We start from the raw sequence: 57,249 nt of genomic DNA, 5'->3' as shown, positions 1-57,249 counted from the left end.
GCGAAACGGATCGGCAAAGCCCAAGGCCCGCATGTGCGCGCGCGGCCCCACGGGTGGGGGCGGGACGTAGGGCGTGGCCATGGTGGGCAGGTCTGAATCTTGCGCGGCCTCAAGAGCCTTGGCGTCGGCGTTCATGGCGAATATCCATCTGAAACAACAAAGGTTTTCAGATTACCCCCACCCCTGCGATTTGACCAGTCAGGAAACCCCCAAGTTCGCGTGTCTTGAGGCACACAAGTGCCCACATGGTCAGCTGCGAGATCAGGCCATGGGCAAATGGGCCTGCATGGATTGATGCAAGTCAAGTATCAAGTCCTGCGCGGACTCCAGACCGGTGGAAAAACGCACCAGGGTGCCTGGCTTCAAATGGCCTGGCCAAGCCTGACGCATCGAGGCAATGTCATAGGGCACCACCAAGCTCACCGGTCCACCCCAGCTGTAACCGATCTTGAAGAGTTTCAAGCCATCGCAAAAAGCATCCACCTGGGTTTGGCTGAAACGCGCGTCGATCATGACGCTGAACAAGCCCGCTGCCTGGCCCGTGCCCGGCACGCGATCGCACAGCGCTTGCCAATGGGCGTGGCCCGGGGCGCCTTCAAAGGCCGGGTGCATCAGTTGCGCGCATGGCGGCTGGGCTTGCCACCAGGCGGCCAGGGCGCGGGCGGTCTGGTCGTGAGCGGCATAACGCAGCGCAATGCTGGGCAAGGAGCGCAGCACGGTTTCTGCGTCGTTGGCCGCCACCCCCAGACCCAAGCGCATGTGGCAGAGTTTGATTTTCAGGTGCAAGGCCGCGTCGCGCGTGATGACGCTGCCCATCAGCACATCGCCGCCGCCGCTGGGGTATTTGGTGAGCGCATGGGCGCTGATGTCGACCGCCAAACGGACTTGCCCTCCCTCACCGTCGCCCAACAAATCAAAGGCATTGAAAGCCAGGCCTGCACCCCAGGTGTTGTCGAGCGCGCACAGGACACCGCGTGCGCGGCAACGGCGCACCATGTCGGGCAAATCGGGAAACTCCATGCTCACCGATCCGGGCGCTTCCAGCCACACCAGTCGGGTGCGCGGCGTGATCTGGCGGGACAGATCCTCGGGGTCCATCGGGTCGTAAAAACGGTGCGTGATGCCGAAGTGGCGCAACTCGCCATCGGCCAAGGCTTTGTTGGGGCCATAAGCGTTGTCCGGAATCAAGACTTCGTCGCCTGTGCTCAACACCGCCAACGCCACCAAGGCCAGCGCCGCCAAGCCACTGGGCACCAGGACGCATTGCAGGCCGCCCTCGAGCGTACACAAACGCTCTTCCAGCATGTAGGTGGTGGGCGTGCCATGCAGGCCATAGGTGTAGGCCGATTTGTCTTTCCACTCGCGCTGGCGCATGTCGGCCACAGTGGGGAAGTACACCGTCGAAGCCTTGAACACGCCCGGTTGCGGTGCCTGAAAGTCAGCAGGCGGTGTGTAAGGGTGGTGGATCAGCCCTGTGGCGATGTGGGGTGTCGCTGCGCTTGGTTTTTCGTCTTGCATTTTCACATCCTCATGCAAACAGCCTCCACAAAGGAGGCTGTTGGTCACGCCATCCAAGGCGCCGGTGTCTGACGGCTTGGGTTCAGACGCTCCACTTTTCCAGCAATTTTTCAGGACGCATGTTGTCATACGGCTCGAACGGTTGATGGATCCATGGGTTGGTGGGCAAATCGTCCACAGAGTAGTCGGGCTTGAAGGTCGAAACGCCCTTGGTCCAGATCACAGCGGTGCGCAACTCCGTGACAGGCTGGTAGTTGTTCTTGAGCTGATCGACCACAGCACGCAAGGTGTGGCCGGTGTCAGCCAAATCGTCCACCAACAAGACCTTGCCCGCGATCTCGCCCTTGGGCGTGGTGATGTAACGGGCAATGTCAAGGTGACCTTGCACCGTGCCGGCTTCAGCGCGGTAAGAGCTGGTCGACATGATGGCCAGGGGTTTATCGAAGATGCGCGACAAGATATCGCCTGGGCGCATGCCGCCACGGGCCAGGCACAGGATGTTGTCGAACTCCCAACCGGACTGGTGGATTTTGATGGCGAGTTTTTCGATGAGGTTGTGGTACTCGTCGTAGCTCACATAAAGGTGCTTGCCGTCTTCGGTCAACATGGGTTCACTCCAAAAAAATCAAGGGTTGAGGTCGATGTGTTGTTGGGGTCTGAAGACTCAGGCCGCAAAAGGGTTGTGCAGCAAGATCGTGTGGTCACGGTCTGGGCTGGTGGAAACCACGTGCACGGGCACGCCCGTGACTTGCGCGATGCGGTCCAGGTAGTAACGGGCCGTTGCAGGCAGCTTGTCCATCTCGGTCACGCCCACGGTGGTTTCTGTCCAGCCGGGAATGACTTCATAAATGGGCTTGCAGCGCGCGATCTCGTCTGCGCCCATGGGCAAAATGTCAATGGTTTCACCGTCCAGCTCGTAGCCGGTGCACAGCCACAATTCTTTGAGGCCATCGAGCACATCGAGCTTGGTGATGCACAAGCCCGACAGACCATTGACCTGCGCACTGCGCTTGAGCAAGGCGGCATCGAACCAGCCGCAGCGGCGCGAACGGCCGGTGGTCACACCCTTTTCAGCACCCACCGTCGACATGTGGTAACCGGGTGTGCCGGGGGTTTCCCAATCGAGCTCGGTGGGGAATGGGCCGCCGCCCACGCGGGTGCAGTAGGCCTTGGTGATGCCCAAGATGTAATGCAACATGCCCGGGCCCACGCCTGCCCCAGCCGCGGCATTGCCCGCCACGCAATTGCTGGAGGTGACAAACGGGTAAGTGCCATGGTCCACGTCGAGCAAAGTGCCTTGTGCGCCTTCAAACAGCAAGTTGGCACCGGCCTTGTGCGCGTCGTTCAACTCGCGTGAGACATCGGCCACCATGGGCAGCAGGTCCTTGGCGTAAGCCATGGCTTCGTTGTAGGTGGCATCGAAGTCAACCGGCGCCGCGCCGAGGATGTTGACCAAAATTTCGTTGTGCAATGCCAGGTTTTCGCGCAGCTTGGTGGCGAAACGCTCGGGGTATTTGAGGTCCTGCACGCGCAGCGCACGGCGCGCCACTTTGTCCTCGTAGGCGGGACCAATGCCGCGACCGGTGGTGCCAATTTTGGCCGTGCCGGCTTTTTCCTTGGCCGCCTCACGGCCCACATCCAGCGCAACGTGGTAGGGCAAGATCAGAGGGCAAGCCTCACTCACGCGCAAACGCGAGCGCACTTCAACCCCAGCTTTTTCGAGGCCGGCAATTTCTTCCAGCAACTTGGGGACGGACAAGACCACACCGTTTCCGATGTAGCACTTCACGCCAGCACGCATGATGCCGCTGGGGATGAGGTGCAAGGCGGTTTTCACGCCGTTGATCACCAAGGTGTGGCCAGCGTTGTGTCCGCCCTGGAAACGCACCACGCCTTGAGCGCTTTCGGTCAACCAGTCCACCAGTTTGCCTTTGCCCTCGTCGCCCCATTGGGTGCCGACCACGACCACATTACGGCCTTGCAACTTGTTCATGCTTGAAATGTTCTTTCTCAAAGAGCCTGTACCACCCATTGCCCTGCCGCTTCGATCAATTCGCGGTCGCAATGGAATTCGTCGATTTCACTTTCGTGTCCAGGCAGGACACACACCACCGTTTCGCCGCGGCTTCGCAATGCAGTGATCGCCTCGCGCAAACCGACAGCGCTGCCCCATGGCGCACGGATGGCTGCACGCAAGGACAGGGGTTTGACCGCTGCGACCAATTCTTTCAGGTCAAGGCTGAAACCCACAGCGGGCCGATCGCGGTCGATGCGGTGACCAAACACCGCGCCCACACCGTCGTAGCGTCCACCTCGGGCCAAAGCATCGGATGCGCCTTGGGCGTAAATGGCAAAGCGCATGCCGCTGTAATAGGCGTAGCCACGCGAGTCACCCAGATCAAAACTGATGGCCGCGCCAGGAATTTGTTCAGCCAAAGCACGCAGCTGGCTCAGCGCTTCGGTGATGGCGGCTGTCGCGGGCAAACATTGAGCGGCCTGGTCCAGCACTCGGACATCGCCGTACAAATGGACCAAGGCCAGCAAACCGTCGCGGTTCACTGGGGCAAAGTCAAGCGTCAAACGGGCAATGGCACTGGCGTCTTTGATGGCCAGCGCGGCGTGGATGTCGTGGCGTAAGGCATCGGAGATGGGCTCGGCCTGGAGCAAGCTGTTGACGATGCGGGCATCGGCCAGGTCCACCTGCAAATCGCCCACCCGGGCAGCACGCAGGCAGTCGAGCGCCAATTGCAGAATTTCCAGATCGGCCTCAGGGCCGGCGTGCCCATAAATTTCAGCCCCCAATTGCAGGGGTTCGCGGGTGGCGTGGGGGCGTGCCGCACGCGTGTGCAGCACCGGGCCGCAGTAGCACAAGCGGGTCAGGCCTGCACGACCGAGCAAGTGGGCATCAATGCGGGCCACTTGGGGCGTGGTGTCGGCCCGCAAACCCAAGGTGCGGCCCGAGAGTTGGTCAACCAGTTTGAAGGTCTGCAAATCCAGGGCTTCACCCGTGCCGGTGAGCAGGGATTCCAAATGCTCCAGCAGCGGCGGCATGACCAACTCGTAGCCATAGCCACGGGCAGTGTCGAGCAGTTCGCGGCGGAGTTCTTCGATGTGGCGTGCCTCGGAAGGCAGGACATCGGCAATGTGATCCGGGAGGACCCAAGCAGACATGGGGATGAGGGAGACTGTTAAAAACGAGATTTTACCGGGTTGCAGACCCGTTTCTGGCACGGGTTCACGAAACCAGCCAGAACAAAAGCAAGCCGGCGATGACCATGGCCATGCCGAAAAACCGAATTTGGCCATCTTCGAGCCTGAGCAGCTGCTCAAAAAGACTGCGCCAGCGAAGGGGCGACACCATGGGCATCAAACCCTCCACGATGAGCATCAGGCCCAATGCCATCAGGAGGGTGTCCAGCAAAGCTTACTTTCGAGCGGGGGTGGAGCTTGCTGCGCCGCGCATGCCTTTGAAAAACTCCGAGCTGCCTGGGTCAAGCACCATCACGTCACCCTTGCTGTTGAAACTGGATTTGTAAGCTTCAAGGCTGCGGTAAAACTGGGCAAATTGTGGGTCACGGCCAAATGACTCGGCGTACAAACGGGCCGCTTGGGCATCGCCCTGCCCTTTGATTTTTTGGGCTTCCCGGTACGCGTTGGCGATGGTCACTTCACGCTGGCGGTCAGCGTCAGCGCGAATTTTTTCACCCTCGGCGCCGCCCGTCGAGCGCAGTTCATTGGCCACGCGCTTGCGTTCCGCTTCCATTCGTCGGTAAACCGATTCGGTGATGGTGTCCACATAGTCAGCACGGGTGATGCGCACATCGACGACGTCAACGCCCCAAGGCTTGGCCCCTTTGACGACCAAGAGCACAGCGGCCTTCACATCGTCCATCAATTCTTCACGCTTGAGGGACAACAACTCCTTGACGGTGCGCTTGTTGATTTCCTCTTGGAAAGCGTTGCGCACCACTCGGTTGAGTTGGTTGGTCCCCGATTTCTCGTCCAAGCCCACGTTGCGGATGTAGGCCTGTGGGTCGGCAATGCGCCAACGCACGTACCAGTCAATCACGACACGCTGCTTTTCAGCCGTGAGCATGGGCTCGTTGTCGGGGCTGTCCAGCGTGAGCAGGCGCTTGTCGATGTAGTTGACGTTTTGCAGCGGTGGGGGCAGCTTGAAGTGCAAGCCCGGCTCGGTGATCACTTCCTTGATTTGCCCCAAAGCGTAGACCACGCCGAACTGGCGTTGGTCCACCACAAACACCGTCGAGCTGAAGACCACAAAGGCCACCAGCAGGGTTGAGATCCACAATCCAATGCGATTCATTTTTTATGTCCTTATCGGGGATCGCGGTCACGCGAACGCTGCAGGTCGCGTGAACGTGTGTCCACAGCACCGTTGTTGACACCGACACCCGTGGTCGGCGCAGTGGGCACATCCGCAGCGGGGGGCGCTGTTGCAGTCACTTGTTGCATGATTTTGTCGAGCGGCAAATACAAGAGGTTGGAGCCCTGCTTGCTGTCCACCAGCACTTTGGTCACGTTGCTGTAGATTTGCTGCATGGTGTCGGTGTACATGCGGTCCCGCATGACTTGAGGCGACTTCTGGTATTCGGGCAAGATGGTTTTGAAGCGCTGGGCATCGCCTTCAGCCTGCGCCACGATGCGTTCGCGGTACGCATCGGCTTCTTCCTTCAGGCGAGACGCAGCACCGACCGCGCGAGGCACCACATCGTTGGCATAGGCTTGCGCTTCGTTCTTGGCACGCTCCCGTTCCTGACCGGCCTTCAACACATCGTCAAAAGCGGCTTGCACTTGCTCAGGGGGGCGCACGCCGCCTTGCTGCAAGTTGATGCCCACCACCTCAATGCCCACTTTGTAGCGGTCCAAAATGGTTTGCATTTTTTCACGCACACGCGGGGCGATCTGGTCACGCTCTTCGGCCAAGGCAGAGTCCATCTTCATCTTGCCGACCACCTCACGCACAGCGGTCTCTGCAGATTGAACCACCGCCTCGGTGGGGTTGCGGCTTTCGAACAGGTAGGCGCGCGCGTCGTTCAAACGGTACTGCACCGCAAATTTGATCTCTACGATGTTTTCATCTTCGGTCAACATGGCCGACTCTCGCAGGCCCGTCGCCTTGATGATGGTGTCGCGGCCAATGTCCACCGAGCGAATTTGGGTCACAAACACCAGCTCTTGGCGCTGAATGGGATAAGGCATGCGCCAATTGAAACCGGCACCCACGGTGGAGTGGTATTTGCCGAACTGGGTGATGACGGCTTGTTGACCTTCTTGCACGATGAAAAAACCTGTGCCCAACCAAACCAAGAGCGCAGCCGCCAAGATCACACCCAAACCCAGATTCTTGAAGAAAACAGGGATGCCTGGGCCACCGGAGCCACCGGAACCCCCAGGGCCTTGCGGTTTTTGCGGTCCGCCAGAGCCGCCAAACAATTGGCCCAGCTTGCGGTTGAAATCGCGCCACAGTTCATCCAAATCAGGGGGGCCACTTTGTGGCTGCGAGCCACGGCCGGGCGGCTGCTGCCATGCATCCGGTTTGGGGCCGGGTGGAGGCGGCACATCGCCAGCAGGCTTGTTGCCCGAGTCGGCGTTGGATTTGTCGTCATCCCGTCCCCAGCGGGGGTCGTTCAGATTGAACATGCCTCGGATCTTGGCGGGGAGCAAAGACCAACGCAGGGCTGGCAGGTGAAAATTCATGGTGAAGTGTCTTTGTCGAAATGACGAACCCGCATTGTGCCGAATTCGGTTGGACTTCAGTGCAGATCACCCGGATATTCCCGGGAGAAGTCACGGGGATCTGCGTCTTCAGAAACGGGGGTGGGTAGAGCCGTTTGAACGATCTCGGACAGCACGGATCTCAAGAGATCCAAACCTTTGCCGGATTGCGCGCTCAAAAATACACGGGGCACAGCTTGGCCATCCATCTCATAGAGGTCTTGCAGCTGCAAGGGGTAGCGCTCTGCGTCCAGCGCATCGAGCTTGTTGAAGACCAAAAGCTGCGGAACGGTTTCGGCGCCAATTTCGGTCAACACCTTTTGCACCTCGGCCATTTGCTCGGGCCAGTCAAGGTTGGCCGCGTCCACCACATGCAACAACAAGTTGGCATCGGTCGCCTCTTGCAAGGTGGCCTGAAACGCCTCCACCAAGCCGTGCGGCAAATCTCGGATGAAACCCACCGTGTCCGACAAAGACACCGAACGACCGGCCTCGCCCAGGTACAACTGCCGTGTCGTGGTATCGAGCGTGGCAAACAGTTGGTCGGCTGCGTAGGCACGCGCCTTGACCAGGGCATTGAAAAGGGTCGATTTGCCAGCGTTGGTGTAACCCACCAGAGAGATGTTGAAGGTATCTCGCCGATCACGCTGGCGGCGCTGTGTGTTGCGCTGACGCTTGACCTTGACCAAGCGCTCTTTGATGCGTTTGATCGAGTCGTTGATCATGCGGCGATCCAGTTCGATCTGGGTTTCTCCCGGGCCGCCGCGCAGACCGATACCACCACTTTGCCGTTCCAAGTGTGACCAGCGGCGCACCAAGCGGGTGCTGAGGTACTGAAGACGCGCCAACTCCACCTGCAATTTGCCCTCGTGACTGCGGGCGCGTTGACCAAAGATTTCCAAGATCAACAAGGTTCGGTCGTTGACGGGCAAGCCGATGTGCCGCTCCAAGTTGCGCTGCTGGGCAGGACTCAAGGCTTGGTCAAACAAGACTTCAATGGCACCATGCATCAAAGCCAAGGCTTTGATTTCATCGGCTTTGCCACTGCCCACAAACAGGGCCGGATCGGGCGCTTTGCGTTTGCAGGTCAGACGGGCAACGGGTTTCAAGCCACCCGACTCGGCCAGCAAACCCAGCTCTTGCAAATCCGCATCAAAATGCGCTCGCCCAAAGTCAACGCCGACCAGCAAGGTCGGCGCGGGGGCGTTGGATGAAGTTTCAGACAAATTCAGCACCTGCAGACTTGGCCAGAGCGCCAAGTCCTGAAATAAACCCCATCAAGCGGTGATTTCACCCGTTTCGGGTGTGCTGAACGTCACAGAACGGCCGGGCACGATGGTTGAAATGGCGTGTTTGTAAACCATTTGCGTGACCGTGTTGCGCAATAAGACGACATACTGATCAAAAGACTCGATTTGACCTTGCAACTTGATGCCGTTCACGAGGTAAATCGACACCGGCACATGCTCTTTGCGCAGTGCGTTCAGGAAGGGGTCTTGCAAAAGTTGACCTTTGTTGCTCACGATATGCTCCGTGTTCAGAAGTTTCAGAGGGTTTGACCTTACCACAGGCCCCGTCGGCGACGGCTGGCCCAGCGACATGGCCTCAAAGATCAGCTGGCATCTTTGTCGGCAAAGGGGTTGGTGGAGGTTTTCATTTCAATCCGCAGTGGCGTGCCCGCCAGATTGAAGGCTTTGCGAAAACGCCCTTCCAAAAAACGCTTGTAGGTATCGGTGACGTGTTCCAGCGAGTTGCCATGCACCACGATCACTGGCGGGTTCATGCCGCCTTGGTGGGCATAACGCAACTTGGGGCGGAACATGCCGCCGCGCTGTGGACTCTGAAACTGAACCGCCTCGAGCAACAAGCGCGTCAAAATCGGGGTGCTCATCTTGCACATGGCCGCCTTGTGGGCCTGAACAATCGATGCCCAAACAGGGCCCAAGCCTTGTCGCTTCTTGGCCGAGATGAAATGCATGTTGGCAAAACTCAAAAACGGCAAACGCGTTTCAATCGAGCGTTGCACCAACTGGCGTTGGTACTCGTCCACCGCATCCCATTTGTTCACGGCCAAGACCATGGCGCGGCCGCTTTCGAGGGCATAACCTGCAATGTGTGCGTCTTGGTCGGTCACACCTTGCTCGGCGTCCAAGAGCAACAGCACCACGTTGGCAGATTCGATGGCCTGCAAAGTTTTGACCACCGAGAACTTTTCGATGGCTTCGAACACTTTGCCTTTGCGCCGCAAACCTGCGGTGTCAATCAATTCGAATTTCTGACCTTGCTTTTCAAACGGGACCGAAATCGCGTCACGCGTCGTGCCCGGCATGTCAAAGGCGACCAAACGCTCTTCCCCCAGCCAGGTGTTGATCAAGGTGGACTTGCCCACGTTGGGGCGACCGGCCACCGCCAGCTTGATGACAGAAGGGTCGTCATCGGTTTCTTCGGGCTCATCGGAGAGGTTGAGCGATTCAAACGCCAGCTCCACCAAGCCGCGTGTGCCTTGGCCGTGTGCTGCTGAGATGGCGATCACCTCGCCCAAACCCAGTTCGTAGAACTCGGTCAGTTGAATGCCTTCCAGCATCCCTTCGGCCTTGTTGGCCACCAACAAAGTGGGTTTGCCAATTTTGCGAAGGTATTTGGCAATGTCGTGGTCTTGTGCCGACAAGCCGCCCCGCGCGTCGACCACAAACACCACCATGTCGGCTTCGGCCACCGCTTGCTGCGTTTGCTTGGCCATCTCTTTGTAGATGCCGGTGCTGGCATCGGGTTCAAATCCGCCGGTGTCAATGACGATGAATTCTTGCCGGCCTTGTTTGGCATTGCCGTAATGGCGGTCGCGGGTCAATCCCGCAAAATCGGCCACGATGGCATCCCGGCTCTTGGTGAGGCGGTTGAACAGCGTGGATTTGCCCACATTGGGGCGGCCAACGAGGGCCAGTACAGGTTTCACTTAAAGATTTTCCGATCCATCATTCAGGGCGAAATGCAAAAATGCCCCCGGTGCGTGTCACCACCACCAAATTTTGGCCAACAACAACGGGCTTTCCCGTGATGGGGCTGCCGTCTGTGCTCACGCGTTGCATGACTTGACCATCCTGTCGCGACAAAAAGTGAAGCAAGCCGCCGTCATCGCCCAACACCAGGGCGCGAGCCCACAGCGTGGGGGCACTCAAACCCCGAAAGCGCAAGGCCTCCTGGGTCCAGGCAGGCTGGCCGCCTTGCCGCTGCCAGGCCAGCACTTTGCTGTCGGACTCGACGCCAAACACCATGGCCTCATCGCCATCCAAGCCTTCGTGGCCTTGGGCGGGACGTGTCCACAAAGCATTGCCACGGGTCGCATCCACACAGCTCACAGACGCCTGAAATGCCCGCACGCACACCACATTGCCTTGCCGGCTCACCCCTGAGACGAGGTCCACCAAACGCTCCACCTCGTTGGTGCCGCGCGAGGCGCCGACCAGGGTTTCCCAGCGCACCTGGCCCGTATTGGGGTTCAAAGAAGCCAAACGGCCACCCCAGCCTGCCAGCAGGGTGTCACCCAGAGGGATCAACAAACCCGCTTGCTGCAACACCAAGGGATCGCCCGAGCGTTGCTGGGTCCAGAGTTTTTGACCCGTTGTGCCGTCCAGTGCGGTCACAGAGCGGTCCGCCGTCAACACAAACACACGACCTCCCGCGACCAAAGGTGCGGTGTAAGACATGGCGGGCAAGCGGTAACGCCAGATGACTTGGCCCGCTTCGATCGCCACCACCTCATTGGTGCGCGTGATGACCGCGAAACGCTGACCATCCCCACCCACACCGGCTTGAATGGGCGTGTCCAGCTGCAAACGCCAAACATCTTGGCCAGTTGCACCATCGATCAAGGCCACTTGGCCCGGGGTGGACGCCACAGCCAGCCGCCCAGCGTGCACCGAAGCAAACAAAGGCGTGCTGACCTGACCGATGTTCGCCGTCCAAGCTTTTTGCACGGCCACTTGGCCGTTCACTGAGGGCAAAGCGGCGGGCTTGGGTTTGTCAGGTGAGCTCGAGCAAGCACCCAGGGCCAAAGACAAGGCGGCCAAGCAAGTCCAGCGCATCCAAGCGCGTGAAAGTACAGTCATCACTTTGGTGTCTCCGAAACAGCGGCGGCATCAGGATCGATGCCCAAGGCATTGAGTTTGGCTTGCACCAAACGTCGGTAATCGGGCGTGTCCACCAGTTTGTTCCAGGCCTGCTGATAAGCCGTCACAGCATCGGCGCTTTGCCCTTTGGCTTGCAGCACATCCCCGCGCAGGTCAGCGGCCAATCCCGCCATTTCAGGCGTGAAGTCCGAGCCCAATTGCTTCAAAGCTTCGTCATAGGCCTTGGCCTCGAGCTGCAAGGCCACCAAGCGCAAACGGGCGATGTCACGGTAAGCGGGGTCTTTGGCGCCGCTCACCACCCAAATGAGGGCCTCACGCGCGGCTTCAGATTTGCCCTGGGCTTGCAAGGTTTTGGCCGCCAACAAGGCCGACTGCTGGGCGAATTGGGTGCGCCCAAATTTTTCTTTCATGTCAGCCAGGCTGCGCTCCACCCGCGCCAGGTCGCCGGAACCCACAGCCCGTTCAACCTCGTCATACAGCGCAGCCGCTTTTGCGGCTTGGCTGCGTTCCCAATACTGGTAACCATTCCACGCGGCATAACTGCCCAAAACCACGATCAGCAGCCAGGAAATCAGGTTGCCCCAGGTGTTCCAGAAGTGCTTGATCTGGTCGAGTTGTTCTTGTTCGTCAAGGTCGAGTGCTTTGGCCATGGTGTATTTAATGCTGATTGCGCTTCAAAGCGGAGATTGTAGGCTGTGGGCCCATTCGGACACCGTGCTCAAAGACTCGGTGCGTTGCGCGCCCGCCCCGTCGCGCAGGGATTTGACGGCCACCTGTCCCAAGGCCAGTTCTTCGGCCCCGAACACGAGGGCAAAACGTGCACCCGAGCCATCGGCCTTTTTGAATTGGGACTTCATGCTGCCCATGCCATCGCCAGAGCCGGCGTGCATTTGCGCCGAGACGCCACAGGCGCGCAAAGTTTGCAGCACCTGCATGGCCAAGGGCAAGGCCGTGGTCTCGGGAATGATGGCGTACACATCGGGCGCCAAATCGGGCAAGGATTCGCCCTGCTCTTTGATGAGCTCGAGCACGCGCTCGACGCCCAATGCCCAACCGACGGCAGGCGCGGGCTTGCCGCCGACCTGCTCAATCAGGTAGTCATACCGGCCACCGCCGCAGATGGTGCCTTGCGAGCCCAGGCTGGTGGTGATGAATTCGAACACCGTGAGGTTGTAGTAATCCATGCCGCGCACCAAGCGCGGGTTGATGCTGTAGGCCACGCCGTTGGCTTCCAAAATCGCCTTGACCGCGTTGAAGTGGGCCAAAGAGGCCTCCCCCAAAAAGTCGAGCAACCGGGGCGCGGAGTCGACCACACTTTGCATGGCCGGGTTTTTGGTGTCCAGAATGCGCAGCGGGTTGCTGTGCAAGCGGCGCTTGGCCTCTTCGTCGAGCACATCGCTGTGTTGCTCCAGGTGGGCAATCAGCGCGCTTCGGTGGGCTTGGCGCTCGGCCGGTTGTCCCAGGCTGTTGAGTTCCAGACGAACGTCTTTCAGGCCCAAGACCTTCCACAAGTCGCTGGCCAGCAAAATCAATTCGGCGTCGACCTCGGGGCCACCAAAGCCCAGCACCTCGGCGCCGATCTGGTGAAACTGGCGGTAGCGGCCGCGCTGCGGGCGCTCATGGCGGAACATGGGGCCCATGTAATACAGGCGCTTGCCGCCTTCGTACAGCAGGTTGTGCTCCACCACGGAACGCACCAGACCGGCCGTGCCTTCGGGGCGCAGGGTCAGCTGCTCACCGTTCAAGCGGTCTTCAAAAGAGTACATCTCTTTTTCGACGATGTCGGTCACCTCGCCCAAGCCGCGCACAAACAAAGCGGTGGGCTCGACGATGGGCAGGCGAACATTGCGGTAGGCGTAGCGGGCCATCAAAGCGCGCACCTGGCCCTCCAGCCATTCCCAACGCGCCGAATCAGGCGGCAAGATGTCGTTCATGCCCTTGACGCCCACCAGCTTCTGGGCTTTGGCCGTTTTTTCAGGTTTGGCGGTGTTTTCTTTCAGCGACTCGCTCATTTTTTCTCAGCAGATCCGGAACCGAAGCGGTTCTCAATGTAGTTTTCAACCAGCACCTGGAATTCTTGCGCAATGCCTTCGCCGCGCAAAGTCAGGCGTTTTTCACCATCGATGAAGACAGGGGCCGCAGGGGCTTCGCCCGTTCCGGGCAAGCTGATGCCGATGTCGGCATGTTTGCTCTCGCCGGGACCGTTCACGATGCAGCCCATCACTGCCACCTTGAGGTTTTCCACACCAGGGTAGCGAACGCGCCACACCGGCATTTGGGCGCGCAAAAAGTCGTCGATCTGTTTGGCCAGCTCCTGAAAGGTGCTGCTGGTGGTGCGGCCGCAGCCTGGGCAAGCGGTCACGCTGGGCACAAAAATGCGCAAACCCAGTGACTGCAAAATCTCGGACGCGATCACCACCTCTTGGGTGCGGGCTTCACCCGGCTGGGGCGTGAGCGAGACGCGGATGGTGTCGCCAATGCCTTCTTGCAACAACACAGACAAGGCGGCTGCAGAAGCCACGGTGCCTTTGGTGCCCATGCCCGCTTCGGTCAGGCCCAAGTGCAAGGCGTAGTCGGTGCGGCGACCCAATTCGCGGTAAACCGAAATCAAATCCTGCACGCCCGAGACTTTGCACGACAAAGCGATTTGGTCACCATTCAGGCCCATGGCTTCGGCACGCTGGGCCGACGAGATGGCCGACGAGATCAAGGCCTCGTACATGACCTGACGCGCTTCCCAGGGCTGGGCGCGTTGGCTGTTGGCGTCCATCAGATCGGCCAACAACTCCTGGTCCAAGCTGCCCCAGTTCACACCAATGCGGATGGCTTTGTTCCAGCGCATGGCCGCTTCGATCATCTGACCGAACTGCACATCGCGTTTGTCGCCCTTGCCCACATTGCCGGGATTGATGCGGTACTTGGACAGCGCTTCGGCGCACGCCGGGTAGTCGGTCAGCAAGCGGTGGCCGTTGTAATGGAAGTCGCCGATCAGGGGCACGTCGATGCCCATTTTGTCGAGCTGGTCACGGATATGCGGCACAGCTTGGGCAGCTTCGGGCGTGTTGACCGTGATGCGCACCATCTCAGAGCCGGCAATGGCCAGTTCTTTGACCTGAATGGCGGTGCCGATCACGTCCACCGTGTCCGTGTTGGTCATGGACTGAACACGCACCGGGGCGCCGCCGCCGACGGTGACCACACGCGAACCCCAGACCACTTTGGACTGGCGACTTTGGCGCAAGGTGGGCACAGCGATGGCAATGGCACTGGGCAAAATCGGGGGGGTGTTTGCGCTCATGGTTTCACCTCAAATCGGGCCGTGTTGACTTGTGTGTGCGGCTTCAGGTCAAAGGGCTGACCCTGGACGCTCAATTGGACAGCATCTGATCGCCCGACCACCACAGAAACCGGGAAGGCCACAGGCAAACGCTTGAGATCACCTGCGTTCAATACGCCGTTCCAGATCAGCTGTTTCTGCGCATCCCGAACTTCGACCCAACTCGTGTTTTGGGCAGAAAACACCAACTCGGATGGCAAGGCGACGGCAGGCGGCAAGTTGGCCGGCGTCAGGGCCGCAACAGGGGGCGGCTCCTGCGCAGGGGCACCCACCGCCGCAGAAGCTGGGCTGACAGGCTCCAGCACCATGCCGGCGGCCACTGCGGGGGCTGCTGCAGCGGGCTCGGGTGCAGAGACCGCAGGACGCAAGGCGTCCAACCAGGCCCAGTGCGCAGGATGGGGCAACCAGATCAAAGCTGCAATCAAGACCAACATGCCCGTGGCCATCCACCAAGTTTGACGGGATGCGCCCAGGCGTGATCGGCGCATGCTGCCCAAATCTGCGGGCGCCATCAAAGCCTGACGCACAGCGCCAGTGGACTCCAGATAATTCGAGGACATGGGCATCAAGGCCAAAATGGGGGCCGAGTCCACTCGCAAGTGACGGCACACACTGGCCGCCAAGCCGCGGGCGAAAACAGGGCTTTGATCGGCCATGTATTGATCGGCCTCTAAAGACTCCAACTGACGCACAGGCACCTTCAGATTCACCGACAAAACCGCCAAATGGACGCCCGCAGCTTGCCGTGCCGCCTTCAACAGTCCGCCCGCCGTTGTGGCAGCTGGCGCTTTGTCAGCTTGTGTGTGCTCAGTCATCACCAGACTCCTGGACCATAAAAGAGGAAGACGCCGGCGCGTGACCGACAGGCACCCAGCGAATGGTGCGTTGCTGGGCCATGCGGCTTTGCACCTGCGTGCGGTCTTTCACGTCACCGGCCAATTGGCCACAGGCCGCGTCGATGTCATCACCCCGGGTTTTGCGCACCGTGGTCACCAAACCCGCGTCTTGCAGTTGTTTGGCAAACGCCTGCACCCGGGCCTGGGGCGATCGGAGCAAACCCGATGCGGGAAATGGGTTGAAAGGGATGAGGTTGAACTTGCAACGCAAACCCTGGCGGGCATGCTTTTGGACCAGGTCAATCAATTGGCTGGCATGCTCAGGCTGGTCGTTCACGCCGTCGAGCATGCAGTATTCAAAGGTGATGAAGTCCCGTGGCGCGTGGGCCAAATAGCCAATGCATGCCTGCATGAGTTCGTCGAGCGGGTATTTGCGGTTGAGCGGCACCAGGTTGTCGCGCAGCGCATCGTTGGGGGCGTGCAAGGAGACCGCCAAAGCCACCGGACAATCGCCCGAGAGACGCGCCATCATGGGCACCACGCCCGAGGTGGAAACCGTCACACGTCGGCGCGAGAGGCCATAACCATGGTCATCGAGCATGGCGCGCAAAGCGGGCACCAGCACCGAATAGTTTTGCAGCGGCTCACCCATGCCCATCATCACGACGTTGGAGATGACGCGGTCTGGCGTGTTCAGGTGTTTGCGCAAAAAATGCTCGGCAAACCACAGCTGCGCGAGGATCTCACCGGTGGTGAGGTTGCGGCTGAACCCTTGGTGTCCGGTGGAGCAAAAACGACAGCCCACGGCGCAACCGGCTTGAGAGGAGATGCACAAAGTGCCACGGTCGTCTTCCGGGATGAAGACCGATTCGATGGCATTGCCATCGCCGACATCGAACAGCCATTTGATGGTGCCGTCGGTCGAGATGTGTTGACTGATGACAGGCAGCGCCGAAATGAGCGCATGAACCTGGAGCTTTTGGCGCAGAGACTTGGCCAAGTCGCTCATTTGATCGAAATCCGCAGCGCCCCGCTGGTGAATCCAGCGGAACAACTGGGTGGCCCTGAAGCGCTTTTCGCCCAGGCCCTCGCAAAAAACGGCCAAACCATCCAGATCAAATTCGAGAAGGTTGGCCGTCATGGGGGGCTGGGACGGGCTAGGGCCGCAACGCAATCAGCGTGCGTAAACGTTCAAGCCAGCAAAGAAGAAAGCGATTTCCACAGCAGCGGTTTCAGGGGCGTCAGAGCCGTGCACGGCGTTGGCGTCGATGCTGTCAGCGAAGTCGGCGCGGATCGTGCCAGCGTCGGCTTTCTTGGGATCGGTGGCACCCATCAGGTCGCGGTTTTTGGCGATGGCGTTCTCGCCTTCAAGGGCTTGAATCATCACAGGGCCGGAAATCATGAAGTCAACCAGGTCCTTGAAGAAAGGACGTGCCTTGTGCACACCATAAAACTGCTCGGCTTCGCCGCGCGAGAGGTGAACCATTTTGGCGGCCACAACCTTCAGGCCTGCTGCTTCAAAACGAGCGTAAATTTGACCGATGACGTTTTTGGCGACAGCGTCTGGCTTGATGATGGAGAGAGTGCGTTCGATGGCCATGGTTTTTCCTATTACAAAGTATTTTTAATCCAATTTTGCCCTGCGGCAAAGTTCACTATTCTAACCGCTGCGAAGCGGGTTTACCCCCCTGAGAGCGATGAACCCACAGGGGAAAGGGCCAGAACGCTGCCTCGCTGGCCAAGCCGCCGTCAACGGCTGCGCCCGCCTCGGCCCGTGCCGCCCGGAGCCTTTTTGAGGCGGTTAAAGCTTTCGGCGCCAATGTATTTGGCCTCGCTCTTGGGCGCGTCCGACTTGGCATGCAGGCCCGACCCACCCGGGGCTTGGTTGGGCTTGGCCGCAGGTTTGGCTCGCGGCAATGCGGTGCCCGCCCTGCCCTGCCCCCCCGTGCGGGGGCGGCGGTCGTTGCGGTCGGTTCTGGAAACGGGACGGGGCACAGGGGCTCTGGTGCGGTCCAAAGTGCCTGCGGCGCGCATCAAGGCGCGGATGTCTGACTCATCGAGCTCCAGCCAAGCCCCTCGGCGCAAGCCATGCGGCAAGACCATGGCGCCATAGCGAATGCGGATGAGGCGGCTGACCGCGTGGCCCACCGATTCCATCATGCGACGGACTTCTCGGTTTCGGCCTTCGGAAATGGTCACGCGGTACCAGCAGTTCGAGCCCTCACCGCCGCCGTCTTCGATGGAGCCGAATTGGGCAGGTCCGTCGTCCAGGTTGACGCCATCGAGCAGCTTTTGCTTTTCGTCCTTGCTCAAAGCCCCCAGCACGCGCACCGCGTACTCGCGCTCCAGACCAAAACGCGGGTGCATCAACTGGTTGGCCAACTCGCCCGAGCTGGTGAACAACAGCAAACCTTCTGTGTTCAAGTCCAAACGGCCCACCGACTGCCATTTGCCGTTTTGCAGGCGCGGCAATTTGCGAAAAACAGAGGGGCGGTTTTGCGGGTCGTCGTGGCTGACGATCTCACCCGCAGGCTTGTGGTAAGCGATCACCCGTGCTGGCGGAGGATCGATGCGGATGTGGATCGGTTTGCCGTTGACCTTGATTTGGTCGCCATATTGGACGCGCTGTCCCACGTGCGCCGCCTCGTTGTTGACCATGATGCGGCCCTCAGCGATCAGCTTTTCCATCTCGAGGCGCGAACCCATGCCCGCTTGGGCCAGCACTTTGTGCAGCTTGGGCGAGTCGGTTTGGGGCGCGAGAACACGTTTGCCCAAATCGGCGCTCAGATCTTCGCTCGCCTCTTCGTTGTCAAACTGGCCAGACACGACATCGGCCAAAGCAATCGCTTTGTAAATGGATTCGCCGGGCTCAACCGGCAGGGAGGAACGGGCTTGAGGCGCAGGACGCGGGCTCGTTGGGGGTTTGGACGAGCGGCTGTCGTCTTGAGAAGGCTTGTTCATGATGAGGCGGACTCTTCGCCTTGCAGCGGGCTGTCGAGAGGGTTAAGAGGGTCTTCAGAGTCCGCCACGATGGGCATTTCAAAAGGCAAAGCGTTGATGGCGTCTTCGAGCGACAAGGAGGGCTGAACGGGCATGGCGTCCACCAAGCCCGACAAAGCCGTGCTTTGGCCATCGACTTGGGACAACATGGGCAACTGGTCCAGGGCGGCCAATCCCAAATCGTCCAGGAATTGACGCGTCGTGGCATACAAGCCCGGACGGCCCACCGTTTCACGGTGGCCGATGACCTCGACCCAACCCCGGTCCTCCAATTGCTTGAGGATTTGAGAGTTGATGGTCACACCGCGAATGTCTTCCATGTCACCCCGTGTCACCGGCTGGCGGTAGGCAATGATGGCCAGGGTTTCCAACACCGCGCGGGTGTATTTGGGGGGCTTTTCGGGGTGCAGTCGGTCGAGGTAAGTGCGCAGTTCAGGGCGGCTTTGGAACCGCCAGCCACTGGCCACACGGATCAACTCCAGGCCTTTTTGGGCCCACTCGAGTTGCAGGTCTTGCAGCATTTGCCGCAAAGTGTCGGCCCCGAGCGCATCGTCAAACAGCACGCGCATGTCGCGCATTGACAAAGGCTGGCCCGCTGTGAGCAAGGCCGTTTCCAGGACACGTTGGGCTTGCGCCGTGTTCATGTGTCAGTCTTTCGGAAGAAGACGCCTCACGGCGTCGGAATGATGCCTCACGGCGTCGAATGGCCAGAAGCTCGGTGCGCTCTAGCGTGGTGGATTGTAGCTGAGGCCCCAATCGGCAAGGGCCTGAACCATGTCCAGGGGCAATTCGGAACGAAGGTCGATGGCTTGCCCGGTGATCGGGTGGACAAAGGCCAAGTGCCAAGCGTGCAAGGCCTGGCGCGCCATTCCGGCCGCCTTGGCACCGCCGTACACGGCATCGGCCAACAAGGGATGGCCCAGGTGCGCCATGTGCACCCGAATCTGGTGCGTGCGCCCCGTGTGCAAGGTGCACTGGACCCAGCAGCCCATTGCGTTTTGGCCCAGCACCTCGATGGTCGTCGCCGCCGCTTTGCCCGACTGGTAAGTCAAATCGACCACGGCCATGCGCAAACGGTTGGCCGGGTCACGGCCAATGGCCGCCTCCACCGTGGTGGGCGAAGGCGCCGTCCAAGGTTTGTGGGCAATGGCCAGGTATTGGCGCTTGACCTCGCGGGCCGCAATCAATTGAACCAGCGCATCCATGGCTTGACGGGTACGGGCCACCACCATCAGGCCGCTGGTGTCCTTGTCCAGCCGGTGAACAATGCCTGCCCGTGGCACATCCTTGGCCAAAGGGTCCAGGGCCAACAAACCGTTGAGCAAGGTACCGCGCCAGTTGCCAGGGGCAGGATGCACCACCAAACCCGCAGGCTTGTTGATCACCCGCAGGTGCGCATCTTCGTACACCACATCGATGGGCAAGTCTTCCGGGACAAAAGCCTGGGACTGGGGCGTGGCCCGCAATGTGACCTGCACCTGATGCCCCAAGCGGACTTTGGTGGACACCTTGGTCACCACACGCCCGTCGATCAGGGCATCCCCCTGCTCGATCAGCTGCTGCAAATAACTGCGCGAGAACTCGGGCACCATTTGCGCCATCGCTTTGTCCAGCCGCTGGCCATGCAGATCCATGGGCACTTGGCGAGTGCGCACTTCCTCGTCCGACACCTCGAGCGCACGCTCACCCTCGTCCATCAGGGCAGCAAGGTCATTCATTTCAGGGTCGGTCGATATAATCAAAGCGTTTAACAGTTCAAGGGTGTCACAGATGCGAAGCTTCAGATTATCGACGGTTCCCGCTGGCCTGGTTTTGGCAATCGGACTGCTTTTGTCGGGCTGCGCCAACACCGCCAAAGACGTCACCGCAGGCTGGACACCCGAAAAAATCTACGCCGAGGCGCGAGACGAAGCCAACTCTGGCGCATGGGACAAAGCCATTGGCTTCTATGAAAAGCTCGAAGGTCGCGCAGCGGGTACCGTTTTGGCGCAGCAGGCCCAGATCGACAAGGCATTTGCCCAGTACAAAACCGGCGACAAGATCCAGGCCATTGCCACCTTGGACCGCTTCATCCGTTTGCACCCCTCCAGCCCCGCTTTGGACTACGCCCTCTACCTCAAGGGCTTGGTCAATTTCAACGACAACCTGGGACTGTTCTCCTTTTTGACCCAGCAGGATTTGTCCGAACGTGACCAAATGGCGGCGAAAGCCTCTTACGAGTCCTTCAAAGAGTTGACGGCACGCTTTCCCGACTCCAAATACAGCCCAGAAGCACGCCAGCGCATGATGTACATCGTCAACTCGCTGGCCTCGTACGAGGTGCACGTGGCACGCTACTACGCCAGTCGCGGGGCGCATGTCGCAGCGGTCAACCGTGCCCAACAAGCCATTTCAGAATACCCAGGTGTGCCCGCTGTCGAAGAGGCTTTGGCCATTTTGGTGAGCTCTTACGACGCTTTGGGCATGAACACTTTGCGCGACGATGCCCAACGCGTTTTGGCCAAGAATTTCCCCAAGTCAGACCCTCAGAAACTTGGCGGCTTCAAAAAGGCGGCGCCTTGGTGGCGTCTGTGGTGAGCTGACGCAAGGTGTCCAAAAATTCTGAATGCCCGCTCAATCGGCGCATTTCAGGCAAACCTCGAACCAACCTGCGGCCATAGGACATCGTCGCCAAGCGTGTGTCGCACACCACCAGCACACCCCGGTCGGTTTCACTGCGAATCAAACGCCCTGCACCCTGCTTGAGAGACACCGCCGCTTCTGGCAGTGCATGGTCGGCAAAGGCGCTGCGACCCTCTCGGGTGATGCGTTGGCTTCTGGCCTCAAACAAAGGATCGCCGGGTGGTGGAAACGGCAGCTTGTCGATGACCACCAGTTGCAAGGCCTCACCGGGTACATCAAAGCCTTCCCAAAATGACGCCGAGGCAACCAGCACGCAGCCCGCGCGGCCCTCCCCTGCCCCCTCTCTGAAGCGCTCCATCAAGCGGCGCTTGGGGCTCTGACCTTGCACCAAGACCTCCACATTCGCAGCCGGGTCCAGCCGTGTCTGCAGGTATTCCCCAATGCTGCGCATGGCATTCAAGGTGGTGGTCAGCACCAAGGTTCTGCCGCCCAAGAGCTGCACCGCCTCCACGACCAGCTGCGCCACATGCCCTGCATGGCCGGGGTCACCCGGTTTGGGCAAATGCTCGGGCACATACAGGGCGGCTTGCTGCGCGTAATCAAAGGGGCTGCTGACTTGCATCACCTGTGCAGAGGACAGGCCGCAAGGCTCGGTGAACCAGCGCAAACTGGGCTCATCGCCGAGCGTGGCCGATGTGAAAATCCAGGCGCGTTGGCCCACCCCTGCAGCAGCCCCTGCCGTGTCCTCTGGGCCGTGGCGGGGGTCCCCGGCCATCAAGGCTTCGAGGGAGTCGGGATCGCTGGCAGGCGATTCGGCTTGGTCGCCAGGCCTGGGCTGCACTGGGCGCGTGAGCGCCGAAAAGGCCTGGGCAATGTCCAAGGGCGACTCCATCAAACGCAGCTGCGCGCTGACTTCGGCCCAACGGACCCCCTCAGGGTCTGGGGCTTGGGAAAACAGGTGCGCTTTTTGGGCCAGTTCGGTGGCCCGTTCATGCAAACGTTGGAAGTCGGGGGCCAACTCGGTGACCATGTCCAAACCCGTTTGCAACTGCCCTAAGGACCGCAGCACTTGCGCCAGTGCGCTTGACCAATCTTCTGGCTCAACGCCTTCCGGCATGTCCTGCGTCCAGCGCAAACGCACCGATCCCCGGTGCAGGCCTGCTGCCAAACGCAAATCACGGGACGCTTTTTCCAGTGCGTCCGACAATGCATGCCAATCCACCAAGCCACGGCCCAATTGCAAGCCAGTGGCCAACACATCGCGGGACAGTTCCAGCAATTGCACCGTCGACAATTGCTTGCCCAAGAAGTTCACGCCGATCTCGTTGAGCTGATGCGCCTCGTCAAACACCGTCACCCGCACGGTGGGGAGCAACTCCGCCACCCCGGATTCGCGCACCGCCATGTCGGCAAAAAACAGGTGGTGGTTGATGACCACCACGTCGGACGCCATGGCCTCTTTTCGGGCCAGGTTCACATGGCAAGCACGGTAGCTGGGGCAGCTCGAGCCCAAGCAGTTGTCGCGCGTCGAGGTGACCAAGGGCCACAACGATGAGCGCTCGTCCAAACCCGTCAACTCGGCCATGTCCCCCGTCCGGGTGGACTGGGACCAGCTTTCAATTTTGGCCAGGGCCCGCTGCGCACCCGGTTGCGCCGACTCGGCACTGTGGCGGGCTTGCTGCATGCGGTGCAGACACAGGTAATTGGAGCGGCCCTTGAGCAAGGCCACCCGAATGGGCAGGCCCAGTACCTCGACCAGGCGTGGAATATCCCGTGAAAACAACTGGTCCTGCAAGGCCTTGGTGGCTGTGGACACCAAGGCACGCTGGCCACTGAGCAAAACCGGCACCAAATAAGCATAGGTCTTGCCCACGCCCGTGCCCGCTTCCACGACCAACTGCCCGCCTTGCTCCAAGGTCTGGGTCACGGCCATCGCCATGTCGGTTTGCCCCTCTCGAGGCTGAAAGCCCGGTACCGCTTGGGCCAGTGCACCATGGTGCGACAAGGTGTCGGCCACCCTTTGCAGCAACAAGCTCAAGCGGGCTCCTTGGGATCGATCATCCATTGCAACTGGGCCATTTGGTCCCGCAATGCCAGGCGCCTTTTTTTCAAGCGCCGCAGCATCAACTCGTCGAGTGGCAAAGGGGCCATGGCGGCTTGGTCAATCAATGCGTCCAAGTCGGCGTGTGCCATTTGGCACTCGATCAATTGGCGCTGCGGTGAGCGCAGATCTTGCGACAGCTTGTCGCTCATGGTTGACCGCGATTTTCTGGCTGCTTGCCTTGCAGACGCAAGTCGCGCTGCTCGGTACGCCAAAGCCGCTCTTGGGTGTTCAACACCAAGTCTTTTTGCCGCAAAGGCTCCAGCGCGGCGCGGCGCACTTGGCGGGCGTCGCTCAAGCAAGCGTTGACGGCAAACTTTTGCCAACAGGCCTTGGCCGCTTGTTCATAAGTGCTCATGATGGCTTGACGGTCTTGATCGATCGCTTCGCGCTGGACACGGATGAACTCCGGCACGCCCACCAGACTCTGCGCCACGAGGAGTGGGCTGGCGAGCGAGATGAACAAGGCCAAGGTGGCGCGCGCAAGGTGTTTCATGTGATGTGGGTGTCCACCGTGCGGTGCGCCAAGGCCAAAAATTCGCTGGACTGCATCTCGTGAAGGCGCGAGACGGTTCGCGGAAATTCGTGCGAGATGGGGCCCGCGGTGTACAGGGCTTCGGGTGCGACCGCCGCCGACATGATCAGTTTGACGCGCCGGTCATACAGCACATCGATCAACCAAGTGAAACGACGTGCCTCGGAGGCCATGCTCACGGGCATTTGGGGCACGTTGCTGAGCAAGACCGTGTGGTATTGGGTGGCGATTTCCAGGTAGTCGTTTTGCGATCGGGGCCCACCGCAAATGGCACGGAAGTCAAACCACACCACATCTCCGGCACGGCGCTTGGCGTGGATGTCGCGCGCTTCAATGTGCAGCACCGGGTCTTCATCCGGCCCTGTGGCCAATCGGTTGAAGGCGTCGTTCATTTCGGTGTCGGCCTGCTCGCCCAAAGGCGAGTGGTAGAGCTTGACCATCTCCAGCGTACGGCGTCGGTAATCGGTGCCGTTGTCCACATTGAGCACCTGCATGCGCTGGTTCAACAAAGCGATGGCTGGCAAGATGCGGTCGCGGTGCAAGCCATCGGGGTACAGGCCATCGGGCTCAAAGTTGGAGGTGGTGACGAAACCCACACCGTTGTCAAACAAGGCCACCAAGAGGCGGTGCAAGATCATCGCGTCGGTGATGTCGGCCACATGGAACTCGTCAAAACAAATCAACTGGTAGCGTTTGGCCATGCGCTTGCCCAGCTCATCGAGTGGATTGACCGTGCCCTGAATGACCGCCAGCTCGCGGTGCACCTCGCGCATGAACTCATGAAAGTGCAAACGGGTCTTGCGCTCGACGGGAACGGCTGCAAAAAAACAGTCCATCAAGAAACTCTTGCCGCGCCCCACCCCGCCAAACATGTAGACCCCCTTGGGGATTTCAGGACGGCTGAAGAATTTGCCCAGCAGGCCTGAACGCTTGGCCTGGTAGGCGGTCCACTCCCTGGCACAACGCTCTAGGGCTTCGATCGCCCGAAGCTGAGCCGGGTCACTTTGGTAGCCGCGTTTTTGCAACTCTTCTTCGTAAACTTCACGAACGGACATGGGTGGCTTGCTCTTGAGTTCAATAACAAAACCCGGGACCAGGCCCGGGTTTGCAGGGATGCGGAACTTTACCCCAACTCACCCGAAACCACAGTTCCGGGCAGGTCATGGACTTAGAAGTTCAAGCTGCGCTTGTCCACGGCCAAAGCGGCCTCTTTGGTGGACTCGCTCAAGGACGGGTGCGCATGGCAAATGCGTGCAATGTCTTCAGCACTGGCGCGGAATTCCATGGCCACCACGGCTTCGGCGATCAGCTCGGAGGCTTGAGGCCCCACGATGTGCACACCCAAGATTTCGTCCGTCGTGGCGTCCGCCAGCATTTTCACCATGCCGGTGGTGTCGCCCAAGGCGCGGGCTCGGCCATTGGCCAAGAAAGGGAACGATCCGGCCTTGTACGCCACGCCCTCGGCTTTGAGCTGCTGCTCGGTGCGGCCCACCCATGCGATTTCGGGGCTGGTGTAAATGACCCAAGGGATGGTGTTGAAGTTGACGTGCCCGTGTTGGCCCGCGATGCGCTCGGCCACCGCCACGCCTTCCTCTTCGGCTTTGTGCGCCAGCATGGGGCCGCGCACCACGTCACCCACCGCCCAGACGCCGGGCAAGTTGGTTTTGCAATCGGCGTCCACCACCACCGCGCCGCGCTCGTCGAGCTGCAGGCCCACCGCTTCGGTGTTCAAGCCGATGGTGTTGGGCACGCGACCAATCGAAACGATCAGCTTGTCGGCCTCCAACTTCACGGCTTCGCCCTTGGCATTGGTGTAATGGACGGTGACGCCCTTTTTGCCGTTGACAATTTCACCGACTTTCACGCCCAGTTCAATCTTCAAACCTTGCTTGTCGAAAGCTTTTTTGGCTTCTTTGGCGATTTGCTCGTCCACAGCGCCGAGGAATGTGGGAAGACCCTCGAGGATGGTCACGTCAGCGCCCAGGCGACGCCAGACCGAGCCCATCTCCAAACCGATCACGCCAGAGCCGATCAAGGCCAGCTTCTTGGGCACAGCGCCCACGCGCAACGCGCCGTCGTTGGACAGCACATTGACTTCGTCAAATGGTGTGCCGGGCAAGGCACGGGCGTTCGAGCCTGTGGCGATGATGACTTGCTTGGCCGTGATGGCCTCTTCGGTCTTGCCTGCCACCTGGATGGTGTAGCCACCTTCCGCCTTGCCGACGAAGCTGCCGCGACCGTGGAAGAAAGTGACCTTGTTCTTTTTGAGCAGGTACAAGATGCCGTCGTTGTTTTGCTTCACCACGGTGTCTTTGCGGGCGATCATCTTGGCCACATCCATCTTCACGCCTGTGGCGCTGATGCCGTGCTCGGCAAAGTGGTGGTTGGCGTGGTCAAAGTGCTCGCTCGACTGCAGCAAAGCCTTGGAGGGAATGCACCCCACGTTGGTGCAGGTGCCGCCGGGCGCTGGGCCACCGGCCGCGTTTTTCCACTCGTCGATGCAGGCGACTTGGAAACCGAGTTGGGCTGCGCGGATGGCAGCGATGTAGCCACCGGGGCCACCGCCGATGACAACGACGTCGAATTGTTTGCTCATGGTATGGGTCTCTGGATAAAAAACGCCCCCTGGGGAGGGGGCATTCAAAACAAGGGTGATCAGATGTCGAACAGCAAGCGGGCTGGGTCTTCCAGCGCCTCTTTCATGGCGACCAGGCCCAAGACGGCTTCGCGGCCGTCGATGATGCGGTGGTCGTAGGACATGGCGAAGTAGTTCATGGGGCGAACCACGACTTGGCCGTTTTCCACCATGGCGCGGTCTTTGGTCGCGTGCACGCCCAAAATGGCCGACTGCGGTGGGTTGATGATGGGGGTGGACATCATCGAGCCAAACGTACCGCCGTTCGAGATCGAGAAGGTACCGCCGGTCATCTCTTCGATGCCCAACTTGCCGTCTTTGGCTTTTTGACCAAATTCAGCAATCTTCTTTTCAATCTCGGCAAAGCTCATCTGGTCGGCGTTGCGCAAGATAGGCACCACCAAACCGCGTGGCGAACCCACCGCGATACCGATGTCAAAGTAGCCGTGGTAGACGATGTCGTTGCCGTCCACCGAGGCGTTGAGCACCGGGAATTTCTTCAGGGCGTGCACCGCGGCCTTGACGAAGAAACTCATGAAACCCAGCTTGCAGCCATGTTCCTTCTCGAAACGGTCTTGCATGCGCTTGCGCATGTCCATGACCGGGGCCATGTTGATTTCATTGAAGGTCGTCAAAATGGCATTGGTCGACTGCGACTGCAGCAAACGCTCGGCCACACGGGCACGCAGACGGGTCATGGGCACGCGCTGCTCTGGGCGGTCGCCCAAGTTGACAGCGGGGGCAGCCACTTGGGCCAGCGCTTTGGTGGGCACGCCTGTGGGGATCACCGCAGCGGTGGACTTGACGCCACCGGCCACCGCCGAGAGCACATCGCCCTTGGTCACGCGGCCATCTTTGCCGGAACCAGCAACCGAGCCAGCGGCCAGGTTGTTGTCGGCCATCAGCTTGGCAGCGGCTGGCATGGCCACACCCGCCATGTTGCCGCCGGTGACGGCGGCAGCGGCGGCCACAGGGGCCGCTGCAACCGGTGCAGCGGCAGCAGCCACTGGCGCGGCGGCGGCGCCGACTTTGCCATCGGTGTCGATGCGCGCGATCAATTGCTCTGCAGCCACGGTGCCGCCATCGGCCACGAGGATTTCAGAGATCACGCCTGCGGCAGGTGCTGGCACTTCGAGCACGACTTTGTCGGTCTCGATTTCGATCAGGATCTCATCGGCTGCCACCGATTCGCCGACTTTCTTTTTCCACTGCAGCATGGTGGCTTCCGCCACAGACTCGGACAGTTGGGGGACTTTGACTTCTACGATCGCCATGTTGAATTCTCTTTAAAGGTTAAACGCCAGTTTGTTCGGTTGGATCACTTGGTCAGCACGAAGCCCTTGAGCTTCGCGAAAGCCGCCTCGATCAGTGCTTTTTGCTGGTCTTGGTGCAGGTGGGAGTAACCCACCGCAGGTGACGCGGACGCAGCGCGACCGGCATAACCGAGCTTTTGACCTTCCAGCATGTTCTCGTGGATGTTGTGCTGGATGAAGAACCAGGCACCCTGGTTCTGTGGCTCGTCCTGGCACCACACGATGTCGGTGGCATTGGGGTACTTTTTCAACTCGGCAGCGAACGCCTTGTGCGGGAAGGGATAGAGCTGCTCCACGCGGATGATGGCGGTGTCGTCAGCGCCTTTGGCTTCGCGTTGTTTGACCAAGTCGTAATAGACCTTGCCCGAGCAAGCAATGACGCGTTTGACCTTGTCGGCCTTGAGCGCTTTGTTCTCGGGGATCACGGTCTGGAAACTGCCTTTGGTGAACTCGGACACCGGGCTGGTGGCGTCCTTGTTGCGCAAGAGCGACTTGGGCGTGAAGATGACCAAGGGCTTGCGCAGGTCACGCACCATCTGGCGACGCAGCACATGGAAGATCTGGCTGGCCGTGGTGGGCTGCACGATCTGCATGTTGGTGTCGGCCGCCAGCTGCATGAAGCGTTCCACGCGGGCGGAGCTGTGCTCTGGGCCTTGGCCTTCGTAGCCGTGCGGCAGCATCAAGGTCAGACCGTTCACACGGCCCCACTTGACTTCACCAGAGGCAATGAACTGGTCAATCACCACTTGAGCGCCGTTGGCGAAGTCGCCGAACTGGGCTTCCCAGATCACCAAGGTGTTGGGATCGTTGGAGGCGTAGCCGTACTCAAAGCCGAGCACGGCCTCTTCCGACAGGATCGAGTCGATGACCACAAAGGGTGCCTGCTTGTCTGAGACATTTTGCAAGGCCACATAAGTGCCGGTGTCCCACTTTTCACGCTTTTGGTCGTGAATGACGGCGTGACGGTGGGTGAAGGTGCCACGGCCGCAGTCTTCGCCGGACAAGCGGACGGGGTAGCCACTGGCCACCAAAGAGGCAAACGCCATGTGTTCGCCCATGCCCCAATCGACAGGCAGGTCGCCTCGGCCCATGGCCGCGCGGTCGTCGTACACCTTTTTCACCAACTGGTGGGGCGTGACCGATTCAGGAATGGTGGAAATCCTTTCGGCCAAACGCTTCCATTCGGCCAAGGGGATCGAGGTGTCGCCGGCATCGGTCCACTTCTTGCCCATGAAAGGCGCCCAGTCCACCGTGAACTTGGTTTTGAAGTTGGTCAACACCGGTTCGGTCGTGTTCTTGCCTGCGTCCAAAGCCGCGCGGTAGGCCTTGGCCATGTCGTCGCCCAGTGTGTCACCCAGACCTTGAGCGGCCAGCTTGTCGGCAAACAGCTTGCGCGTACCGGGGTGGGCGCCGATTTTTTTGTACATCAGCGGCTGGGTCAGTGCAGGGGTGTCCTGCTCGTTGTGGCCCAGTTTGCGGAAGCAAACCACGTCCAGCACCACGTCTTTTTGGAACGTCATGCGGTATTCCAAGGCCAGTTGCGTGGCCAACACCACCGCTTCAGGATCATCGCCGTTGACGTGCAGAACCGGCGCTTCAACCATCTTCACGATGTCGGTACAGAACACGCTCGAGCGCATGTCGCGCGGGTCAGAGGTGGTGAAACCGATCTGGTTGTTGATGATGATGTGGACCGTGCCGCCTGTGGAATAACCACGGGTTTGGGCCAAGGCCAAGGTTTCTTGGTTCACGCCTTGGCCGCCGAAAGCGGAGTCACCGTGCACCAACACGGGCAGCACTTGCTTGCCCAAGGGGTCGCCACGGCGGTCCATGCGGGCACGCACCGAACCTTCCACCACGGGGTTGACGATTTCCAGGTGCGAGGGGTTGAAAGCCAGCGACAAGTGAACGGGGCCGCCGGGCGTGGTGACGTCCGAGCTGAAGCCTTGGTGGTATTTCACGTCACCGGCTGGCAGCTCCTCAGGAGCGGTGTGGTCAAACTCAGCGAAGAGGTCCGCAGGCAGTTTGCCCATGGTGTTGACCAACACGTTCAAACGGCCCCGGTGGGCCATGCCAATCACGACTTCTTGCACGCCTTGTGCACCGGCTTGCTGGATCAACTCGTCCATGGCCGCGATGAAGCTCTCGCCGCCTTCCAGCGAGAAACGCTTTTGGCCCACGTATTTGGTGTGCAAATAACGCTCCAGGCCCTCGGCAGCGGTCAAGCGGTCGAGGATCTGTTTTTTCTTGTCCGATGTGAAATTGGGCTTGCTGCGGATGCTTTCGAGTTTTTGCTGCCACCAGCGCTTTTCAGCCTGCTCGGTGGTGTACATGTACTCGGCACCCAGCGTGCCGCAATAGGTCTCGCGCAGCGCATTGAGCAACTCGCGCAAAGACATGTTGTTCTTGCCGAAGAAGGTGTTGCTGGTGTCGAACACGGTTTCTTGGTCGGCATCGGTGAAGCCGAAGAAGGCGGGATCGAGGTCAGGAATATTGGGGCGCTCGGTGCGCTTCAAGGGGTCCAGATCGGCCCAGCGTTGGCCCACATTGCGGTATGCGGCAATCAGCTGCTGGACGGCGGTGCGCTTGCGGCCCATTTCCAGGTCGGCACTGGCCAAAACAACTTTGGTACCACCGGCCTTGGCGCGTTCGGCAAAAGCATTGATGACGGGCTGGTGCGGCACATCTTTGGCGTTGGAGCCATCGACCGCGGGAACATGCTGGAGGGCGTCAAAGTAGTCGCGCCACGAGTCAGGGACGCTGCCCGGATTGGCCAAATAATTTTCGTACATCTCTTCGACGTAGGGGGTATTGCCCCCGAAGAGATGGGTGTTGCCTGAATAGGCAGAGTAGACGGAATTTGTCTCGCTCATATTTCGCTGACCTCCGTTTCCCTCGGGGAAACATTAGTTGGTGGATTGTTACCTTCCGCGACACGGCTGGACCGGTTGGCGGATGCGACTGTGGCAGGGGAAGGGCCTGAGTACAGCGCGCATTGTGCCATGCCTTGTCCGATGTCTAACTTACAGGTGACGCAGGGGAACGCGTGAAACATAAAAAAGGCCCCGACGGTGCGGGGCCTGGGGGATCAGCCTTTGATCAGATCCACGATCTGCTGCAAGGCGGCTGGATCGTCCATGGTGGTCAAGTCACCGGGGTCGCGCCCCTCGGCCACCGCCTGAATGGCCCGGCGCAGCAGTTTGCCGCTGCGCGTCTTGGGCAAGGCCGTGACAAACAGCACACGCGAAGGCCGGGCCACAGCGCCCAGCTGCGCGTCAACCACCTTCATGACCTCGGCCTCCAGCGCTTTGCGGGCGGCAGCATCGGTCAAGCCCGAGGTGTCCTTGGCGATCGCAAACGCCATGGCCACCTGACCTTTGAGCTGATCGGCCACACCGACCACCGCCACTTCGGCGATGTTGGGGTGGCTGGAAATGCTCTCCTCGATCTCGCGGGTGCCCAGGCGGTGACCGGCCACGTTGATCACGTCGTCGGTGCGCCCCAAAATGAAGAAGTAGCCGTCTTCGTCCCGCACCGCCCAGTCAAAGGTGCTGTAAACCAGCTTGTTGGGAACGGTTTTCCAATAGGTTTTGACGAAACGCTCGTCGTCGCCCCAGATGGTTTGCAGGTTGCCGGGGGGCAAGGGGCCCTCGATGGTCAACACGCCTTTTTGGTGGGCGCCGGTCAACTCTTCGCCGGTCTGGTCGTCAACCAGCTTGACGTTGTAGCCGTAAATCGCCTTGCCCGGCGAGCCGAACTTGCTGGGCGCTTTCTCCACGCCATTGCAAATGCTCAAAATCGGCCAGCCGGTTTCGGTCTGCCAGTAGTTGTCGATGATGGCCTTGCCGTTCAGGCCTTCGGAAATCCATTTGGCGGTCGGCTCGTCCAGCGGCTCGCCGGCCAGGAACAGGGCTTGCAGGCTGGACAGGTCGTACTTGGACAACAGCGCGGGGTCTTGCTTTTTGAGCACGCGGATGGCGGTGGGGGCGCTGAACATGACCTGCACCTTGTACTTCTCGACCAAGCTCCACCAAATGCCACCGTCAGGACGGATGGGCAAACCTTCGTAAAGAATGGTGGCCATGCCGCCGATCAGCGGGCCGTAGATGATGTAGCTGTGCCCCACCACCCAGCCGATGTCGCTGGTACAGAAAAAGGTGCCGCCCGGCTTGCCTTCAAAAATATGGGGGATGCTGGCGGCCAGGGCCACGGTGTAGCCCCCTGTGTCGCGTTGCACGCCTTTGGGTTTGCCGGTGGTGCCGGAGGTGTACAGCGTGTAGCTGGGGTGGGTGGATTCCACCCACACACAAGGCACGACCGCATCCATGTGCTTGACCCGCTCGGTGGCGTAGTCCACATCGCGCCCAGCCACGGGGGTGAAGGCGGCCATTTGGCGGTCCACCATGATCACATGGGCGGGTTTGTGGGCCGAAATCTGGATCGCTTCGTCCAGCAAAGGCTTGTAGGGCACCCCCTTGCCGCCGCGCGAACCCGCATCGGCGCTGACGATGACTTTGGGCGAAGCGTCTTCGATGCGGGTGGCCAGCGAGTGCGAGGCAAAACCGCCAAACACGACCGAGTGGATCGCGCCCAAGCGCACGCAGGCCAGCATGGCAAAAGCCGCTTCGGCGATCATGGGCATGTAAATCAACACGCGGTCGCCTTTGACCACACCCAGGTCTTGCAAGATGGCGGCCATGCGCTGCACTTCGGCGTGCAGCTCACGGAAGGTGTACGTTTTTTCTTGATGGGTTTCGGTCGAGACGAAGATCAGCGCGGGCTGGTCGGCCCGATCCGCCAGATGGCGGTCCACCGCGTTGTGGCACAGATTGGTTTGCCCCCCCACAAACCACTTGGCAAAGGGTGGGTTATGGTAGTCACAAATTTGCTGTGGCGGCACTTTCCAGTCCACCAACTTGGCCTGCTCGGCCCAAAAAGCATCGCGGTCGTTGATCGAGCGTGCGTGAAAGTCAGCAAAGCTGCCCATGAAAGTCTCCTGAATGCCAGCCAATAGGGATCCCGCGAGCGGGCACATCTTGGCAGGCACACCGCTCTTCTGAATTCATAATTATGGTGAAGGGACTTGCAAGAAGCTGACTTGCGCGGGTGCGCCCTTTGATCTGAGATATGCCCTGCCCAGTGGGCGCATCGCCCGCTCGCCATCAAGGCTCAGGCCGCCCCACCCTCGTCCCGAGGATGGGTGCCTGCCGTGGCTTCATTTGAAGAGCGATTGCAGCAGCTTGAAGTCCGGGTGCTCGGCCGTGCGCACCCACTCAAAAGCCACCATCTCGGCCGTCACCAACTCGGCCCCTGCACCGGCCAAGCGGTCATAGGCGGCGTCGCGGTTGCGCTCGGTGCGCGAGCTGCACGCATCGGTCACCACCCAAACTTCAAACTCGTCTTCCAGCAAATCGAGCGCGGTTTGCATCAGGCATATATGCGCCTCGCAGCCGGCCAGCACAATGGTTTTGCGCTCCTCAGCCCCGGCTTGGGGCTTTTGCAGGTGGCGCGGCAAACTGCGGGCATTGCCACGCGGCGCTGGGGGCGCTTCGGGTTGCAGCCATTCACCGAGACCTTCTTCAACGGCGCTGAACTGCATTTTGGCCAGCACTTGGCGGCAGTGGCTGCGAATTTCAGGGGGCATCTCACCCAAACGGGACGGGTTTTGCTCGGTGCCCCAAGTGGGCACATGCAGTGCTTTGGCCAGCGTGGCCAAGCGGGCCGCGTTGGCCCAGACCGCATCGGCGTCCCACATCACGGGCTTGAGGCGGGCCTGAAAATCCACCAACACCAGTTGGCTTTCGTCTGCATCGATCAACATAAGGGCTCCATTGAGAGTAGCCGTGATTGTCGCAGGCCCGCGCGGGGACACGGGGGTGCGCATCCGTTATGCTCAGCGCGAACATTCCCCCTTGAAAAAATGAAAACCCAAATTGACCACCTCGTGGTGATGGCTTCGTCCTTGACCGAAGGCGTGCAGTGGTGCGAAGACACACTCGGCATCACCCCCGGCCCCGGCGGCGAACACGAAAAATACGGCACGCACAACCGCCTGTTCAAAATCGCCTCGCCCAAGTTTCCATTGGCGTATTTCGAAATCATCGCCATCAACCCAGCGGCCGTGATCCCCAAGCGCTCACAAGTGCCGCGCTGGTTCGACATGGACGACGCGGCTTTGCAAAAAGCGGTGGCACAAGGCCCTCGCCTGATCCACTTTGTCAGCAGCACCGACGACGTGAAAGCCGCCCGGCACGTGCTGCGCACCCAAGGGATTGAGCGCGGACAGGTTGTACACGCCAGCCGCAAGTCGGGCAAAGGCACACTCCACTGGCAAATCACGGTGCGCGAAGACGGCGAACGCCTGTTCGACGGCACCTTGCCCACCTTGATCCAATGGGGCAAACCCGACGCCACCGACCCGCTGCGCCTGCACCCACGCAACAGCCTGCCCCGCTCGGGCGTGACCCTGCAAAGCCTGAGCGTGAGCCACCCCAGCGCCATCAAGCTGCAAGCCGCTTACGACGCCCTGGGGCTCGAAGGCATCGCTGTTGAGGCAGGTGATGCCAACTTGGTGGCCACCCTGCAAACCCCCAAAGGCTTGGTGCAATTGCAGAGCATGGGCGTCTGAGTCTGAACCCCAAGCTCGCCAAGGGGCGGCATGGCTGGGCCCGCATCGGCCCCTTGGCAGGGCTGACGGACACCTCGGGGACTGCGCCCCCCCCACTCACAGGGTTTTCACCCTCCCAAGCCCGCACAGCGGGCTCTAAAGTGGATTCAAACAACCCGAGACGACCATGAACCCACACGCCAGCACACCCCGCACCCCAGCCCAAACACCTTCGCGCCTGCGAGCGTCCACTATCGCTTCGCCGCTTCGCCGCCAACTCGCTGGCTTGCTGATCTGCATCGGGGCGATGGGCGCCACGGGCACCATGGCACAAACCTTCCCCACCAAGCCTTTGCGCTTGGTGGTGACCTTTCCCTCAGGCGGTGCGCCCGACATCCTGGCGCGCCTGTTCAGCGAAAAAGCGCAGCTCGGTTTTCCCGTGGTGGTCGACAACCGACCCGGCGCGGGCGGCAACATCGGCGCAGACAACGTGGCCAAGTCGCCAGGCGACGGCCACACCCTGGTCATGGGCACCGTGGGCACGCACTCCATCAATGGGGCGCTCTACGAAAAAATGCCCTACGACATGGTCAAGGACTTCAGCCCCATCTCGCTGATCGCTTCGGCCCCCAACCTGCTGGTGGTGAACAACGCCCTGCCCGTCAAAAACGTGCCCGAGCTGATTGCCTACATGAAGGCCAACCCGAACAAACTCTCGTTTGGCTCCCCCGGCATCGGCACCTCGGTGCACGTCTCGGGCGAACTCTTCAAGTCGCTCACCGGCACCACCATGGAACACGTGCCCTACAAGGGCCGTCAATTTGCCATTCCCGACCTGATCGGCGGCAGCATCCAGGTCATGTTTGACAACATGCCCTCGGCCCTGCCCATGGCCAAAGAGGGCAAGATCCGGGCTTTGGCACAAACCACCGCCACCCGTTCTCCGGCGGCACCCGAGGTGCCCACCGTGGCCGAGTCAGTGCCCGGTTTTGAGGCCACCACTTGGTTTGCCATGTTTGCCCCGGCCAATGTGCCCCGTCCTGTGATCGACAAGCTCAACGCCGAAGTTGTTCGCGTGTTCAAACTGCCTGAGGTGCAAGAACGCCTCAAAACCCTGGGCCTCGACCCGGTGCTGTCCAGCCCGGCAGAGTTGGCCCGCTACCAGGCGACCGAAATCACCAAATGGGCCAAGGTGGTGAAGGACTCGGGCGCCAAGGCCCAGTGATCGGCCGAGGGCATCAGGCCACAATGCCCTGCTCGCGCAGGGCCTGAATTTGTGCGGCACTGAGGCCCATGCCAGCCAGCACCGCATCGCTGTCTTGCCCCACTCCCGGCGCGTTGCGGCGGTGATTGCCAGGAGTGCGTGACAGTTTGGGCACGATGCCGGGCACCATCAAATCGCTGCCGTCGTCCAGGTGCACCGTTTGCAGCATGTCACGCGCTTGGTAATGCGGGTCGTGTGCGATGTCGGCCACGGTGTAGATGCGCCCGGCCGGCACACTGGCACGGTCCAGCGCGGCCAGCACCTCGTCCACGGTGCGCTGCGCGGCCCAGCCGCCGATCACCCCATCGATTTCGGCCACGCGGGCTACACGGCCAGTGTTGTCGTTCAAACCAGGGTCCTGGGCCAAGTCCTCGCGGCCAATTTCGGCCATCAGGCGCTTGAAGATGCTGTCGCCATTGCCCGCAATCAGGGCATAGCCGCCGTCCTTGCACAGGTAGGCGTTGCTCGGGGCGATGCCCGGCAGGGCGCTGCCAGCGGGCCCGCGCACGGCACCAAAGGCGCTGTATTCGGGCAGCAGGCTTTCCATACAATTGAACATGGCCTCGTACAAAGCCACATCGATCACCTGGCCCCGGCCCGAAGTCTGGCGCTCGTGCAGGGCCAACAAAATGCCGATCACGCCGTGCAAAGCCGCCAAGGTGTCGCCCAAGCTGATGCCCACCCGCACCGGCACCCGGCCGGGTTCTGCCGTCAGGTGGCGAATGCCGCCCATGGCTTCGCCCACCACGCCAAAACCGGGGCGGTCACGGTAAGGGCCGGTTTGGCCGTAACCGCTCACGCGCAGCATGATCAAACGCGGGTTCAGCGCCAGCAAATCGTCCGGCCCCAAACCCCATTTCTCCATCGCCCCCGGTCGGAAATTCTCAATCAGCACATCGCTCTCGGCCGCCAGTTGGCGCACGATGTCTTGCGCTGCGGGCTGCTTCAAGTCCAGCGCCAAAGACTGTTTGTTGCGCGACTGCACTTGCCACCAGACCGAGGTGCCGTCTTTGATCAAACGCCATTGGCGCAAGGGGTCACCCGAACCGGGTGGCTCGATCTTGACCACATCCGCGCCAAAGTCGGCCAAAGTTTTGGCCGCAAACGGGCCCGCAATCAACTGGCCCAGTTCGAGGACCTTGAGCCCGGCCAGCGGGCCGGTGGACGGTAAAAAAGCTGGGGCGCTGCTCATGGTTTGGCAAATTCGGCATCCACCCACGCTTGGGCGGTTTGGCGGTTGAGTTTGAAGCCAGCGGTCACCTTGACCTCGGCCAAAGCCTTGCCGCTGTCGTCCTGCGCACTGAGCATGGCGTATGGGTTGTCCTCGTCGGGCACGATGCGCAAGAACACCGTGATGCGACTGTCCTGGCCATTGACGGTGACGCTTTGGTTCAGCTGCGCATGCAACTGCTGCTCACTGCGGCGGACAAATTCGCTGGCGGTTTTCACCAAGGTGATGAAGGCCGAGCCGTCCAGCGGCTTGGGGTTCTTTTTGTCACGGCCCATGGTCCAAGGCCCCACGAGCGCGGGTTCGCTTTCGCCCGCTTTGTACATGGCGACGGCCCAACCATCGTCATCGTCGTTGTTGATGACTTGGGCGGTCCATTGTTCGTTTTGCCAACGGCGAGGCTCCTGCACCAGGGGCTGGTCTTGCGTGTCTTGCATGTCTGGGGGGGTGTCGTTCATGGTCTTTTTCAAATCAAGCGCCGATCATGCCTCAAGGCCGCAGGTGCAAAGCCAGCAGCATCACCTGCGAGGCCCCCTGCTCGCGCAACAGCGCTGCCGCCACCGTCGCCGTCCAGCGTGTGCGCACATCGGTGCCCACCAACAGCACCGGCCCGGCGGGCAGGGCGGCATCGGGTGCGAGGCCAATGGCCGACTCCAGATGCGCCACCACCGGGGTGGAGGCCGCGTCGTGCGGCGCGGGCCCGCCCGTCCAACGGAACACATCGCGCAAGGGCAGTCGTCCCTTTTGGGCGATGTGCTCGGCCAAGCGCAGGTTGGAAGCCATGTCGGGCCCGGGCATGGGCACCACACACGCCGGACGGACTGGCCAGGTCTTGGCCCAGCGCCCGAGCAAGGCCACGGCCCCCGCCAACATCTCCTGCGGCACATCCCCGGGTGCGGCGGTGCGCATCTCCTGCAGCTCGGCCCCCCAAGCCGGGTCATCGGCAAAAGCCACGGCGTGGCCCATGTCAAAGCCGCGAATGCTCCCCTGGCGGCCCACCCCAGGGGGCCAGCGCTTGCGCGGCTCGATGTCCACCGTCATGCCGCGCAAAAAGTCTCGGGCAGCGGTTTGTTTTTCGGGTGACGGCACAAGGCCGGGGAACGGCACATGCCCGGTGCACACCGAGCAGCGCCCACAAGGCGCGGGCGAAGGATCGTCCAAGGCCGTTTGCAAATACGCCATCAGGCAGCCCTGCCCCTGCGCGTACTGGCGCATGATGCCCGCCTCGTGCTGGCGCACCTGGGCCAGCGCGGTCCATTTGGCGGCGTCGTGCACATAGGGCGCCCCCGTGGCCCGCCAAGCGCTGCCGTTTTTGTCCACCACGCCTTGCACCGCCAAAATTTTGAGCAGCGCCTCCAAGCGCCCACGGCGCACGCCCGTGTCGGCTTCGATCTCCAGCAAGCCGCGCTCGGCCTTGCCCAGGCTGCGCAAGACCTTGTCAGCGATGGCTGCATCCGGAATGGACGCGGTGGCGAAGTAATCCCAAATGCGCTCATCGGCCTGCGAGGGCAGCAAGACCCCCGCGGCATGCGACACCGCCCTGCCCGCCCGGCCCACTTGCTGGTAATAGGCCACCGGGGTTGAGGGTGAGCCCACATGCACACAAAAACCAAGGTCCGGTTTGTCGTAACCCATGCCCAGCGCTGAGGTGGCCACCACCGCCTTGAGCTGGTTGTGGCGCAAACGCTCTTCCACTTTCAAGCGGGTGTCGGCGTCAGTCTGGCCTGAGTACGCGTCGACCGCGTGGCCGCAACTGCGCAAAAACGCGGTGAGCCGCTCGGCTTCGGCCACCGTCAGCACATAGACAATGCCCGAGCCCGGCAGCTGCTCGAGCGCATCGGCGATCCAGGCGTAGCGCTGCAAAGGCGACAAACCCGGCACCACCGACAAGGTGAGCGAGGTGCGGGCGAGTGTGCCGCGAAACGTGAGCGTGCCGACGCCCAGTTGCTGCCCAATGTCCAAAGTCACCCGCTCATTGGCCGTGGCGGTGGTGGCCAGCACACTGGCGGTGGGCGTTGACAAGAGCGCGCGCGCCAGGCGCTGGTAATCGGGCCGAAAGTCAAAACCCCAGTCGCTGATGCAATGCGCCTCGTCGATCACGATCAAGCCCACCCGGGCCAGCAAAGCGCCCAGCTGCGCCGCAAAGCGTGGGTTGCCCAGGCGCTCTGGCGAGACCAGCAACACATCGATGGCGTCTGCCTCCAGCCGCTGGAACACCCCGTCCCAGTCGTCGGTGTTGGTGGAGTTGACCGTGGCCGCCTTCAGGCCCGCCCGCTCGGCGGCGCTGACTTGGTCGCGCATCAGTGCCAGAAGTGGCGACACCACCAAGGTGGGGCCCGCGCCCCTGCTGCGCATGGCGTGCGTGGCCGCCCAATACACCGCAGACTTGCCCCAACCCGTGGCCTGCACCACCAACACCCGCGAGGCAGGCTGCAGCACGGCATGGACGGCGTCCACTTGGTCGGCGCGCGGCACGGCACCCGGCCCGGCCAGGCGGGCCAAGGTGGTGTGCATGTGCTGCTCGGCGAATGCGCGGGTGAGCGGTGCTTGCGTCGGTGCCTGATTCGGCACCTGAGTCGGCGACTGAGTGGGTGTGTGCATGTGAGGCGGTGTTCGTTTCATTCACGACTGCTTGAACCAAGGGGCCATTGTGCGGTGCCGGCCCAAGGCCACACCGAGACGGCGTCCAAGAGACACATTCCCCTGGGGGCCCCAAACGCCAGCGGGACAACAGGACTTTTAAGTGTGAACAGAGGGCGTTTCGTCTTCTGGCAGTGTCGCCAACAAGGCCATGCCCAGCAGCATCACCCCCGTCGTCAACCACAGCGCCCCCTTGAATGTGCCGGTGGCCTGCGCCATGGCCCCGGCCACCAAGGGGGCGATGACCTGGGCGGCGCCATAACTCAAAGTCAGGCGGGCCATGGCTTTTCCCGGGTTGTGGGGGGCCCGTCGCCCCACCAGGGCCAAAGTCAAACTGACGATGCCGATGAAGGTGGCGCCGTAGCCCAAAGCGCCGCCCAGTGCGGCGGCCAAAGATCCAGAGAGTGCCGGCAAGATCACCGACACCGTTTGCAAGCCAAAGGCCAGCAACAAGGCCCGTGTGTCCCCCCATCGCCGGGCCACCTTGTCCCACAAAAACACAGCCGGCATGGCTGCCAGACCCACCAGGGCCCAGGCCAGAGCGCCCTGCCCGGCCAAGGCCGGTTCGCGCTCGACCATGGCCACGGTGAAGGTGGCGTTGATGACAAAACCCCAGCCTGCGGCGAAGTAGCTGGCCGCCATGGTGAGCATCCAGCGGCGTGAGACCTTGGGCGCATCTGCAGCATGGCTCGCACTGGGCTGCGCTGGCGGCACGGGAGGCCGCCACAACCAGGCGGGGATCAAAAACACCAACCCCATGGCGGCCATGGCCAGCCACTGGTTCGACCAAAGAGGCCAGATTTTGTCGACGCCCCAGGCACCGAGTGCCGACACCACAATGCCCAAACCCAAACCGATGAAAAGCACCCCCAACTCGGGACGTCGACCTTGTCGCATCAACCAACCCAAAACCAAACCAGCCCCCAGCAGCATGCCTGTGGCCCCACACAATCCACCCAAAAAACGCCACAGCAGCCAGTTGGGCATCCATGTCGACAAGGCCATGCCGGCCACAGACAACAGCGACAGCCACAGGCCCATGCTGTAGAGGCGATGCCGCCAGCGCGCACCGTCTATCCAGGCTGCGGCCAGAGCGCCCGAGATGTAACCGGCGTAATTGATGGCGGCCAAGACGCCTGCTGCGGCATCGCTCAAACCGGTTTGCAACTGCAGCTGTGGCAACAGGGGCGTGAAAGCGAAGCGGGCCAAGCCGATGGACAAAACCAGTCCGCAAATGCCTCCCACCATGACTTGCCAGGGTTGAAGGGTGGAAGGAATGTCTTTGCTCATGTGCTGGCGATGTTAGCCGGGCGTGCGCCGCGCAACAGTCACTTTGGCGGGCGCAGAGGCAGCACACCCTCCGCCCACGCCATGGGCCTCAATGGTTTTTATAGGATATTTAACAAATTCATCACAAACATCCCCAATTGGGGATGCTCCATGGATTTGTTTGAATTCAACATCAGACGGCCCAAATTGGGATTTATATTTGTCAAAAATAATAATTTAAAAACACAATAAATACCAATTAAAAAATCAAGACAATGACTGAAATCACAAAAAGCGAGAAGAACAGCGCGAATGCTGAATTTTTAACCAGCTCCCAAGCCGCCAAGCGTTTGGGCTTGTCCATGGCGACGATCCAAAAGTTGGTGGACAACCATGTCTTGCAAGCCTGGAAGACCTTTGGTGGCCACCGCCGTATTTCACTGGCTTCGGTCATGAATTACCAAAGCGCCAACAACTTTTTAGAGTTGCCCCGACAAAGCGCCGACCGGCCAGTCAAAGTGATGCTGGTGATCGAGTCGCCCGATCTGATGGCGCGCCTCAAAAAAGACATGGGCCAGTGGCATCTTCCTTTGCAGGCGGTGTTTCAGGAGTCCTTGACCGAGGCCTTGCTGGAACTGCTGAACGACAAACACGATTTGCTGGTGCTGCAGTTGATGGGCGAGAGAAAGCAGCAAGAAAAGGTGTTGGAGATCTTGCAAAAGTTCATGAGTTCGCGGCACACCGTGGCGCACACCCTCATCATGTCCCAAGAGCCAGATCTGGTGCCGCCGCTCAGCACGGCCACTTCACCCGCCAGCATCCAGGTGATCCACAAAGAGCTCTCGCCGCTGTGGCTGTCGGCCTATTTGTCGGGGTTTGTGGCGCAACGCCGCGCGTGACCAGGCCTGAGGGTCCCGGCCCCGGCCACAGGGCCCTTCAAAGGTGACCCCAAACCATCAGCGCGTCACGCCCTTCGGTCACGAGGTCCACTGGGGCCCCCACGGGCAGCAGCACCTTGGTCGGCACATGGCCAAAAGGCAAACCGGTCAGCACGGGCGCCTTGATCTGGCTGCGCAGCCTGTCCACCACAGTGGCCAGCTTGAACCCTTTGTCGTGCGTGGGCACCAGCTTGTATTGGCTGAATTGCCCGATCAACACCGCTTTTTGCTGACCCAACACGCCCGCATGCAAAAGCTGCGTGAGCATGCGCTCGACCCGGTAAGGGTGCTCGCCCACGTCTTCCAAAAACAGCACACCCCCTTTGACCTGCGGGAAATACGGTGTGCCCAGCAAGGCGGTCAGCACCGTCAGGTTGCCGCCCCAGAGCACCGCGTCTTTCACCAACACACGGCGCTCGGCCTCGGCTTTGGGCAGTTGCCAGCCCGTGCCCTCGCCTTGCTCGAGCAGCAGGTCGTCAAAACAAGCTTGCATGATGTCGTCAGGCGCCTGCTCCGGGCCAAAGTCCTCACCCAAGGCTGGGCCCTGCCAGCTGATGCGGCCGGTCTTGGCGAACACCGCCTGGTTGAATGCCGTGAAATCGCTCAGGCCCACAAACTGAGTGCCGCCGTCGATGGCTTTGGCGATCTGTTTGTAGGGCAAGGCGGGCAGGATGCGCGTGAGGCCGTAGCCGCCGCGTGAGATGAGGGCCACATCGGCCCCACTGGCCGCAGCGCGGGCGATGGCCGCAACGCGGGTGGCGTCGTCCCCCGCAAAACGCATGTGGGTGTCCAAGGCAGATTCATCCACTTCCACCTCGTGACCTTGCGCTTTCAGGCGCTTGACGCCCCGTCGAAAAGCGGCTTTGTCGCGCACCGCGCTGGAGGGGGAAAAAATGTAGATGTGGGCCATGGGCGGTGTTCTTTTTCAGGGCCTGAAGTGTCGCACAGCCGCCTCGGCAATGGCCCGGCCCTGTTCTTGGACAAAATGCCCGGCTTCGGGCAGGCACATGGGCTCGGGGCAGCCCTTGATTTGGCTTTGCAAATGTCGCATGACCAGCTCACCCAGCACCGGGTCTTGTTGCCCGATGGCCATGAAGCTCTGGCCTTGCCAGTCCTTGCGCCAAAAATCTCGCGCTTGCCTGGAAAGAGCTGCTCCGGGCGAGTCGAAGAACTCCGGCACCATGGGTGGAAAGGCTCTGAGCGCGGCGCGAAAGCCTTGGTCCGGGAAGGGGGCGTTGTAGGCGGCCGTCTCAGCAGGCGTCATGGTGCGGTTGCCGCGTGCGAACAGTTTGCCCACGCCAAACTGAGGCTGGCTTTGGCACCAATCGCGCCAGGCCAAAAAACCATCGCTCAGCGCTTGCTCGCCCGTGGCCAAGGTGGTGTTCATGACCAGCAGGCCTTGGTAGCGATGTGGCGCCACCATGGGCAAAGTCAGCCCCAATATGCCGCCCCAGTCCTGCACCACCAGCACCACGCGCTGCAAATCCAGCCGTTCCGTCAAATCCAACAAAGACTGGCGATGCGTTTCAAACTGGTGAAAACTGTCCTTCTTGGGCTTGTCACTTTTGCCAAAGCCGATCAGGTCAGGCGCCACCACCCTGTGCCCCGCCGCCAGCCAGACCGGGATCATCTTGCGGTAAAGGTAACTCCAGGCCGGGTTGCCGTGCAGGCACAGCCAGGTCCATGGCGCGTCCTTGGGGCCCTCGTCCAGGTAGTGCATGCGCAAGCCCGCGATGCTGGGCAGGTCGTTCACATAATGGGGCTGCCAGGGGTAGTCGGGCACATCGGCAAACGCTGCATCGGGTGTGCGCAGGGCGTCTTCTCTGAGGGGTTGGGCGTTCATTCTTTTGGGCCTGAAAAAATCTTTGAGCAACTGGCCGCATGCCTCGCCCAGCACACCGCCAGTCACCTGCGTCTGGTGGTTCAGTTGGGTGTGGGCAAAAAGGTTCAGCACAGAGCCGGCCACGCCTGTGCGCGGGTCGGCTGCGCCAAACACCACACGGTCCAATCGGGCGTGCAACATGGCGCCGCTGCACATGGCGCAGGGCTCCAGCGTCACATACAGGGTGCAACCGTCCAGACGGTAGTTGCCCAGCACCCGGGCGGCTTCGCGCAGGGCCACCACCTCGGCGTGCGCCGTCGGGTCGTGGCTGGCGATCGGGGCGTTGCGGCCGCTGGCAAGCACCTGGCCGTCTTTCACGACCACGGCGCCCACCGGCACCTCGCCTGCGGCGGCGGCCTCTCGGGCCTGCGCCAGAGCCAGGCCCATCCAGTGCGCGTCTTGGCTTGCCGAGTCCACGCTCACGCCACCATGCCCAGCCGCTGCATCCACTGGGCGAGGGCTTGCTCTTGTTCGCCGCCTTGGGCGTAGGCGGCGTGCATGGCCGCGTGCGATTCGGGGCGGTGCTGGTTGATCTTGACCTTGGTTTTCAGGTCCAAAATCTTCAACTCAAAAGCCACAATGCCATTGAGCATGCCGTGCGCGTAGCTCTCGGGCAAGGCCCGCCACTGCGCGGCGTAGGGCGGCTCGTGATCGGCGATCATCTGGTTGAGCATGGCGTCTTTGGCCTCGTTGCCGTCCAGCATCCGGGCCTCTACCCGGGCATGCACCGCCAGATAAGTCCAAGTCGGCACGCGCTGCAGATCGGGGTAAACGGCTGGCGACATGTAAGCCTGCGGCCCCATGAACGTCACCAGCGCCTGAGGCCGCGCCTGCAAATAGCCCGCATGCGGGTTGGCGCGTGCACAGTGCCCCAGCAGCGCCACAGCTTGGCCATCTGCCTCGATCAGTTTGAGCGGCAAATGCGTGACAAAGGGGAAACCATCACCATCGGTGGACACCAAACTGGCGAATGGGTGCTCGCGCATGATGGTGGCGGCATGCTGCGGGTGGTTGAATTGCTGGGGCAAGTACATGAAATGACTGTACCAAAACAAAGGCACCCGAAGGTGCCTTGTCTTTCATTCCCACTCAATGACTCCATCCTTGTAAGTCATTGATTTTATTAAATATTTTACGAATTTGCAACTACTTTGCAACTTTATAGTATTCATGCACGAATTCTCCATGTCTAAATTGTTGATGCAATTGACAATTTGAAAAACGATTGATTGCCGACCGTTGCAAAGCGCATCATTGCTAAGTTTCAGTGAATTCTAGTGACAAATTTGCAACTAGTTTGCAAGTGAACTAGTCGAGTAAAGCATCCTGTAATCGTCTCCGCCCCAACCACAAATATGCTCGATAGTCTTTACATCGCCGAATCTATCATTGCCTGAATTAAGTATAAAAACCACTACCTGTGATCCGTGATATTTATTCCAATTGAGATCTATTCGCATGCTCGAAAATGGATCTGATGGGTTGGCTTTTGGTCTGTATGAAAATTCAAAATTATCAAATCTAGTCAGACTGTGCTTCGTAACACACTCGCGAAGAAGAATATTTTCTTTTCGCGATAATGCAGAAATTTTTGATTTCACATCATGAACAGCATCTTTTTTCGCCACAGAACTATTGAAAATTGGCTCAAGATTCTGACCACGCGATGGAATTGAAATTAAAACAAAAAGAATCGCAAAAGTTTTTTTTATCATACTAACTACAAGTGTGAATAAGACATATTTGATAGGTGCATCTTCTTTTGCGCTTTGACTAGCGATTGTCTCGACTTCTCACGCTTTGCAAGTTCACCGTATCGCTTTTGTTGATCTTGAAGACTCTTAACCTTCAATTGATCCGCTGTTAATGTTTCAGTTGATTCAATGAATTCGTTCCTAATCTCTGAGACTGAAACAACATTCTTTGAACCGAACAACTTTGATGCAACAAACCTTGCTTGCAAAATTCCATCAATCTCCAAAGTTAAATTGACTGTCATTGATTGCGAACCATCAATGACACGAACCGTGACTTTGTACTTGTGTAGATATGAACTGAATTGAGAAAAGCGCATGTGAGTATTTAGCGTACTCACATATTAGTCAATCAATCACTTCTTCTTGCGAACATACGCCCGTTTTGTGCCTGTCGCAGTCTTTGCAGTAGTGCCGCGAACTTTCAAAACAGATTTCAAATCAGTTTGCGTGAAGCCATGACGAGCAATCAACGCAAGTACATTCTTCAAATCTTCTTCACGAGTGACTTTTTTGAGTTCCTCAACCTTTGCAGCCGCAGCTTCAGCCGCTTTGATTGCGTCATCAAGTTGTTGACTTGCAGTTTTAAGATCAGACATTGATTTCTCCAGAAAATTCAGTTTGAAGTAACATTAAAAAAACTAGCGGCACCAGAATCAAGCGTCCATCCTGCTTCTTGTGAGCAATAGTCCATTGTTCTTTCAAAAAGTTTGTCCGCAGCATTAGATGGCAGCATTTCTTTGTAATATTTGAGAAGATCATTAGCATCTCGCCTGTCTGCACATTTTATCTTGTCAACACCATATTCATTTGTTTTAATGTATGGGGAGTGGAAAATCAGTCTTGCATCCCTGTGCATAGATCTGCTCGTGCCACCGAGATACGCCACTGCACAAGCGGATGCGCATCGCTGAGAGACTTGCAAAGCCGTAAACGCATCATGTTTTCGTAAAGTTCTACCGATCAAAAATCCATCACTTAAAGTTCCACCGTTTGAGTTCATGTAGACATAACCTGGAAAAACAGCACCGTTATCAAGTTCACAGTGTTGAAATGACGATAATACTTTTTCCAAAATAAAAGATGTATCTTTATTAATAGGACCATCAAGTTCAATGAATCGTGCTTCACCTTTAACGCACATATCCCTAACGAAAGATGCTGAACGACTTACACGAATTCTTAATCCGGATACCGTAAAGTCTTGCAAAACTGAGATCTTAGCTCCATACCATCGGTAAGTACTGCCAAGCATTTGAATGTCATCTTGCTTTGGTGCATCTGCACATCCGATTAGTGCAATTACAAGCAAGGTTGAAAAGAGTAAGCGAATTTTCATAACTCAAATATCAAACCAGTATTCTTTCGCAACATCAGAAATTTCGTGCTTATCAAAATTTTTGCATTTAAATTTGATGTGGGTTTGTTAAGCAAATCTGAATTAGAAAGGATGGAATTAACTGATGCTTCCGCATAATATTCACCATCATTTTTCCTGATATCTTTCTCAAGCATCCAAATTTTCAAATCTTGAACTGTGAATGGTTGCATGATATCGCCAGAAATAACTGCTTTTTTGATCTGTGTGATAAGTGCCATATCTACTCCAAATTAGATCCAATCTAACAGAATTTTGCCAATCATGCAAATTTCATAAACATCCATAGTATGCATGAAAAATTTCCGTCTATTTCACTTACGAAACCTAGCCTTCACGACCTCGCTTGCCGCCGTGATGTGAGTGTCTAACTCCCCTACTTCCACAGCCTTGCGTAGCGTCTGAAGCACTTCAACAACTTGCCCATCATCAGCAAGTTCAATCGCTGTCACGCCCTTCTTGAACTCAATCGCTGTCTGACCGTACAGAAGTTCCACACAAGTCTTGCCCGATTCTGATTTGAACCAAAACTGCTTGATTCGTTTGACTGATTCAATAGTGCGAAGCACACCTGTCATTTCGTCTCGCTCTTTTCGCACACGCTTGATGTTCAATGTTTGACCAGATCGCAATGCTTTTGCAAGTTCAATCTGTTCATCCAACTTGACCAGGACCTTCCCGCGACGAAATTGAACCGAATCAGTCTTTGCTTGACGCTTTGCCTGAACCAATTTCAGAGCACTCAGAATTGTTGCCATTTCATGCCTTTCAGTATTTGTTATGACAGCATGAATTTTGTTCCCAGCACCACAATTAATGAGCCAATATCAAGCTACTTTCTTTGATTATTTTTACCATCTATTTGATTATGCATAAATAAATGCATGAACTACACAGCGAACGATGTTGCACAGCATTTCCAGAAATATTCAGACCATATTTCTCACTATGCCGTATTGCATACCAAATTCCGTTCTGCCAACAAGTCACAAAAAACACTTGACTACTATGTTGACCAGACAAATAAGAATTTGCATTTCGCATTGCAAGTATTTGAAGCAAAAATTCATGCAGGTCATATCAATCGTGCAAAGCGAAAACCTGAAATTTACAAGCCGTTGTCGTTCGCAACAGTGGAAGGAGCATATGAGACAACTAACAATGAACTAACAATACATGTCAACTTGCTTTTGGGTAACTTACCTGAGCAACTGACAGATGCACAAATTTATCAATTCTTGACATATGGATGGTTGTACAAAGCGAAGCAATCGGACAATCTATCTTTTTACAACATCAAGAATGACAAGGAAAGTGCATGTCGTGCAATTAACTATTCAGTCAAAGAGGGACGAACAGATAGGGAAAGATTGTGGTCAACAAGCGGAATTTGGTCAGTTCAGAATTGTTGGATACCGCATCAAGCACTCAACTAGACAAGTGAGGTCAATGCGAGTGGCTATTTGCAAAATCTACAGATGCATGGTATTTGTAGTGCTCGTCTGCACTCTAAATTTATGTATTGAGACTGAATGACATACTGACAATACAGGGAATGCATCTAGAACGCATTAGGACTGGATTTGAGAGCATCAAATTAATTCACTGACCAAGGGAGCAAACTGACTACATCAGAAATCACAGGCATCTGCACATCTCATTGATTATTCGCTAAGTTGTTGAAAACATTGAGGAAACAAATTTCTAGTGAAAGGCTAGGAATATCTTTTCAAAGGGAACACAATAAATACATTGAAATTCTTTGATTTGTAAGGAAAAAAATATGAAACAGGCAAAGGTTCTGACTTCTACAGACACACGGAAAGTTCTGCTGTACATCACAGCACACAAACACTCAGCACGAAATAAGGCAATGTTCTTGATGACGACAGACTGTGGAATGCGAGTTGGTGAAGTTGCATCAATTAGGATCTGCGATATACTGAATTCGGATGGGTCAATAAAAGACTCAATTCGTCTTTCGGCTGAACAAACGAAAGGCAATCATGGGCGCACAGTTGTACTCTCGCAAAAGATGCAACAGGAATTACACAACTATCTGTCAGCACGATTCAAATTGAAGGACTTGCTTGCTGTCACACTCACAGACACAACAAGGGCATTGTTTGCATCGCAAAAGAACTATCAGCGTGGTTTCTCAGCAAACACATTGGCACAGCACTTTCATCACATCTACAAGGGTGCAGGAATTGATGGTGCAAGTTCGCACTCAGGTCGTCGTGGTTTCTTGACAAATTTAGCGTCTAAGGGTGTCTCTGTGCGTGTTCTGCAAGAATTGGCAGGTCATCGTAGTCTAGCGGTGACACAACGCTATATTGATGTGAATCAGACGATGCTACAGAACGCTGTAGAACTGCTCTGATTTCGGTCACACACACTCGCTCATTTGGGCGAGTTTTTTTATGGATTTAATGGGAGAAAAATAGACAGAATAAATTCATGCAATGCAAATGCAAATGCATGAAAATTGACTGTCTATTTTTTGAGTTTTTCCAACATCTGTTTCAACTTATTTGCTTGACTAGTTGTTCCATATTTAACAACTTCGCTCCTACCAACCTCACCTTCCGACCTGTCCTTCCTAATTTCCTTGCAATCCTCATTGCTATCAAAAAGAGCCAAACTATTTCTAATTGTCTTGATTTTCAAATCACGCTTAGTCGTGTTGACTCTTCCAATTGTTGATCCACCACTTGCACTGAATACGACATTGCTCTGATTGTTAAGACTCTTAGAAGTTATCTTTCGTGGCATTCCCGTATAACTTGGATCAACACCAGGCAAAGTTGTATCTGGTGCTCTGTCATACGCTGCCGCAATTGCTGGATTTTGTGAAATGTCTGCTTGAAGTTGTTCTAATGCTAATTCATATTGATGCTCAGCATCGTATGCGAACTTCTTCCTAACCTCTTTTTTGAATCTCGTAGATTCAGATTTGCTATATAGAAAATCACCTACTTTCAGAAATTCGTCATAACCTGATGAACTCTCTATCCATACGTCCTTCTTAGTGTCTTGATACCATTTCCATTCATCTTCGAATTGCTGAAATTCCATCTCAGTCAATGCATTCTTCAAATCTCTAGCCGCAATATCTTCGCCAGACTCAAGACGATTCAGAAGTTCTTCAAGTCGTTTCTTTGATCTTGCCATCTTCCTTGTCTCCTTCGTCTTCATCTTTTGCTTTGTCTTGCATGACATAGATGCCATCATTTTCAACATCAAAGCGCAATTTCACTGCCATCAATTGATTTGAGACTTCAGCATCCTTCATTCCATCGTAGTGATTGACGATTTGCGTGTAACTTGTTCCTGCAAATCTTGCCACTTTGTGAATGTCAACTTTCCCATGAATCAACTGCAATGTGATCCAAAAATGACGCAATGAATACAATGACAATGAATCATCATAGTCTGGATATTTCTTCTTGACCTCTTTCTTTAAGTCAGTGAAATAGTCATATAGAATTGTTGTCGTCATCATCTTGTCTTCTCCGTACATAGAAAAGACGAATGAATTTTCACCAAAGAACCGTGAATATGTTTTCCGACGATTGAAGATATCACCACGACGACTCCGAACCGTCCGCTCCTTCCTTACCTTTGAAGTTTCAGCCAATACTTTCACAGTTGCTGATTCCGAACTGTGCTCAGTTGCATCATCATGCACTTTGACATTGCCGAATTTCAATTGAAGAAGTTCACCTGTTCGGAATCCAAAGTTTGCCATCAACAAGATGAAATCTCTGATTGATCTCCGATAGTAGATTTCTTCGTCCCTGTTCGCACTGCCCTTCGGTGTTCGTTGCCACCATTTTTTTGCAACATTGACCAACTTGTCATAATTAATGACAGTAAAACTTTCACGCCGAGTTTCATTCTTCGGGACTTTGATTCGCCCGAAATCTGGGACATATGTTGAAGAAATCAATTTCTTCTTCACTGCCCATTTGTACATTTGCTTGATTGTGATTGACTCATTCACAACCACAGTCATCGTGATACCTTTAACTTTGGTTTGTCTGAATGCACGATAACCATCAAAGAAGTCTTCAGCAATGTTCTGAATCTTCGCTTCTTTGCCAACGAAATCTTGATAATGCTTTGTGTATGTCTTTATGTTCGTCAGACGACCTGCACTGATTTGACCACCTTCAACCAATTCAGTGACATGCTCAAGATACTTGTTCCGCAAATCTGACGCTGTCAGTGAGAATAATTTCTCACCATTCAATAGTCTTGCTTTGTACTGAATGTACTCAGCCTTTGCAATTTCAATTGCAATTAGTTTGTCTCTTGTCTTGAGAGATTTGCGAATGTACTTCTTCTCTTGCGAGATCCACATTCGTAATTGCCACACATCACCGCTGTGTGTGGTCCGAAAAATTCTGACTTCGCCATCATAGATTTCAAGAACATCGTGCATTCGCACTTGTTTTTGATTCTTGTTGAGACGCTTGATTTGCACATCAGCATCATTGTCAACAGCGGTAATTCGTGTTCGCAACATTTGTCACAGTAAAATTTGTAAATGCTTGATTTATAACGCATTTCCCAAAAGTCTGCAACAAGTTTGTAAGTTGTTTTTCTTTATAAATCAACAACTTACAAACAACCAATCACTCCCACTCAATGACTCCATCCTTGTAAGTCATTGATTTTATTAAATATTTTACGAATTTGCAACTACTTTGCAACTTTATAGTATTCATGCACGAATTCTCCATGTCTAAATTGTTGATGCAATTGACAATTTGAAAAACGATTGATTGCCGACCGTTGCAAAGCGCATCATTGCTAAGTTTCAGTGAATTCTAGTGACAAATTTGCAACTAGTTTGCAAGTGAACTAGTCGAGTAAAGCATCCTGTAATCGTCTCCGCCCCAACCACAAATATGCTCGATAGTCTTTACATCGCCGAATCTATCATTGCCTGAATTAAGTATAAAAACCACTACCTGTGATCCGTGATATTTATTCCAATTGAGATCTATTCGCATGCTCGAAAATGGATCTGATGGGTTGGCTTTTGGTCTGTATGAAAATTCAAAATTATCAAATCTAGTCAGACTGTGCTTCGTAACACACTCGCGAAGAAGAATATTTTCTTTTCGCGATAATGCAGAAATTTTTGATTTCACATCATGAACAGCATCTTTTTTCGCCACAGAACTATTGAAAATTGGCTCAAGATTCTGACCACGCGATGGAATTGAAATTAAAACAAAAAGAATCGCAAAAGTTTTTTTTATCATACTAACTACAAGTGTGAATAAGACATATTTGATAGGTGCATCTTCTTTTGCGCTTTGACTAGCGATTGTCTCGACTTCTCACGCTTTGCAAGTTCACCGTATCGCTTTTGTTGATCTTGAAGACTCTTAACCTTCAATTGATCCGCTGTTAATGTTTCAGTTGATTCAATGAATTCGTTCCTAATCTCTGAGACTGAAACAACATTCTTTGAACCGAACAACTTTGATGCAACAAACCTTGCTTGCAAAATTCCATCAATCTCCAAAGTTAAATTGACTGTCATTGATTGCGAACCATCAATGACACGAACCGTGACTTTGTACTTGTGTAGATATGAACTGAATTGAGAAAAGCGCATGTGAGTATTTAGCGTACTCACATATTAGTCAATCAATCACTTCTTCTTGCGAACATACGCCCGTTTTGTGCCTGTCGCAGTCTTTGCAGTAGTGCCGCGAACTTTCAAAACAGATTTCAAATCAGTTTGCGTGAAGCCATGACGAGCAATCAACGCAAGTACATTCTTCAAATCTTCTTCACGAGTGACTTTTTTGAGTTCCTCAACCTTTGCAGCCGCAGCTTCAGCCGCTTTGATTGCGTCATCAAGTTGTTGACTTGCAGTTTTAAGATCAGACATTGATTTCTCCAGAAAATTCAGTTTGAAGTAACATTAAAAAAACTAGCGGCACCAGAATCAAGCGTCCATCCTGCTTCTTGTGAGCAATAGTCCATTGTTCTTTCAAAAAGTTTGTCCGCAGCATTAGATGGCAGCATTTCTTTGTAATATTTGAGAAGATCATTAGCATCTCGCCTGTCTGCACATTTTATCTTGTCAACACCATATTCATTTGTTTTAATGTATGGGGAGTGGAAAATCAGTCTTGCATCCCTGTGCATAGATCTGCTCGTGCCACCGAGATACGCCACTGCACAAGCGGATGCGCATCGCTGAGAGACTTGCAAAGCCGTAAACGCATCATGTTTTCGTAAAGTTCTACCGATCAAAAATCCATCACTTAAAGTTCCACCGTTTGAGTTCATGTAGACATAACCTGGAAAAACAGCACCGTTATCAAGTTCACAGTGTTGAAATGACGATAATACTTTTTCCAAAATAAAAGATGTATCTTTATTAATAGGACCATCAAGTTCAATGAATCGTGCTTCACCTTTAACGCACATATCCCTAACGAAAGATGCTGAACGACTTACACGAATTCTTAATCCGGATACCGTAAAGTCTTGCAAAACTGAGATCTTAGCTCCATACCATCGGTAAGTACTGCCAAGCATTTGAATGTCATCTTGCTTTGGTGCATCTGCACATCCGATTAGTGCAATTACAAGCAAGGTTGAAAAGAGTAAGCGAATTTTCATAACTCAAATATCAAACCAGTATTCTTTCGCAACATCAGAAATTTCGTGCTTATCAAAATTTTTGCATTTAAATTTGATGTGGGTTTGTTAAGCAAATCTGAATTAGAAAGGATGGAATTAACTGATGCTTCCGCATAATATTCACCATCATTTTTCCTGATATCTTTCTCAAGCATCCAAATTTTCAAATCTTGAACTGTGAATGGTTGCATGATATCGCCAGAAATAACTGCTTTTTTGATCTGTGTGATAAGTGCCATATCTACTCCAAATTAGATCCAATCTAACAGAATTTTGCCAATCATGCAAATTTCATAAACATCCATAGTATGCATGAAAAATTTCCGTCTATTTCACTTACGAAACCTAGCCTTCACGACCTCGCTTGCCGCCGTGATGTGAGTGTCTAACTCCCCTACTTCCACAGCCTTGCGTAGCGTCTGAAGCACTTCAACAACTTGCCCATCATCAGCAAGTTCAATCGCTGTCACGCCCTTCTTGAACTCAATCGCTGTCTGACCGTACAGAAGTTCCACACAAGTCTTGCCCGATTCTGATTTGAACCAAAACTGCTTGATTCGTTTGACTGATTCAATAGTGCGAAGCACACCTGTCATTTCGTCTCGCTCTTTTCGCACACGCTTGATGTTCAATGTTTGACCAGATCGCAATGCTTTTGCAAGTTCAATCTGTTCATCCAACTTGACCAGGACCTTCCCGCGACGAAATTGAACCGAATCAGTCTTTGCTTGACGCTTTGCCTGAACCAATTTCAGAGCACTCAGAATTGTTGCCATTTCATGCCTTTCAGTATTTGTTATGACAGCATGAATTTTGTTCCCAGCACCACAATTAATGAGCCAATATCAAGCTACTTTCTTTGATTATTTTTACCATCTATTTGATTATGCATAAATAAATGCATGAACTACACAGCGAACGATGTTGCACAGCATTTCCAGAAATATTCAGACCATATTTCTCACTATGCCGTATTGCATACCAAATTCCGTTCTGCCAACAAGTCACAAAAAACACTTGACTACTATGTTGACCAGACAAATAAGAATTTGCATTTCGCATTGCAAGTATTTGAAGCAAAAATTCATGCAGGTCATATCAATCGTGCAAAGCGAAAACCTGAAATTTACAAGCCGTTGTCGTTCGCAACAGTGGAAGGAGCATATGAGACAACTAACAATGAACTAACAATACATGTCAACTTGCTTTTGGGTAACTTACCTGAGCAACTGACAGATGCACAAATTTATCAATTCTTGACATATGGATGGTTGTACAAAGCGAAGCAATCGGACAATCTATCTTTTTACAACATCAAGAATGACAAGGAAAGTGCATGTCGTGCAATTAACTATTCAGTCAAAGAGGGACGAACAGATAGGGAAAGATTGTGGTCAACAAGCGGAATTTGGTCAGTTCAGAATTGTTGGATACCGCATCAAGCACTCAACTAGACAAGTGAGGTCAATGCGAGTGGCTATTTGCAAAATCTACAGATGCATGGTATTTGTAGTGCTCGTCTGCACTCTAAATTTATGTATTGAGACTGAATGACATACTGACAATACAGGGAATGCATCTAGAACGCATTAGGACTGGATTTGAGAGCATCAAATTAATTCACTGACCAAGGGAGCAAACTGACTACATCAGAAATCACAGGCATCTGCACATCTCATTGATTATTCGCTAAGTTGTTGAAAACATTGAGGAAACAAATTTCTAGTGAAAGGCTAGGAATATCTTTTCAAAGGGAACACAATAAATACATTGAAATTCTTTGATTTGTAAGGAAAAAAATATGAAACAGGCAAAGGTTCTGACTTCTACAGACACACGGAAAGTTCTGCTGTACATCACAGCACACAAACACTCAGCACGAAATAAGGCAATGTTCTTGATGACGACAGACTGTGGAATGCGAGTTGGTGAAGTTGCATCAATTAGGATCTGCGATATACTGAATTCGGATGGGTCAATAAAAGACTCAATTCGTCTTTCGGCTGAACAAACGAAAGGCAATCATGGGCGCACAGTTGTACTCTCGCAAAAGATGCAACAGGAATTACACAACTATCTGTCAGCACGATTCAAATTGAAGGACTTGCTTGCTGTCACACTCACAGACACAACAAGGGCATTGTTTGCATCGCAAAAGAACTATCAGCGTGGTTTCTCAGCAAACACATTGGCACAGCACTTTCATCACATCTACAAGGGTGCAGGAATTGATGGTGCAAGTTCGCACTCAGGTCGTCGTGGTTTCTTGACAAATTTAGCGTCTAAGGGTGTCTCTGTGCGTGTTCTGCAAGAATTGGCAGGTCATCGTAGTCTAGCGGTGACACAACGCTATATTGATGTGAATCAGACGATGCTACAGAACGCTGTAGAACTGCTCTGATTTCGGTCACACACACTCGCTCATTTGGGCGAGTTTTTTTATGGATTTAATGGGAGAAAAATAGACAGAATAAATTCATGCAATGCAAATGCAAATGCATGAAAATTGACTGTCTATTTTTTGAGTTTTTCCAACATCTGTTTCAACTTATTTGCTTGACTAGTTGTTCCATATTTAACAACTTCGCTCCTACCAACCTCACCTTCCGACCTGTCCTTCCTAATTTCCTTGCAATCCTCATTGCTATCAAAAAGAGCCAAACTATTTCTAATTGTCTTGATTTTCAAATCACGCTTAGTCGTGTTGACTCTTCCAATTGTTGATCCACCACTTGCACTGAATACGACATTGCTCTGATTGTTAAGACTCTTAGAAGTTATCTTTCGTGGCATTCCCGTATAACTTGGATCAACACCAGGCAAAGTTGTATCTGGTGCTCTGTCATACGCTGCCGCAATTGCTGGATTTTGTGAAATGTCTGCTTGAAGTTGTTCTAATGCTAATTCATATTGATGCTCAGCATCGTATGCGAACTTCTTCCTAACCTCTTTTTTGAATCTCGTAGATTCAGATTTGCTATATAGAAAATCACCTACTTTCAGAAATTCGTCATAACCTGATGAACTCTCTATCCATACGTCCTTCTTAGTGTCTTGATACCATTTCCATTCATCTTCGAATTGCTGAAATTCCATCTCAGTCAATGCATTCTTCAAATCTCTAGCCGCAATATCTTCGCCAGACTCAAGACGATTCAGAAGTTCTTCAAGTCGTTTCTTTGATCTTGCCATCTTCCTTGTCTCCTTCGTCTTCATCTTTTGCTTTGTCTTGCATGACATAGATGCCATCATTTTCAACATCAAAGCGCAATTTCACTGCCATCAATTGATTTGAGACTTCAGCATCCTTCATTCCATCGTAGTGATTGACGATTTGCGTGTAACTTGTTCCTGCAAATCTTGCCACTTTGTGAATGTCAACTTTCCCATGAATCAACTGCAATGTGATCCAAAAATGACGCAATGAATACAATGACAATGAATCATCATAGTCTGGATATTTCTTCTTGACCTCTTTCTTTAAGTCAGTGAAATAGTCATATAGAATTGTTGTCGTCATCATCTTGTCTTCTCCGTACATAGAAAAGACGAATGAATTTTCACCAAAGAACCGTGAATATGTTTTCCGACGATTGAAGATATCACCACGACGACTCCGAACCGTCCGCTCCTTCCTTACCTTTGAAGTTTCAGCCAATACTTTCACAGTTGCTGATTCCGAACTGTGCTCAGTTGCATCATCATGCACTTTGACATTGCCGAATTTCAATTGAAGAAGTTCACCTGTTCGGAATCCAAAGTTTGCCATCAACAAGATGAAATCTCTGATTGATCTCCGATAGTAGATTTCTTCGTCCCTGTTCGCACTGCCCTTCGGTGTTCGTTGCCACCAT

At 56.2% G+C, this 57,249-nt stretch carries 57 protein-coding genes (1 of these 57 only partly in view); 8 read left to right on the top strand and 49 right to left on the bottom strand.

Annotated features, from left to right (window positions below):
- From B9Z31_RS14465 to B9Z31_RS14365, 21 genes are all read right to left on the bottom strand, one after another.
- Window positions 1–135 carry the 5' end (the start) of a DUF2189 domain-containing protein gene (locus B9Z31_RS14465; protein WP_199174516.1) on the bottom strand. The gene continues 735 nt to the left of window position 1, outside the view, so only the first 135 of its 870 coding nucleotides appear in the window; it begins with the start codon at window positions 133–135; its stop codon lies beyond the left edge, outside the window.
- Between the two features lie 126 nt (window positions 136–261).
- Complete coding sequence (locus tag B9Z31_RS14460; RefSeq protein ID WP_100120261.1) at window positions 262–1,518, bottom strand: PLP-dependent transferase; 1,257 nt, start codon at window positions 1,516–1,518, stop codon at window positions 262–264.
- Between the two features lie 82 nt (window positions 1,519–1,600).
- Complete coding sequence (locus tag B9Z31_RS14455; RefSeq protein WP_100120260.1) at window positions 1,601–2,125, bottom strand: phosphoribosyltransferase; 525 nt, start codon at window positions 2,123–2,125, stop codon at window positions 1,601–1,603.
- Window positions 2,126–2,182: 57 nt separating this feature from the next.
- Window positions 2,183–3,511 carry an adenylosuccinate synthase gene (locus tag B9Z31_RS14450; RefSeq protein ID WP_100120259.1) on the bottom strand — a complete coding sequence of 443 codons (1,329 nt, stop codon included), beginning with the start codon at window positions 3,509–3,511 and terminating at the stop codon, window positions 2,183–2,185.
- Window positions 3,512–3,528: 17 nt separating this feature from the next.
- Window positions 3,529–4,689: an ATP phosphoribosyltransferase regulatory subunit gene (locus B9Z31_RS14445; RefSeq protein WP_100120258.1), complete on the bottom strand. Its 1,161-nt coding sequence runs from the start codon at window positions 4,687–4,689 to the stop codon at window positions 3,529–3,531.
- A gap of 64 nt (window positions 4,690–4,753) precedes the next feature.
- A complete protein-coding gene (locus B9Z31_RS14440) occupies window positions 4,754–4,939 on the bottom strand; it encodes a DUF2065 domain-containing protein (protein ID WP_100120257.1) in 186 nt (61 codons plus the stop codon).
- Between the two features lie 3 nt (window positions 4,940–4,942).
- A complete protein-coding gene (hflC, locus tag B9Z31_RS14435; RefSeq protein WP_100120256.1) occupies window positions 4,943–5,842 on the bottom strand; it encodes a protease modulator HflC in 900 nt (299 codons plus the stop codon).
- Window positions 5,843–5,853: 11 nt separating this feature from the next.
- Window positions 5,854–7,236, bottom strand: a complete 1,383-nt coding sequence (hflK, locus tag B9Z31_RS14430) for an FtsH protease activity modulator HflK (protein ID WP_100120255.1) — start codon at window positions 7,234–7,236, stop codon at window positions 5,854–5,856.
- Between the two features lie 56 nt (window positions 7,237–7,292).
- A complete protein-coding gene (gene hflX, locus B9Z31_RS14425) occupies window positions 7,293–8,486 on the bottom strand; it encodes a GTPase HflX (protein WP_369804717.1) in 1,194 nt (397 codons plus the stop codon).
- 45 nt (window positions 8,487–8,531) lie between these two features.
- On the bottom strand, window positions 8,532–8,795 hold the full coding sequence (gene hfq / locus B9Z31_RS14420) for an RNA chaperone Hfq (protein ID WP_100120321.1): 264 nt from the start codon (window positions 8,793–8,795) through the stop codon (window positions 8,532–8,534).
- Between the two features lie 71 nt (window positions 8,796–8,866).
- Window positions 8,867–10,207, bottom strand: coding sequence for a ribosome biogenesis GTPase Der (der, locus tag B9Z31_RS14415; protein ID WP_100120254.1), 1,341 nt, complete (start codon window positions 10,205–10,207; stop codon window positions 8,867–8,869).
- Between the two features lie 19 nt (window positions 10,208–10,226).
- Complete coding sequence (gene bamB, locus B9Z31_RS14410) at window positions 10,227–11,360, bottom strand: outer membrane protein assembly factor BamB (RefSeq protein ID WP_100120253.1); 1,134 nt, start codon at window positions 11,358–11,360, stop codon at window positions 10,227–10,229.
- On the bottom strand, window positions 11,360–12,031 hold the full coding sequence (locus B9Z31_RS14405) for a tetratricopeptide repeat protein (RefSeq protein WP_100120252.1): 672 nt from the start codon (window positions 12,029–12,031) through the stop codon (window positions 11,360–11,362). Before B9Z31_RS14405 ends, bamB begins: the two co-directional genes overlap by 1 nt.
- A gap of 24 nt (window positions 12,032–12,055) precedes the next feature.
- Complete coding sequence (gene hisS / locus B9Z31_RS14400) at window positions 12,056–13,393, bottom strand: histidine--tRNA ligase (RefSeq protein WP_100120251.1); 1,338 nt, start codon at window positions 13,391–13,393, stop codon at window positions 12,056–12,058.
- On the bottom strand, window positions 13,390–14,679 hold the full coding sequence (ispG, locus tag B9Z31_RS14395) for a flavodoxin-dependent (E)-4-hydroxy-3-methylbut-2-enyl-diphosphate synthase (protein WP_100120250.1): 1,290 nt from the start codon (window positions 14,677–14,679) through the stop codon (window positions 13,390–13,392). The genes hisS and ispG overlap by 4 nt, the downstream gene beginning before the upstream one ends.
- Window positions 14,676–15,533 (bottom strand): helix-turn-helix domain-containing protein, encoded by an 858-nt coding sequence (locus tag B9Z31_RS14390; RefSeq protein ID WP_100120249.1) that lies wholly within the window; start codon window positions 15,531–15,533, stop codon window positions 14,676–14,678. The genes ispG and B9Z31_RS14390 overlap by 4 nt, the downstream gene beginning before the upstream one ends.
- Window positions 15,526–16,695 carry a 23S rRNA (adenine(2503)-C(2))-methyltransferase RlmN gene (rlmN, locus tag B9Z31_RS14385; protein WP_100120248.1) on the bottom strand — a complete coding sequence of 390 codons (1,170 nt, stop codon included), beginning with the start codon at window positions 16,693–16,695 and terminating at the stop codon, window positions 15,526–15,528. The genes B9Z31_RS14390 and rlmN overlap by 8 nt, the downstream gene beginning before the upstream one ends.
- Window positions 16,696–16,728: 33 nt before the next feature.
- Window positions 16,729–17,154, bottom strand: coding sequence for a nucleoside-diphosphate kinase (gene ndk, locus B9Z31_RS14380; protein WP_019427923.1), 426 nt, complete (start codon window positions 17,152–17,154; stop codon window positions 16,729–16,731).
- Window positions 17,155–17,303: 149 nt separating this feature from the next.
- Window positions 17,304–18,515: a pseudouridine synthase gene (locus B9Z31_RS14375; RefSeq protein WP_100120247.1), complete on the bottom strand. Its 1,212-nt coding sequence runs from the start codon at window positions 18,513–18,515 to the stop codon at window positions 17,304–17,306.
- Window positions 18,512–19,198 carry an SMC-Scp complex subunit ScpB gene (gene scpB, locus B9Z31_RS14370; protein WP_100120246.1) on the bottom strand — a complete coding sequence of 229 codons (687 nt, stop codon included), beginning with the start codon at window positions 19,196–19,198 and terminating at the stop codon, window positions 18,512–18,514. Before scpB ends, B9Z31_RS14375 begins: the two co-directional genes overlap by 4 nt.
- 81 nt (window positions 19,199–19,279) lie before the next feature.
- Window positions 19,280–20,272 (bottom strand): RluA family pseudouridine synthase, encoded by a 993-nt coding sequence (locus B9Z31_RS14365; protein WP_100120245.1) that lies wholly within the window; start codon window positions 20,270–20,272, stop codon window positions 19,280–19,282.
- Between the two features lie 52 nt (window positions 20,273–20,324).
- Between B9Z31_RS14365 and B9Z31_RS14360 the strand changes: the two genes are divergently transcribed.
- On the top strand, window positions 20,325–21,131 hold the full coding sequence (locus tag B9Z31_RS14360; RefSeq protein WP_100120244.1) for an outer membrane protein assembly factor BamD: 807 nt from the start codon (window positions 20,325–20,327) through the stop codon (window positions 21,129–21,131).
- Here B9Z31_RS14360 and B9Z31_RS14355 read toward each other — a convergent pair.
- From B9Z31_RS14355 to B9Z31_RS14315, 9 genes are all read right to left on the bottom strand, one after another.
- Window positions 21,097–23,241, bottom strand: coding sequence for an ATP-dependent DNA helicase (locus tag B9Z31_RS14355; protein WP_369804713.1), 2,145 nt, complete (start codon window positions 23,239–23,241; stop codon window positions 21,097–21,099). The two genes, B9Z31_RS14360 and B9Z31_RS14355, sit on opposite strands and share 35 nt — an antisense overlap.
- Window positions 23,211–23,417, bottom strand: coding sequence for a YdcH family protein (locus tag B9Z31_RS14350; protein WP_100120320.1), 207 nt, complete (start codon window positions 23,415–23,417; stop codon window positions 23,211–23,213). Before B9Z31_RS14350 ends, B9Z31_RS14355 begins: the two co-directional genes overlap by 31 nt.
- A gap of 8 nt (window positions 23,418–23,425) precedes the next feature.
- Entirely contained in the window at window positions 23,426–23,773 is a 348-nt protein-coding gene (locus tag B9Z31_RS14345; protein WP_100120242.1) for a hypothetical protein, read from the bottom strand.
- A complete protein-coding gene (gene zapE / locus B9Z31_RS14340) occupies window positions 23,770–24,867 on the bottom strand; it encodes a cell division protein ZapE (RefSeq protein ID WP_100120241.1) in 1,098 nt (365 codons plus the stop codon). The genes B9Z31_RS14345 and zapE overlap by 4 nt, the downstream gene beginning before the upstream one ends.
- A 113-nt stretch (window positions 24,868–24,980) precedes the next feature.
- Entirely contained in the window at window positions 24,981–26,408 is a 1,428-nt protein-coding gene (gene lpdA, locus B9Z31_RS14335; protein ID WP_100120240.1) for a dihydrolipoyl dehydrogenase, read from the bottom strand.
- A 59-nt stretch (window positions 26,409–26,467) separates the two neighbouring features.
- A complete protein-coding gene (gene odhB / locus B9Z31_RS14330) occupies window positions 26,468–27,721 on the bottom strand; it encodes a 2-oxoglutarate dehydrogenase complex dihydrolipoyllysine-residue succinyltransferase (RefSeq protein WP_100120239.1) in 1,254 nt (417 codons plus the stop codon).
- Between the two features lie 44 nt (window positions 27,722–27,765).
- On the bottom strand, window positions 27,766–30,633 hold the full coding sequence (locus B9Z31_RS14325) for a 2-oxoglutarate dehydrogenase E1 component (protein ID WP_100120238.1): 2,868 nt from the start codon (window positions 30,631–30,633) through the stop codon (window positions 27,766–27,768).
- 215 nt (window positions 30,634–30,848) lie between these two features.
- Window positions 30,849–32,747 (bottom strand): propionate--CoA ligase, encoded by a 1,899-nt coding sequence (locus B9Z31_RS14320; protein WP_100120237.1) that lies wholly within the window; start codon window positions 32,745–32,747, stop codon window positions 30,849–30,851.
- Window positions 32,748–32,975: 228 nt separating this feature from the next.
- Entirely contained in the window at window positions 32,976–33,581 is a 606-nt protein-coding gene (locus B9Z31_RS14315; RefSeq protein WP_100120236.1) for an isochorismatase family protein, read from the bottom strand.
- 99 nt (window positions 33,582–33,680) lie between these two features.
- Here B9Z31_RS14315 and B9Z31_RS14310 point away from each other — a divergent pair, with 99 nt between their 5' ends.
- Both B9Z31_RS14310 and B9Z31_RS14305 read left to right on the top strand, forming a co-directional pair.
- Window positions 33,681–34,388 carry a VOC family protein gene (locus B9Z31_RS14310; RefSeq protein WP_100120235.1) on the top strand — a complete coding sequence of 236 codons (708 nt, stop codon included), beginning with the start codon at window positions 33,681–33,683 and terminating at the stop codon, window positions 34,386–34,388.
- 217 nt (window positions 34,389–34,605) lie between these two features.
- Entirely contained in the window at window positions 34,606–35,592 is a 987-nt protein-coding gene (locus B9Z31_RS14305) for a tripartite tricarboxylate transporter substrate binding protein (protein ID WP_100120319.1), read from the top strand.
- Window positions 35,593–35,605: 13 nt separating this feature from the next.
- Here the strand turns inward: B9Z31_RS14305 and B9Z31_RS14300 are convergent, their stop codons facing one another.
- The 4 genes from B9Z31_RS14300 to B9Z31_RS14285 all read right to left on the bottom strand — a co-directional run bounded on the left by B9Z31_RS14300 (window position 35,606) and on the right by B9Z31_RS14285 (window position 40,789).
- Window positions 35,606–36,823, bottom strand: coding sequence for a CaiB/BaiF CoA-transferase family protein (locus B9Z31_RS14300; protein WP_100120234.1), 1,218 nt, complete (start codon window positions 36,821–36,823; stop codon window positions 35,606–35,608).
- Complete coding sequence (locus B9Z31_RS14295; RefSeq protein WP_100120318.1) at window positions 36,820–37,317, bottom strand: hypothetical protein; 498 nt, start codon at window positions 37,315–37,317, stop codon at window positions 36,820–36,822. Before B9Z31_RS14295 ends, B9Z31_RS14300 begins: the two co-directional genes overlap by 4 nt.
- A gap of 31 nt (window positions 37,318–37,348) precedes the next feature.
- Window positions 37,349–39,460, bottom strand: coding sequence for an ATP-dependent DNA helicase RecQ (locus B9Z31_RS14290; protein WP_233200992.1), 2,112 nt, complete (start codon window positions 39,458–39,460; stop codon window positions 37,349–37,351).
- A gap of 138 nt (window positions 39,461–39,598) precedes the next feature.
- Window positions 39,599–40,789 (bottom strand): YbfB/YjiJ family MFS transporter, encoded by a 1,191-nt coding sequence (locus B9Z31_RS14285; RefSeq protein WP_100120232.1) that lies wholly within the window; start codon window positions 40,787–40,789, stop codon window positions 39,599–39,601.
- A gap of 341 nt (window positions 40,790–41,130) precedes the next feature.
- Between B9Z31_RS14285 and B9Z31_RS14280 the strand changes: the two genes are divergently transcribed.
- On the top strand, window positions 41,131–41,667 hold the full coding sequence (locus tag B9Z31_RS14280; RefSeq protein ID WP_233200990.1) for a hypothetical protein: 537 nt from the start codon (window positions 41,131–41,133) through the stop codon (window positions 41,665–41,667).
- Window positions 41,668–41,704: 37 nt separating this feature from the next.
- Here B9Z31_RS14280 and B9Z31_RS14275 read toward each other — a convergent pair whose 3' ends face one another.
- The 7 genes from B9Z31_RS14275 to B9Z31_RS14250 form a co-directional block, all read right to left on the bottom strand.
- Window positions 41,705–42,616, bottom strand: coding sequence for an LD-carboxypeptidase (locus B9Z31_RS14275; protein ID WP_100120230.1), 912 nt, complete (start codon window positions 42,614–42,616; stop codon window positions 41,705–41,707).
- A 15-nt stretch (window positions 42,617–42,631) separates the two neighbouring features.
- Window positions 42,632–44,038 (bottom strand): tRNA adenosine(34) deaminase TadA, encoded by a 1,407-nt coding sequence (tadA, locus tag B9Z31_RS14270; RefSeq protein ID WP_255408661.1) that lies wholly within the window; start codon window positions 44,036–44,038, stop codon window positions 42,632–42,634.
- The gene (locus tag B9Z31_RS14265) at window positions 44,008–44,622 is read right to left on the bottom strand and encodes an FMN-binding negative transcriptional regulator (RefSeq protein ID WP_100120228.1); all 615 of its coding nucleotides are present in this window, start codon (window positions 44,620–44,622) and stop codon (window positions 44,008–44,010) included. The genes tadA and B9Z31_RS14265 overlap by 31 nt, the downstream gene beginning before the upstream one ends.
- 1,076 nt (window positions 44,623–45,698) lie before the next feature.
- Window positions 45,699–45,941, bottom strand: a complete 243-nt coding sequence (locus tag B9Z31_RS14260) for a hypothetical protein (RefSeq protein WP_100120226.1) — start codon at window positions 45,939–45,941, stop codon at window positions 45,699–45,701.
- A gap of 17 nt (window positions 45,942–45,958) precedes the next feature.
- Window positions 45,959–46,681: an ATP-dependent Clp protease proteolytic subunit gene (locus B9Z31_RS15405; protein ID WP_143473857.1), complete on the bottom strand. Its 723-nt coding sequence runs from the start codon at window positions 46,679–46,681 to the stop codon at window positions 45,959–45,961.
- Window positions 46,678–46,941, bottom strand: a complete 264-nt coding sequence (locus B9Z31_RS14255) for a hypothetical protein (RefSeq protein WP_100120225.1) — start codon at window positions 46,939–46,941, stop codon at window positions 46,678–46,680. Before B9Z31_RS14255 ends, B9Z31_RS15405 begins: the two co-directional genes overlap by 4 nt.
- 93 nt (window positions 46,942–47,034) lie before the next feature.
- The gene (locus B9Z31_RS14250; protein ID WP_100120224.1) at window positions 47,035–47,478 is read right to left on the bottom strand and encodes a hypothetical protein; all 444 of its coding nucleotides are present in this window, start codon (window positions 47,476–47,478) and stop codon (window positions 47,035–47,037) included.
- Between the two features lie 126 nt (window positions 47,479–47,604).
- On the opposite strand from B9Z31_RS14250, the gene B9Z31_RS15400 reads away from it, so the two are divergent.
- Window positions 47,605–48,156, top strand: a complete 552-nt coding sequence (locus tag B9Z31_RS15400; protein ID WP_143473856.1) for a hypothetical protein — start codon at window positions 47,605–47,607, stop codon at window positions 48,154–48,156.
- A gap of 347 nt (window positions 48,157–48,503) precedes the next feature.
- Entirely contained in the window at window positions 48,504–49,103 is a 600-nt protein-coding gene (locus tag B9Z31_RS14245; RefSeq protein WP_100120223.1) for a site-specific integrase, read from the top strand.
- Window positions 49,104–49,216: 113 nt separating this feature from the next.
- On the opposite strand, the gene B9Z31_RS14240 is transcribed toward B9Z31_RS14245, so the two are convergent.
- The 6 genes from B9Z31_RS14240 to B9Z31_RS14220 form a co-directional block, all read right to left on the bottom strand.
- On the bottom strand, window positions 49,217–49,894 hold the full coding sequence (locus B9Z31_RS14240; RefSeq protein ID WP_143473855.1) for a hypothetical protein: 678 nt from the start codon (window positions 49,892–49,894) through the stop codon (window positions 49,217–49,219).
- Window positions 49,869–51,251, bottom strand: coding sequence for a site-specific integrase (locus B9Z31_RS14235; protein WP_100120227.1), 1,383 nt, complete (start codon window positions 51,249–51,251; stop codon window positions 49,869–49,871). Before B9Z31_RS14235 ends, B9Z31_RS14240 begins: the two co-directional genes overlap by 26 nt.
- Window positions 51,252–52,391: 1,140 nt before the next feature.
- The gene (locus B9Z31_RS14230; RefSeq protein ID WP_100120226.1) at window positions 52,392–52,634 is read right to left on the bottom strand and encodes a hypothetical protein; all 243 of its coding nucleotides are present in this window, start codon (window positions 52,632–52,634) and stop codon (window positions 52,392–52,394) included.
- A gap of 17 nt (window positions 52,635–52,651) precedes the next feature.
- A complete protein-coding gene (locus tag B9Z31_RS15395; RefSeq protein ID WP_143473857.1) occupies window positions 52,652–53,374 on the bottom strand; it encodes an ATP-dependent Clp protease proteolytic subunit in 723 nt (240 codons plus the stop codon).
- Window positions 53,371–53,634: a hypothetical protein gene (locus B9Z31_RS14225; protein WP_100120225.1), complete on the bottom strand. Its 264-nt coding sequence runs from the start codon at window positions 53,632–53,634 to the stop codon at window positions 53,371–53,373. The genes B9Z31_RS15395 and B9Z31_RS14225 overlap by 4 nt, the downstream gene beginning before the upstream one ends.
- A gap of 93 nt (window positions 53,635–53,727) precedes the next feature.
- A complete protein-coding gene (locus B9Z31_RS14220; RefSeq protein WP_100120224.1) occupies window positions 53,728–54,171 on the bottom strand; it encodes a hypothetical protein in 444 nt (147 codons plus the stop codon).
- Window positions 54,172–54,297: 126 nt separating this feature from the next.
- Between B9Z31_RS14220 and B9Z31_RS15390 the strand changes: the two genes are divergently transcribed.
- Both B9Z31_RS15390 and B9Z31_RS14215 read left to right on the top strand, forming a co-directional pair.
- On the top strand, window positions 54,298–54,849 hold the full coding sequence (locus B9Z31_RS15390; RefSeq protein WP_143473856.1) for a hypothetical protein: 552 nt from the start codon (window positions 54,298–54,300) through the stop codon (window positions 54,847–54,849).
- Between the two features lie 347 nt (window positions 54,850–55,196).
- Window positions 55,197–55,796: a site-specific integrase gene (locus B9Z31_RS14215; protein ID WP_100120223.1), complete on the top strand. Its 600-nt coding sequence runs from the start codon at window positions 55,197–55,199 to the stop codon at window positions 55,794–55,796.
- A 113-nt stretch (window positions 55,797–55,909) separates the two neighbouring features.
- On the opposite strand, the gene B9Z31_RS14210 is transcribed toward B9Z31_RS14215, so the two are convergent.
- Window positions 55,910–56,587 (bottom strand): hypothetical protein, encoded by a 678-nt coding sequence (locus B9Z31_RS14210; RefSeq protein ID WP_143473855.1) that lies wholly within the window; start codon window positions 56,585–56,587, stop codon window positions 55,910–55,912.
- Window positions 56,562–57,249: site-specific integrase (locus B9Z31_RS14205; protein ID WP_143473854.1), on the bottom strand; the 688-nt coding region annotated here is incomplete at its 5' end. The genes B9Z31_RS14210 and B9Z31_RS14205, both read right to left, overlap by 26 nt.

This window comes from Limnohabitans sp. G3-2, from assembly GCF_002778275.1.
GTDB lineage: Bacteria > Pseudomonadota > Gammaproteobacteria > Burkholderiales > Burkholderiaceae_C > Limnohabitans_A.
The sequence above is the reverse complement of the archived record's forward strand: the minus strand, read 5'-3'. Positions and strand labels throughout refer to the sequence as shown.

Coding starts and splice junctions, on each gene's coding strand:
- B9Z31_RS14460 (WP_100120261.1), bottom strand. CDS start 1,518: ATGCAAGACGAAAAACCAAGCGCAGCGACACCCCACATCGCCACAGGG.
- B9Z31_RS14455 (WP_100120260.1), bottom strand. CDS start 2,125: ATGTTGACCGAAGACGGCAAGCACCTTTATGTGAGCTACGACGAGTAC.
- B9Z31_RS14450 (WP_100120259.1), bottom strand. CDS start 3,511: ATGAACAAGTTGCAAGGCCGTAATGTGGTCGTGGTCGGCACCCAATGG.
- B9Z31_RS14445 (WP_100120258.1), bottom strand. CDS start 4,689: ATGTCTGCTTGGGTCCTCCCGGATCACATTGCCGATGTCCTGCCTTCC.
- hflC (WP_100120256.1), bottom strand. CDS start 5,842: ATGAATCGCATTGGATTGTGGATCTCAACCCTGCTGGTGGCCTTTGTG.
- hflK (WP_100120255.1), bottom strand. CDS start 7,236: ATGAATTTTCACCTGCCAGCCCTGCGTTGGTCTTTGCTCCCCGCCAAG.
- bamB (WP_100120253.1), bottom strand. CDS start 11,360: ATGACTGTACTTTCACGCGCTTGGATGCGCTGGACTTGCTTGGCCGCC.
- B9Z31_RS14405 (WP_100120252.1), bottom strand. CDS start 12,031: ATGGCCAAAGCACTCGACCTTGACGAACAAGAACAACTCGACCAGATC.
- hisS (WP_100120251.1), bottom strand. CDS start 13,393: ATGAGCGAGTCGCTGAAAGAAAACACCGCCAAACCTGAAAAAACGGCC.
- ispG (WP_100120250.1), bottom strand. CDS start 14,679: ATGAGCGCAAACACCCCCCCGATTTTGCCCAGTGCCATTGCCATCGCT.
- B9Z31_RS14390 (WP_100120249.1), bottom strand. CDS start 15,533: ATGACTGAGCACACACAAGCTGACAAAGCGCCAGCTGCCACAACGGCG.
- rlmN (WP_100120248.1), bottom strand. CDS start 16,695: ATGACGGCCAACCTTCTCGAATTTGATCTGGATGGTTTGGCCGTTTTT.
- ndk (WP_019427923.1), bottom strand. CDS start 17,154: ATGGCCATCGAACGCACTCTCTCCATCATCAAGCCAGACGCTGTCGCC.
- B9Z31_RS14375 (WP_100120247.1), bottom strand. CDS start 18,515: ATGAACAAGCCTTCTCAAGACGACAGCCGCTCGTCCAAACCCCCAACG.
- scpB (WP_100120246.1), bottom strand. CDS start 19,198: ATGAACACGGCGCAAGCCCAACGTGTCCTGGAAACGGCCTTGCTCACA.
- B9Z31_RS14365 (WP_100120245.1), bottom strand. CDS start 20,272: ATGAATGACCTTGCTGCCCTGATGGACGAGGGTGAGCGTGCGCTCGAG.
- B9Z31_RS14360 (WP_100120244.1), top strand. CDS start 20,325: ATGCGAAGCTTCAGATTATCGACGGTTCCCGCTGGCCTGGTTTTGGCA.
- B9Z31_RS14355 (WP_369804713.1), bottom strand. CDS start 23,241: ATGGATGATCGATCCCAAGGAGCCCGCTTGAGCTTGTTGCTGCAAAGG.
- B9Z31_RS14345 (WP_100120242.1), bottom strand. CDS start 23,773: ATGAAACACCTTGCGCGCGCCACCTTGGCCTTGTTCATCTCGCTCGCC.
- zapE (WP_100120241.1), bottom strand. CDS start 24,867: ATGTCCGTTCGTGAAGTTTACGAAGAAGAGTTGCAAAAACGCGGCTAC.
- lpdA (WP_100120240.1), bottom strand. CDS start 26,408: ATGAGCAAACAATTCGACGTCGTTGTCATCGGCGGTGGCCCCGGTGGC.
- odhB (WP_100120239.1), bottom strand. CDS start 27,721: ATGGCGATCGTAGAAGTCAAAGTCCCCCAACTGTCCGAGTCTGTGGCG.
- B9Z31_RS14325 (WP_100120238.1), bottom strand. CDS start 30,633: ATGAGCGAGACAAATTCCGTCTACTCTGCCTATTCAGGCAACACCCAT.
- B9Z31_RS14320 (WP_100120237.1), bottom strand. CDS start 32,747: ATGGGCAGCTTTGCTGACTTTCACGCACGCTCGATCAACGACCGCGAT.
- B9Z31_RS14315 (WP_100120236.1), bottom strand. CDS start 33,581: ATGTTGATCGATGCAGACGAAAGCCAACTGGTGTTGGTGGATTTTCAG.
- B9Z31_RS14310 (WP_100120235.1), top strand. CDS start 33,681: ATGAAAACCCAAATTGACCACCTCGTGGTGATGGCTTCGTCCTTGACC.
- B9Z31_RS14300 (WP_100120234.1), bottom strand. CDS start 36,823: ATGAGCAGCGCCCCAGCTTTTTTACCGTCCACCGGCCCGCTGGCCGGG.
- B9Z31_RS14295 (WP_100120318.1), bottom strand. CDS start 37,317: ATGAACGACACCCCCCCAGACATGCAAGACACGCAAGACCAGCCCCTG.
- B9Z31_RS14290 (WP_233200992.1), bottom strand. CDS start 39,460: ATGCACACACCCACTCAGTCGCCGACTCAGGTGCCGAATCAGGCACCG.
- B9Z31_RS14285 (WP_100120232.1), bottom strand. CDS start 40,789: ATGAGCAAAGACATTCCTTCCACCCTTCAACCCTGGCAAGTCATGGTG.
- B9Z31_RS14280 (WP_233200990.1), top strand. CDS start 41,131: ATGGCGACGATCCAAAAGTTGGTGGACAACCATGTCTTGCAAGCCTGG.
- B9Z31_RS14275 (WP_100120230.1), bottom strand. CDS start 42,616: ATGGCCCACATCTACATTTTTTCCCCCTCCAGCGCGGTGCGCGACAAA.
- B9Z31_RS14265 (WP_100120228.1), bottom strand. CDS start 44,622: ATGTACTTGCCCCAGCAATTCAACCACCCGCAGCATGCCGCCACCATC.
- B9Z31_RS14260 (WP_100120226.1), bottom strand. CDS start 45,941: ATGTCTGATCTTAAAACTGCAAGTCAACAACTTGATGACGCAATCAAA.
- B9Z31_RS15405 (WP_143473857.1), bottom strand. CDS start 46,681: ATGAAAATTCGCTTACTCTTTTCAACCTTGCTTGTAATTGCACTAATC.
- B9Z31_RS14255 (WP_100120225.1), bottom strand. CDS start 46,941: ATGGCACTTATCACACAGATCAAAAAAGCAGTTATTTCTGGCGATATC.
- B9Z31_RS14250 (WP_100120224.1), bottom strand. CDS start 47,478: ATGGCAACAATTCTGAGTGCTCTGAAATTGGTTCAGGCAAAGCGTCAA.
- B9Z31_RS15400 (WP_143473856.1), top strand. CDS start 47,605: ATGAACTACACAGCGAACGATGTTGCACAGCATTTCCAGAAATATTCA.
- B9Z31_RS14245 (WP_100120223.1), top strand. CDS start 48,504: ATGAAACAGGCAAAGGTTCTGACTTCTACAGACACACGGAAAGTTCTG.
- B9Z31_RS14240 (WP_143473855.1), bottom strand. CDS start 49,894: ATGGCAAGATCAAAGAAACGACTTGAAGAACTTCTGAATCGTCTTGAG.
- B9Z31_RS14235 (WP_100120227.1), bottom strand. CDS start 51,251: ATGTTGCGAACACGAATTACCGCTGTTGACAATGATGCTGATGTGCAA.
- B9Z31_RS14230 (WP_100120226.1), bottom strand. CDS start 52,634: ATGTCTGATCTTAAAACTGCAAGTCAACAACTTGATGACGCAATCAAA.
- B9Z31_RS15395 (WP_143473857.1), bottom strand. CDS start 53,374: ATGAAAATTCGCTTACTCTTTTCAACCTTGCTTGTAATTGCACTAATC.
- B9Z31_RS14225 (WP_100120225.1), bottom strand. CDS start 53,634: ATGGCACTTATCACACAGATCAAAAAAGCAGTTATTTCTGGCGATATC.
- B9Z31_RS14220 (WP_100120224.1), bottom strand. CDS start 54,171: ATGGCAACAATTCTGAGTGCTCTGAAATTGGTTCAGGCAAAGCGTCAA.
- B9Z31_RS15390 (WP_143473856.1), top strand. CDS start 54,298: ATGAACTACACAGCGAACGATGTTGCACAGCATTTCCAGAAATATTCA.
- B9Z31_RS14215 (WP_100120223.1), top strand. CDS start 55,197: ATGAAACAGGCAAAGGTTCTGACTTCTACAGACACACGGAAAGTTCTG.
- B9Z31_RS14210 (WP_143473855.1), bottom strand. CDS start 56,587: ATGGCAAGATCAAAGAAACGACTTGAAGAACTTCTGAATCGTCTTGAG.